The sequence below is a fragment of the Candidatus Chryseopegocella kryptomonas genome (assembly GCF_001536065.1).
Classification (GTDB): Bacteria; Bacteroidota; Ignavibacteria; order Kryptoniales; family Kryptoniaceae; genus Kryptonium; species Kryptonium kryptomonas.
Genome location: NZ_CZVW01000001.1, coordinates 57,672 through 115,342, shown reverse-complemented (window position 1 = coordinate 115,342; position 57,671 = coordinate 57,672). Strand labels below are relative to the sequence as shown.

Genomic DNA, 57,671 nt, shown 5'->3' with positions numbered 1-57,671 from the left:
AGAGGTAAAAAACTTTGGCTTGCAAGCCAAGAACTTCGCTTCCCATTCATTGATAAATTTGATGTTAAATTTCCGTTTGGTGGGATTTTCATCGGCTCAATAAGAGGTGCTTTATTTTTTGACCTTGGAAATGCGTGGGATAATAAATATACCGAGACGCTTGGAAGTTTTGGATTTGGGATAAGGTTCAACATAGGTGGAGTTCTTGTGTTAAGATATGATGTTGGGAAACGACTTGAAAACAATTTATCAAAAGTTCAAAAATCTCTCTTTCATCAATTTTTCTTCGGATGGGACTTTTAAAAATTTGATCAAAACGATGATGAAAAAATTTACTTTCTTCCTCTGCATCATTTTTATCTCCTGCGCATCTTTAAAACTTGAAAAGAATATAATTATTTCTGACTTGAATTGGATTCAACACGGGAATTCGCCCGAGAATTTAAACAATTCAAAATTTCAAATTTCACCGCCTTTTCAACTTGCTTGGATTTACAACGCTGGCTCTGGATTTTCATACAGCCCAATGCTCGTTGCAGACGATATATTATTCGTCGCCACACTTGGAGATGAAATTCATTTAATAGATATTGAAACTGGTAAAAAAATTGGCACAGTTGAAACAGAATCTGCAGTCGCTGGAACTCCCATCCTTTACAACAATAAACTTATAATCCCAAATGCATACGGCAAAAACACACTTCAATCATTTGATCTTAACCTTGGCAAAGTAATTTGGAAAGAAAAGATAGGTCAAATAGAAGCATCGCCACTTTTACTTTATGACAATATCATCATTGCCACACTTGAAGGACTTGTCATCAATTATAACATAAAATATGACATTGCTGAAAAAATCTGGGAATTTAAAGCACCGAAACCAATTCGCTCTTCCCCTGCTTCGGATGGGAAATTTATTGTCTTCGGCTGTGATGATGGAAATCTTTATTGTCTTGATTTTGAAAGTGGAAATCTTGTCTGGAAATTCAACACTGGTGCGCCCATCTTCTCACCTGTTTCAATTTCAGAAGGAAAAGTTTTCGCTGGAAATTTAAATGGAATTTTTTACGCTGTTAATTTGAAAAATGGGACATTAAGTTGGAAATTTGAAACTCGTTCAAAAATTTACGGTGGTTGCGCTGTTAAAGATTCAATTGTTTTATTTGGAACTGCTTCAGGAAAATTTTTCGCATTGAATAAAAACACAGGCAAAGTTTTATGGGAATTTTCTGCAAAGAGTATAATAAATTCATCTCCTATTGTTTCTGGGAATTATGTCTTTATCGGATCGCTTGACAAAAATATCTATGCTATTGACTTAACAAATGGAAAATTGGTTTGGAGTTATGAAACAAGAGGAAGGATAAAATCAACGCCGATCATCTGGAAAAATTATCTGATCATCGCTTGCGAAGATAGATTTATCTATGCATTTAAAAAACAAAGCGAAAAGATGAAATGAGATTAATTTTGGCACTTATATTTTTTCTTTTCACATCAATTTCACTTTCACAGGAAAGTTACGGCATTTTGAACATAGATTCTGAAATTCACGGCGCAAGCGTCTTCATTGATTCTCAATATGTTGGTCTGACTCCAATTTCAAACTTCAAAATTAAACCTGGGACTTACGCACTAAAATTAAAAAATCCGCAAATCGCCGACTGGCTTGAGCAAGATGTGGTTCAAAAAGTTGAAGTAAAAGCAGGCGATACTTTAAATCTGTTTATCACATTTGAAAAATTTATAAAAATTAACTCAATTCCATTTTCTGCTGAAATTTTGCTTGGGGATTCGGTCATAGGGCTAACTCCATCTGTTTTTAAATTGAGAGAAATTTTTGGAAAAAGATTAAGGATAAAGAAGCAAGGTTATGATGAAGCAGAAATTTTGATTGATGGGAAAACGACAAAATTTGAGATAAATCTTGTTCCGAAAAAAGAAGCAGAGGCAGAGTTAAGAACTGAGCGAAGAAGTCGTTTAAATGTTGCTTTGCCAATAGCGGGGATAAGTTTAGCAAACGGAATTCTATCAATATACTTCAAAAGTAAGGCGGATGCACTTTACAATGAATATGTTTCAACCGGTGATCCAGAAAAACTTAACAAAATGAAACAATACGATAAAATCGCTGGGATTACACTTGTAATTTTTGAATTAACCGCTATCATTGCAATTTATACTTTAATGCGTGAGTGAATTTGCTTTAAACCACTTATTGATTTTACCCGTCAATATGATTAAATTAAGCATAAGAAAAAACTACGGAGGATAAAGTGAGAAAATTGTTTTTCGTAATTTTGTTCTCAACTTCCGTTCTCAACGCTCAACTTCCATTCTTTCGCCCATTCTTTTCAACAACCGAGAGAGAACTTGGAAAACTTTTCTTTTACGAAGTTATCAACTTGATAAGCGAGGACACATCAAAAAGCAGAGTTGACATTAATTTCAGAATTGCGAATGATCTTCTCACATTTGTTAAAAATCCGCTTAACACACCAACATATATCGCAAACTTCACGGTAAGCGCAGAAATTTTTGATAGAAACGGAAACTCAATTGCAAGGAAAGTTTTTCGTGGCTATAGAGGCACGGATAATTATGAAGAGACAAATTCAAAGGACATTTACACACAGGGAAATTTTCGTTTTGACCTAAAACCCGGAAATTATCGTTTGACTCTAATAATTGAAGATGAGCAATCAAATCAAATTTTGAAAAGGGAGAGAAATATCACGCTTAAACAAATGAAACCAAATTCGTTTGAAACATCAGACTTAACAATAATTCAGGAAAAAATTGAAAATGGGGACACCATTATTTTAATTCCAACGAACATTGGAAATCGTGTTAACTTCGGTAAAGGATTTACCGCCTACATTCAATTTACCGATAAACCAGACGAAGTTGAATACACACTTATTTATTTTCCCGAGTTCGGCAGAAAGAAGGAATTAATCAAAGAAAAAATTGATCCCGAGAAAATAAAAAATAACAGACAATTTCTTTTCAGAGAAAATCCCGGTGATACAATCTTCACATATCTTCTCGTTCCATCTAAACCGCAGAATTATTATTCTCTTTTCATCCCTGTAAAAGGTGATTCACTTGACCTTGGAGAGTATGAGATTTCTTTATCTGTAAAGTTTATTGACACGCTTGGAAAGGAAATTTCAAAAACATTTTCAAAGAAATTTACAGTTGAATGGATTGATATGCCGTTTTCGCTTCAAAATCTTGATTATGCAATTGACATACTTGAATACATTGCAACTCCGGATGAGATGGCAAAGTTAAGATTCGGAAGCCCACAAGCTAGATTGATTAAATTCAAAGAATTCTGGGCTAAAAAAGACCCAACACCAAACACAATTTACAATGAGCTTATGGCTGAATACTATCGCAGAGTTGATTACGCTATTTTAAATTTTGCGACGATGCGTGAAAGAGACGGAGCGAGAACAGATAGAGGAAAAGTTTATATAATCTACGGACAACCGACAAAAATTGAGAGAAAATATATTCCCGGAAAACCAACCGAGGAAATCTGGTATTATGAGCCAATTAGAAGGAAATTTGTTTTCGTTGATCAATACGGAAGTTTCAAATTAACATCTGTTGAAACTTATGAGCCCTAAAATTGCGGTAACGATTGGCGACATAAACGGAATTGGTCCGGAGGTCGCACTTAAAGCTGTTGTTAAGAAATCAGTTCTCTCGGTATGTGATCCTTTCATAATTGCTCCGTTTAAACTTGTCAATATCTATTCACCATTTCTTGGGATAAAATTGCATGTTATGGAAAATGAGGATGATTTTGAACGAGGCAAGAACTTGGCAAACATTTACCCGATGAGGGAATTCAAAAATGTAAAGATCACGCTCGGACAACCAAGCAAAATTTCGGGTCAAATAGCGGGTGAATCAATTGAAATCGCAGTTGAAATGTGTCTCAATGGGAAAGCGTCTGCTGTTTGCACTTCACCTGTGTCAAAAAAATCATTAAATCTTGCTGGCTTCAATTTTCCAGGTCAAACCGAAATGATAGCGCATCTATCAAATTCAAAACGATACCTTATGATGTTTATCAACAATAAAATAAAACTTGCTCTTGCGACGATACATATTCCGCTATCAAAAGTGAGCAAAACCATAACCCATGAATTACTTGCTGAAAAAATTGAAATTTTAATTGAGACATTGAAAAAAGATTTTTTGATAAATTCGCCATCAATTGCGGTTTTGGGTCTAAATCCACACGCTGGGGAAGATGGTTTAATCGGCGATGAAGAGAAAAAAATAATTAAACCTGTCATTGAAAAATTTTCAGCCAAAAATTTTAAAATTGACGGACCTTTTTCAGCGGATGGTTTCTTTGGGGAGAAAAAATTTAAAAATTATGATGCTATTCTCTCAATGTATCACGATCAAGGGCTAATTCCTGTGAAATTAATTGACTTTTACAATACTGTTAATTTTTCAGCGGGGCTTAACATCGTCAGAACTTCGCCTGATCACGGCACGGCGTATGACATAGCGGGGAGATTAATTGCAAATGAGAAAAGCATGGTGCAAGCGATAATTTTATCCGCAAAAATTTACAAAAACAGAGCAAATTTTAATGAATGAAAATTGTGATTGCACCTGACTCTTTCAAGGGCTCGCTTACATCAATTGAAGCAGTTGAAACAATCGCTAAAGCATTTGAAAGAGTTTCACCTGAATTTGAAATTGTTAAAATTCCAATTTCAGACGGCGGTGAGGGATTTGTCTCCTCAATTCACTATTCAACAGGTGGAGAAATAATTGAAACAACTGTTTCTGGACCTTTGCCTGGGCAAAAAGTTAAAGCAAAGTTTCTGTTAAAAGACCAGACAGCGATAATTGAAATGGCGTCTGCAAGTGGATTAACACTCGTTCCAAAGTCAAAAAGAGATCCTAAAATTACAACGACTTATGGTGTAGGTGAATTGATAAAAGAAGCGATTCAAAATGGCGCAAAAGAAATAATAATCGGCGTTGGTGGAAGCGCAACTAACGATGGTGGGATGGGAATGGCAATGGCTTTGGGATATAAATTTCTTGACAAATCTGGAAAAGTGCTGAAACAGGGTGGGATAAATCTTTTGAAACTTAATAAAATAAAAGACGACGAAATTTACGATGAAATTAAAAAAGTTAAATTCAAGGTTGCGGTTGATGTCTTAAACTTGCTTTGTGGTCCAGAAGGGGCATCTTTTACATACGCACCTCAAAAAGGGGCAAAGAAAAAGGAACTTCCACTCCTTGACAAAGCACTGAAAAAACTTGCCGATGCTGTCAAAGAAAAATATGGAATTGATATAGAAAATCTTCCTGGCGCTGGTGCAGCTGGCGGACTTGCGGGTGGACTCGTTGCCTTTTGCAATGCGAAAATTGAAAGAGGAATTGATTTATTTCTTAACATCGTCTCTTTTGACGAAAAAATAAAAAACTCAAATTTAATCATAACTGGCGAAGGAAAAATTGATTCGCAAGTAAAATATGGAAAGGCATTGAAAGGAATTATTGAAAGAGCTAAAAAACAAAACATCCCGACAATTGCAATCGCTGGAAAAATTGAAGGTGATTGGCTTGAGCTTGCAAATACACTTGGCTTGTCCGCAATTTTCAGCATGACAGACCTTGCAATGAAAGAATCATTTGCGATGAAAAATGCGCAAAAAGTTTTATTTAACGCATCAATTCAAATAGCAAATTTAATTCACAAAATATGCTCTTCAAGACAATAAAACCTCTCCTTTGTGACGGTGCAATCGGAACGGAACTAATTAAACAAACAAATCAAAAAATCCCAGAAATTTTAAACTTAACACAACCTGAAATCGTAAAGCAACTTCACACAAATTATATCAAAGCAGGTTCAGACATCATCACAACAAATTCATTCGGGGCAAACTATCCGAGATTGAAAAAAGCAATTAAAAACCTTGGGGAAATTAACATTTATGAACTCAACAAACTTTCGGCAAAAATAGCAAATGAAGTTAAAACAAAAGATAAACTTTTATTCGGTAGCGTTGGTCCAACTGGGCTAAAACCAGAAGATAAAGAATTTAAAAAAATTGCTGAATATTTCGGCGAGCAAATTCGTGGATTAAAAGATGGTGGGGTTGACATTATACTTATTGAAACAATGACAATTGTAGAAGAAATGAAAATTGCATTTGAAATTGCAAGAAATGAAGCGAATCTTCCTGTTGCTGTTTCAATGAGTTTTAAAATTGAAAATGGTCAAATTTACACTTACGCTGGCGTTGATTTTAAAAATGCAGTTAAGGAAATGATGAACCTCGGGGCGGATGTAATTGGTGCAAACTGTGGTAATGGATTTGCAGAGATGGTTGAAATAGCGAAATCTTTAAAATCGCTCGCTGGTGATTTCCCAATTTTAATTCAGCCAAGTGCTGGAACACCGCAGAAAATTAACAAATCGCTTATCTACCCAGACACACCTGATAAAATTTCTCCTTATGTTGAAAAGTTAATTGACATTGGGATTAACATTATCGGTGGTTGCTGCGGAACAACTCCTGAACATATAGAAGTTATGCGAAGAATCATTGATGAAAAATTTAAATAAAAAAGCATGGGCGGGGCTTGACCCATGCTTTTATCTGTGGAGGAAGCCATGAGAAATTAATTAAACTCAAGAACTTTTTCCTTTACCAATTCACTCGCCCTTGAATCACACTTCAATGGAAGTAAAACCCTAAACTCACTTCCCTTTCCAAATTCACTTTCAAAATCAACCTCCCCACCGTGTAACTCAACGAGAAGTTTTACGAGCACAAGCCCAAGTCCAGAGCCACTTAAATGAGTTTTTATTTTTGGGAATGGCTTAAAAATTTTATCAAAATCCTCACTCCTTATCCCTGTTCCTTCATCTTTAACCCTCAACTCAACATAATTTCCGCTCCTGTGCAAAACAATTTTAATCGTGGTGTTATCACGAGAAAACTTAACAGCATTTGAAACAAGTTGATAAAGTATTTCATTGAACTTTTTTCTATCCGCTTCAATCTCAAAATTATTTTCAACATCAAACTCAACATTTAAATTTTTCTTTTCAATCTCACCCGAAAAATAACCAACCACTTTTTTAACCTCATCAACAGGATTAAACTTTTCATATTTCAACTTATATTCACCGAGTTCAATCTCTGTTATCTCACTTAAATACCTCAAAGTCGTAAGCATTACATCGCCAGATTGTTTTATGTTTGAGATAAATTCAACAACATCCTTCTCTGAAAGATTTTTAAACTCATCTCTTAAAATTTCCGAAAATCCAATTATACTGGTTAAAGGTTTTCTCAATTCGTGCGTAATGAGATGAATGTATTTTTGTATGGATTTAATTTTGTCATTTAACCTGCGATTTTCAATGTAAAGTTTTATCAAGTTAATTTCGCCATCAATTACATCGCTTTTTAAACCAACAAATGGCTTATTTCCAAAGAGCATCAAATAACCTGTCAAATTTTCATCAGAATAAATTGGCTGAATTAACATTACGCATCCATCTTCAACTTTGCCAGATTTAAGAATACATTCAGAGTTTTTATCTTGATCAATGTAGAAAATTGCACCTCCTTCTGCTTCTGTCTTTTTCAAAATTGAATTTAACGCCGACTCAATTGAGTTAACACTTTCACCATCGCCCAATAATTTAACTTCGCTTGAAAGTGAAATTAAACCCGATAAACTTACAATTACACCAAAAATCATCGTAAGACCTGATAGCAAATTAAATCCGTATGCAATGATATAAATTGATGAAAGCCAAAGGAAGACAACGCCGATAAAAATTTTCCACAAACTTTTTATTTTGCCGTTTAAAATTTTTAACACAATGCCAAGCCCTGCAACAAGCACAGCAAAAATTATGTTTTGTATCAAGATTGAAATCATTGTTAATTCCCTCCGTTTGTTATTACATAATTTTCACTTATCGCAAGCCAGATGACATTTTTCCACTCCTCTTCGCTGGCAAATTTATTTATGAAATAAAATTTTGAATAATTTCCATTTTCAACCCTGAAACCATTCTCCCCACTTGCAACTATTATCGGAATGCCAAGCAAAATGTTATCCGCAATTTTAAGCAAATCGCTCATCTCACTCATAAATTCAGTTTCAACTATCAAAACATCGTAAAGTTCCCTTTGCAATGTCTCAACAACTTCCGAAAACAATTCAAAAACTTTCAACATATAACCATCGCCTCTGAAAATTTTGCTTATTCTCTCGGCAAATTTCATATCACTTGTATAAACCATTATTTTGCACACTACAGACGCCATTTCAAGCGCTCTTATTGTTTGAAATTCACAAAAAATAAATTTCAATAATTATGCCAGACAAAGATAAATTATCAATACCTCAAAATTTTGCAAATTATTCAAACAAATTCTGGATTATTTTCAATGGTTTGTAAAAATTACAAAGGTGAGATAGAAATTTTGAAAGAGGGATTCATTCCTTATCAAGGTCAAGCATTGGTTTGCCATTGACATAATTTTTAAAGGCGGGTTTTTTAAGCGAGATGAGTTTGTGGACTATTTGTTTTATCCTGTCTGATGCTTGATAAATGCGATTTAAGTTTTCTTTTACTTTTTCAATGTCGTTTTCTTTTAGCGAGCGATTTATAAGTTCAAGAGCGAGGTAAATTATATTCAATGGATTGTTGATCTCGTGTCCGAGGGTTCTTGCCATTTCAAGGAGTGCAACTTCGTGTTGAAGTTCGGCAATTTCAGATTGAAGATTTTTCATTCTAAAGCCCACCTTTATCCGTGCCATAAGTTCTCCGAAATCAACTGGCTTAGTTATAAAATCATCTGCTCCGGCTTCAAGACCAGTAATTTTATCTTCGGTTTCAACCCTTGCTGTTAACATTATGACATAGCAAAATTTCATCTCTGGATGTTCTTTAATCTTCTTAACAAGTTCAACACCGTTCATCCCCGGCATCATCCAGTCAACTATCATAACATCTGGTTTCCATTCAATTGATTTGTCGTATCCATCATTTCCATCGTAAGCGATACTTACTTCATATCCATTTTTCGCTATCACTCGTTTTAGTATCTCAGCATAATTTATATCATCTTCAACAATTAAAACTTTACCCTTTGTCTCTTGGTTCATTCAGATATCCTTTGATTTTTTGAATAAAAGAGTCGTGATCTGTGATTGGTTTTGAGATGTAATCGTCCGCTTTGCTTTCGGAGAGAAATCTTTCAGCGTCCCCACGCATTGCGTGTGCGGTTGCAAGTATGATCGGAATTTTTGAAGTCGCCTCGTTTTCTTTTATCATCTTTGAAAGTTTTAATCCATCAACTTGAACACCATTCACAAATGTTCCAGAAAGAGAAACATCCATAATTATGAGATCAACTTTTCCAGAGTTTAAAAGTTCAATGATTTTTTCACCATCATCTGTTACAGTTACATCAAAACCTCCTTTCCTTTTCAAAATTATCTCAAATAATTGGGCTGTTAATTTATCATCTTCAACCACAAGTATGTGAGCCATCAGCTCACCTCACGATTTATTTTAAGATGGGATTTAATCAAATCAATCAACCTTCGTGGATCCTGATTTAATTCAGATTTATCAACCACGATTATCCCCATGCTCTTTGACAAGAGTTCTCTTTCTTCTTCGGTAGCTGGCTCTGGATAATTTGTGATGACAAGGATTGGAAGATCAGGTGCAAGTTTCCCTAACCTCAACTCTCTTATAACATCGTATCCATTTAGTTCTGGCATCATAAGGTCAAGCAAAAGAATATCATAATTTCCCATTTTTATCTTCTCAATAGCTTCACGACCGTTCCTTGCGTAATCAATTTCATATTGTGCTGGCAAAATTTTTCTCAAATAAACTTTAACATTTTCATCGTCATCGGCAAGCAAAATTCTAATTTCATCCTTTTCTTTGACAAATTGTTTCAGCAAATTCAAAAGATGTCCTGGCTCAATTGGTTTTTCAAGAACGCTGGGCTGGAAATTTATAAATGAAAGTTTCAAAAGTTCTCTGACTTTTTGAGAATGACCTGTTAAAATTATAATTGGCAAATTTTTAAATTCTGGTGAATCGTAAACCTTTAAAACAAGATCAAATCCATTCTTTAATTCAGCCGAAGCTTTATGCGGAATAGCGTAATCAACTATCAAAACATCTGGCTTATATCTTTGGATATAGAGCCATCCATCGTCGGCGTTATTTGCCCACACAAATTTAAAATCGTTCTTGACAAGAAAACTCTTCAAAAAATCCGCAAACCTTGCATCATCATCAACCGCAAGGACAAGCAATCCATTTTCGCCGTAAATTTTCCCATGTTCAATTTCAACTTTTTCCCCGTAAGAAATTTCTGAAAGTGGAATTGTAAATGTCACAGTTGTTCCTTTGCCCTCGCCCTCACTGTAAAGTTCAATGACACCGCCCATAAGTTCAACCAAACTTTTCGTAATCGCAAGTCCAAGCCCTGTGCCACCATATTTTCTTGTCGTCGTTCCATCCGCCTGAACAAATTTCTGGAAAAGTTTTGCCTGCTTTTCCTTTGCAATGCCAATGCCCGTATCTGAAACAGTAAATTGACAAAATCCTTTATCGTCAAAGACATCAACTTTTACTGTAATTCCACCTTTATGCGTGAACTTAATTGAATTGCCGATCAAATTAAGCAAAATTTGTTTCAATCTGTTTCTATCTCCCTTGACATAAACTTGTTTTTCAGGGTAAATAATTTTGTAGTCAAGTTTTTTCTGCTCCGCTTGGACATGGGAAAGTGTCCAGACCTCATATAAAAGTTCTGAAACTTCAACATCTTCAATGTTAAGTTCAAGTTTACCCGCCTCAATTTTTGCTATGTCAAGTATATCGTTTATAATGCTCAAAAGATGTTTTGCACTGACAAGAGCATTGTCAACAAATTTCATCATCTCATCGTGATTTTCGTAAAGTCCTTCTTTTATGAGATTCAAAAATCCAATGATTGAATTTAAAGGTGTTCTCAACTCGTGTGATGTGTTTGCAAGAAACTCACTTTTTAGCTTATTTAATTCCTGAAGTTGAGCGTTTGCAATTTCAAGTTGTTCCGCATACAATTTTAGTTTTTCTTCCGCTTTCTTCTGCTCTGTAATATCACGATTTATACCAACCGTTCCTATTGGATTGCCCCTTGAATCACGAATGATGGAAAGAGATGAACTAACATAAATTTTTTCACCAAATCTATTATAATGAATTGCCTCACCCTGCCAAAAACCTTTTTCACGCAATATCTTACGAACCTCTTCCCTTGTTAAATTTGGAAATTCAACAGGAACAACCTCACTTATCTCTTTGCCTATAACTTCCTCTGCTTTATAACCATACATTTTTTCAGCTGCTTTATTCCAAGCCGTGATTCTGAAATTAAGATCAGCTGCGATGATAGCGTCATTCACATTTTCAAGTAAGTTTGCTTGATATCTTATTTGCTCCTCGGTTTTTTTCTTTTCTGTTATATCCGTCTGAATCCCGAGATAATATGTGACGCCGTGAAGTTCATCTTTCACGGATGATATTGAAAGAAATGCGAAATAAAGTTCGCCATTTTTTCGTTTGTTAATTATTTCACCAGACCAATGCCCCTTCGTAAGTATTGAATCCCACATATTTTTATAAAACTCCAAATCGTGAAGTCCCGACTTCAAAATTCGTGGATTTTTTCCAATTACCTCATCTTTTGAATAACCTGTTATCTTGCAAAATGCATCGTTGACTTCAAGTATATTTGCGTTTTCATCTGTTATGACGACCGCATCACTTAGATTAAGCAAAAGATTTGATAAAATTCTGTTTCTTTGTTCCGCCCTAACTCTATCGGTTATATCAAGCATAGTCCCCAAAATTGCAGGTTTACCTTCATAAGTTATGAGATTATTCAAAACTTCAACCCACGCTATTTCACCATTTTTCTTTATAACTTTGAAAGAGAAATTAGAAACGGGCATTTTTCCGCTCAATCCTTCAGCAAATTTTTCCATAACCCTTCGTCTATCGTCAGGATGAACAAGTTCAAGAATTGTTCGTGTGTCAAGAATTTCGCTATCTTTAAATCCAAAAATTGAAGCAAGTTGTCCGCTCACAAACTTAAATCTTCCATCTTGAAATATATATGTCCCAACAAGTGAACTTTCAACAAGCGTCCTGTATTTTGCCTCTGACTCTTTACGTCGCTCCTCCCAAATTTTTTGCTCTGTGATGTCTTCTATCATTCCCTCGTAAAAGACAACATTTCCAAGCGAATCTCTTACTGCTCTGACATGCTCACGAACATATATTTCTTTTCCATCAAGCCGTTTTAATTTGTTCTCAAAATTTGAAATAGAATCAGAAATCTCAAGCGCTCTTATAAACCTTAATCTATCTTCTGGATTTGGATAAAACTCCGAAGCATTTTTCTGCAAAATCTCATACTTATTTTTCGCCCCAAGCATCTTAACAAATGCTGGATTCACATCAATAATTTTCCCATCTGGCGTTGATCTGTAAACTCCAATGACAGCGTTCTCAAAAAGTTCTCTATATTTTCTCTCCGCTGCAATTAACTCATCCTCAAATCTTCTCTTCTCCGTTGTGTCAACTTCCACAAATTGTATGAATTCACTCTTTCTATACTTTATCAATCTCCCCCCAAGTTGAGCATATCTTACGCTCCCATCTTTAGAAAGAAAACCAATCTCAATAACTTCTTTCTCTTCGTTATCCACTATGTCTCTGATGTATTCACGGACAACCTCTATAAATTCGGGCATTACAAGATCAAAAATGTAAAATTCTCTAATTTCATCAAGAGTGTAGCCGTGAAACTTGCAGGCGTAATCATTCGCATATTTTATTTTCCCCGTTAAATCGGTCAGAATTATTCCGTTCGTATAAGATTGAAATGCAGATTGCCAGAATTTTTCAATTTCAATCACTCTTTTTTCAAGCGATAACCTTGAAAAAGAAAACACAATCCCCAAAATCACGCCGATAAAAGTTGGAAGAAGAAAAGAAAAAACTTCAATTTGTCCCGCATTGTAAAACCAGAAAAAAATAAATGCAATTAAATCTGAAATCAAAACTCCAACAAGAACCGAAAACAAAGTAAGCAAAACTTTTGAACCCGTGCTTATCTCAAAATTATCTTTTAAATCCATTTCCAAGTTGAAATTTTGATTATTTCATTCTTCAAAAATTCGCAAAAATTAAATAACTTTATACCGACTTTGCTAACCTTCTCTAAAACTGATTAAAATTTAAACATATTCACAAAAAAATGCAATACAGCGGATGAAAACACAACTTGATAAAGTCAGCGGAGAAATAATACACTCTGGCGTTCCACCATCCGAATGGTCAATTATCCTGACAAACGGGAAATATACCGCACTTGTTCTTTACAACGGCACAGGTCATAGTTTTTTTGAACACCCGACATTTAATTCAATCATCAAATGGACACCAAAAATGAATTCTCAACTTGCTCGCCTTGTTTATTTAAAAGACATTGACACAGAAGAAGCGTGGTGTTTGAATCTTCCAAAAAGTTATAAATTTGAAAAATGGGAAACACGCTTTGGAGTTGGATATTTAAAAATTGAAACAACTAAAAATCAAATTCACTCGGAAATAACCTATTTCGTCCCGATTGATAAAGACCTTGAATACTGGCTTATAAAAATCAAAAATGAATCAGAAACGAAGAAAAACTTAAAAATTTTTTCAGCGGTTGAACTCTCTCTTGGGAATTTACAGCCCTCAATTCTTGACCCATACGCTTATGAACTTTTTGTAAGAACTTGGAACAGCGGAAAATATCTTTATGCGACGAAAACAATCTGGAATGATAAAACCAACAACGAAGCAAACAAAAACTGGGATAAAATTGTATTTTTCTCATCAGACCCCGAACCTGAATCTTTTGATTGTTTAAAATCATCTTTCATCGGAGATGGGACGATAGAATTACCACAAGCGGTGAGAGAAGGTTGGTGCTTTGAATCAATTGCTCACGGAAGAGAACCTGTCTTCGTATTTCAACACGATGTTGAAATTGACATCGGTGAAGAGAAAGAAATTGTAATCGCTCTTGGAGTTCTAAATGAGAGAACATCTGAAAAGATAAAACTTGCGGATGCGAAAAATGATTTTGAAAAGATGAAAAAGTTTTACAGAGACGAAATTTTTGAAAAAGGTATCTGGATTGAAACTCCTGATGAAAGTTTAAACGCATTTTTAAATTTCTGGAACAAATATCAAAACTTGATTTGCCTTCACTGGCATAGATATTCCGCAAGCAATTATGTCTCTGGATTTGATGTCGTCGGTTATAGAGACGCACTTCAATCAACGCTTGGCTTTTTACCGATAAATTCTTCACTTTGCAAAGAACGACTTCTTTATCTTTTCAAATTTCAATTTAAAAACGGAAACACATGTCACAATTTTAATCCTGTTGATGAATTTGCACAACAATCAAATCAAAATGACGATCCATTATGGCTTTGCATATCAACATTTGAATATCTTAAAGAAACTGGCGATTTTGATTTTTTGAAAATTAAATCAAGATATTACGACGATGAAAAGGAAGAGACAATTTTTGAGCATTTGCGAAGAGCAATTGATTATGTTTTAAATTCACGAGGTGAGAACGGGCTTGTTTTGTTAAAGCGTGGTGATTGGAACGATGCACTTAACTTTGCTGGCAAAAACAACAGGGGCGAATCAACACTTGCAAGTATGATATTGCTTTACACTTTGAATGAATTTGTCAAACTTGGCGAATTTTTGAAATATGATGTTGAAAAATATCGCATTGAGAAAGAGAATTTGAAAAATCAAATAAACAAAACTTGCTGGGAAGAGTATAAAAAACTTGATTTAGCAGGATGGTTTATAAGAGCGATAAATGATGAAGGCGAAAGAATTGGGAGTTATTTTTCAAAAGAAGGGAAAATTTATCTTGAACCACAGGTGTGGGCGGTTTTGAGCGATACCTGTGATGAAGAAAGAAAAATAAAATGTCTTAATTCCGCAATTGAATTTCTTGAATCATCTTATGGATTTTTGCTACTTGAACCATCTTATTCAAAGCAAGATGAAAAACTTGGAATAATTACAAGATTTGTTGCTGGTGAAAAAGAAAATGGAAGTTTCTTTACACAGGCGAACGCTTGGGCAATTATGGCGTTTTCAATTATGAGCGATAAATTTGGGAATAAAGCGTTTGAGATTTATCAGAAAACATTGCCGATAAAATTTTTGAACAACGCTCGTTATAAAGCCGAACCTTTCGTTTATCCACAATACATCTGTGGGAAAGATTCGCCACATTTCGGTGAAGCATCTTTTACATGGCTTACAAGTTCATCATCGAGGATGTTTAAAGCATTTGTTGAATATATTCTCGGGATAAAACCTGAATATGATGGTTTAAAGATAATGAAGCCAATTTTGCCAGAGGAATGGGAAGAGGTCAGAGTAAGAAGAAGTTTTAGAAATTGCGAATATAAATTTACAATAAAGCGGGGCGATGCTTTTATAATTAAGTTTGATGGCAAAGAATTAACATCAAATTTTTTATCTTCTTGTGGTTGCGGTGGTTTGCATGATGTTGAAATTTACTTTTGAAAATTTTATTTTAAAACTAAAAAGAGGAAACAAATGGCGAAAGCATCAAACATTGTTTTATCATTACTTCGTTTTGCATCAGGGCTTATGCTTGCGTTCTTTCATGGGCTTGGGAAAGTAAATGGCGCTCTTGGATACTTTTTCAACGGGAAAGAATGGAAGTTCATAAACACAGTTTCAAATATAGGATTTCCAGCGCCTGTCGTTTTTGCATTGAGCGCTACGCTTTCCGAATTTGTTGGTGGGATTTTGCTTGCAATTGGTTTATTTACAAGATATTCTGCTTTTTTTGTCGCTTTCACAATGGCTGTAGCAATTTACAGGCATTTGACGACGGATATGAGATTTGAACTTGCGGGATTGTATTTTTTGATTTCGCTTCTGTTTTTATTCAAGGGAGGCGAGGGGATTTCGGTTGATAATTTGATAAAAAAATAATTGAAGTCGGGGCGCCCGGACTCGAACCGGGGACCTCTTGCTCCCAAGGCAAGCGCGCTAACCATCTGCGCTACGCCCCGATTTTTCAAATACAAATATATCAAACTAACCTTGAAAAATCAAGTTTATGGAAATCGTCCTCAAAAAAGGGAAAGAAAAGAAAATAAAAAACTTCTACCTCTGGATTTTCAAAGACGAAGTTGAAAACTTTGAAAAGGTGAGAAAAGAACCCATCCAAATCGTTGATGTGAAAAGTTCAACTGGTGAATTTCTCGGCAAGGCGTTTTTCAACCCGAAATCGCACATTGTCGCAAGAATTTTGACAAGAGAAAATGAAAAGATAAACGCAGATTTCTTCAAAACCAGAATTAAAAATGCAATTGAGAGAAGAAAAAAACTTAAAATTAAATCCGACGCAATTCGCCTCATTCACGCAGAAGCAGACGAAATCCCCGGGCTAATCGTTGACAAATTCGCAAATTATCTTGCAATTCAAACAAGAATAGCAGGAATTGAAAATTTTAAGCACGAGATTGTAAAAATTCTAACAGACACAGTTAAAATCTCCGGAATTTACGAAAGAAACGATATGGAATCACGAAAGGAAGAAGGGCTTGAAATTTCATCAGGAGAACTTTACGGACATGTTCCAAGATATGTTCAAATTGAGGAAAATGGTTTAAAGTTTATCGTTGATTTACATTATGGGCAAAAGACGGGCTTTTATCTTGACCAGCGGGACAATCGCAAAAAAGTTAAAGAGTTAATTCACAAGGGGGATAGAGTTCTTGATCTTTTCTGTTATTCTGGCGCTTTTAGCATATATTGTGCAAGTGCGGGAGCAAAAGTTATTGGCGTTGATTCAGATAGAAGCGCAACAGACCTCGCAAGAGAAAATGCGAAGTTAAACCAGGTAAACGATAAAGTGACATTTTTAACAGCAGATGCTTTTGAAACAGTTGAGCAAATGGCTAATTCTGGTGAAAAATTTGATTTGATCATAATTGACCCACCAGCGATGACAAAAACAAAAAAAGGAGCCGAAGGTGTTAAGTGGGCGTTTCATAAGTTAATCCTTAACTCACTTAAAATGCTTGAACCCGGTGGAAAACTTGTCGTCTCATCGTGTGCGTATCATATTTCGCTGGATATACTTCAAGAGGCGATAAGATTTGCAAGCAATGATCTTGGAAAAAGATTGAGAGTAATTGATGTGACATTTCAACCAGAAGATCACCCGTGGATTTTGCAGATGCCAGAAACATTGTATCTGAAAACAATTTATCTTGAGGTTTTGAGATGAAATCCTTTGAGATATTTCAAAAATTTTTCAAGTCAGATTTACCGCTTATAATTGCTCATCGTGGCTTTTCAGCGGTGGCTCCGGAAAATACGCTTTCTGCTTTTAGATACGCAATACGCTTGAAAGCGGATATGATTGAACTTGATGTGCGTCTTACAAAAGATGAAACGCCCGTTGTAATTCACGATACAAAAGTTGATAGAACAACGAACGGAACTGGAAAGGTTAAAAATTTTTATCTCTGGTCCCTGCGTGAACTTGATGCAGGAAGTTGGTTTGATCCAAAATACAAAGGAGAGAAAATTCCAACGCTTGAAGAAGTTTTAACACTTGCAAACGGGAAAATTCCAATTAATGTTGAAATAAAGAGTTCCGCAGGAAGAGAAAGGATAACAGAAAAAGTTCTCGCAAAAATTTATGAGCATGACTTCGCAGAAAATGTCTTGATAAGCTCATTTGACCCAAGAGTTTTAAGAAAAGTGAGAAAATTAACAGATAAAATTCCGACAGGATTTTTGTATCATTATCCGATTTATTTCAACCCGGTTAAAACACTTGAAAATCTCGGCGCAGTTGCCTTGATTCACAATTTCAAATTCACAAATCAAAAACTCGTTAAAAAAATTCACGACGCTGGGCTTAAAATTTTCGTCTATACCGTTAACAAACCTCAGGACATTGAAAAAATGCTTTCTATTGGCGTTGATGGGATAATAACCAATGATATAAAACTTGCCAGAAGAATTTTAAAATCATTTTACGGGGGCAAGCAAACTGACGATTGATTTAAATTTTTGATTCATTGGCAATGTCATCTCAACCTGTCCCGTTATCCCCATAGCCATTTCCATCTCCGTTTCAGTTTCGGAATGGACGACAAGCCCAGTTTTTAAATCAACCCACAGGTCACCAACACTTTTTCCCTCCCCTTCAAGTCCATAATTCATACCTTGGATCGTTCCTTGACCTGAGATAGAAAGATTTGCATCAAGATTTAATTTTGCACACTTAATGCCGTTTTTCTCTTCAATGCCATTAAAAAACATATTTCCCGCTTGCTTTTACAATCGTTTTATCCTCATCTCCAGATGCTGTATCTGTATAAGCAAAGTCCCATGAATCTCCCGCTTTAATGCTTTTCTCCGGAAATACGACAGAGTGGCTGTAATTTCTTTTATCAATTCTTCTACTCATTCCGCCAGGAAGTTGAAGTTCCCTCATTTCAACAACCTCAAAAGAAACAGCTCTACCATACTTATCAAGAACTTGCTTAAACTTGAATCCAAACGGTAAAACAAACACTGTGTCAAACCCTGTAATTGAAGCCCCAACTCTTGTCTTTACTGTATCAACCGAAATGATAAGTTCAACATTTCCATCAGGAGCAACATCCTGGACGAAATAAGAATATCTTGCCTCCGTTTTTGAATTTACAACTTGTTGCATTCCCATTATTGATTGGGTTACCGTTCCCTCAGTCAAAAGAAAATATGTAAATGTTTGTCCTTTTTGAGGTTGAAACCTGAGTCTAATTTCTTGAGCGTGGAGAAACTGGAAAAGTAAAAGAGCGATAAATGCTAAGCTAATTTGGCGCATTTTGCTTCCTCACATTTGTTATGTTGAAAATTTGAGTTAATTTAAAAAATTGTTAAACCAGAAGCAACAAGCGAAGAGTTGTTTTTCTTTTTTGTTTTCTTTTTCTAAATTTTAAAAAATTTCAAAACAAAATCACCTGGTAAATGGAAAGGAAAGTCGTTTTAAGTGGAATGCGACCAACTGGGAAACTGCATCTTGGACATCTTGTCGGAGTTCTTGAAAATTGGGTTAAACTTCAAAAAGAACACAACTGCTTTTTTCTCATTGCAGATTATCACGCTTTGACGACAAACGTTGACACATCCGATATTTATGAGAATTCAATAGAAATGCTGATTGATTGGCTTGCTTCGGGAGTTGACCCCGAGATAAGTCCTGTCTTCCGACAATCACAAGTTAAAGAACATACAGAGCTTCATTTAATTTTTTCAATGCTCATAACTGTCTCCCGACTTGAAAGAAATCCAACTTTAAAAGAACAAATTCGTGATCTTCAACTTGATAATATAACTTACGGACATTTAGGTTATCCTGTTCTTCAAGCTGCGGACATTTTGCTTTACAAGGGCGAGCTTGTTCCCGTGGGAGAAGACCAACTTCCACATGTTGAGATAACCCGAGATATTGCAAAAAGATTCAATCAAGTTTATGCACCTGTTTTCCCCGAGCCTGAGCCATTGCTTACGGAGTTTGCTCGTCTTCCTGGGCTTGACGGAAAAAGAATGAGCAAATCACTTGGAAATACAATTTTAATTTCCGATCCACCGGATGAAATAAAGAAAAAAATGAAAAAAGCATTCACAGATCCACAAAAAATTTACAAAGGTGATCCTGGAAGACCTGACATCTGTCTTGTCTTTACATACCACAAAAAGTTCAATCCAGATGAAGTCCCAGAGATAAGAAAGGGTTGTGAATCTGGTCAGCTTGGATGCGTTGAATGCAAATCAAGATGCGCTGAAAAAATAATTGAATTTTTAAAGCCAATTCATGAGAAAAGAAATTATCTTGAAGCACACAAAGACGAAGTAAAAAAGATACTTCTTTCGGGCGAGGAAAGAGCGCGCGAAGTTGCCCGAAAAACGATGGACGATGTTCATCAGGCAATGAAACTTGGATAAAAAATCAACAAAATTTAAAAATGAAATACAAAGTCAAATTACCGTATTTTGAAGGACCTCTTGACCTTCTGCTCTTTTTCGTAAAGCGTGACGAACTTAACATTTACGATATACCGATTGCAAAGATAACGAAGGATTTCCTTGAATACATTCATCTTATGCAGATGCTTGATCTTGAGATTGCAAGCGAATTTATAGTCATGGCTTCAACTCTGATGCAAATAAAAGCAAAGATGCTTCTTCCAAAACCAGAAACAGAAAGTGAAGAAGAGGAAGAAGATCCACGTGCTGAACTTGTGAGAAGATTGATTGAATATAAAAAGTTCAAAGAGATAGCCTCTGAACTCAGCAAGATGGAAGACGAAGCAAGCAAAATTTTTTACAGACAAAATTTCAAACACGACGCAAGAGATTATTATGATGAATACGAGATGTATGAGTTTTTGAAAGATGTCACGCTTTTTGACCTGATAAATGCTTTCAAAAAATCGTTTGAAAACGCACGGGATAGAGAATTCCACGAAATTGAAACGCCAAATTATAAAATTGAAGATGAAATGGAAAACATACTTGAAAAGCTGAAAATAAAGCCGAGATTTTCATTCACTGAAATTTTCAAAGATTATGGAGAAAAATTGAGAATTATAGTTGCGTTTCTTGCATTGCTTGAGCTTGCCCGTTTGAAAAAAGTAAAGATAGAGCAATCTGAAAACTTCGGGGAAATTTACATTGAGAAAGCGTTTGAAGATGAGCAAAGATTAGCAAGCGCAATTTAAAACAAATTTCTCACTCAAATGGAAAATTTAAAATCAATTGTTGAAGCAGTGATTTTCGCATCCGATGTGCCGTTAAGTTTAAAACAGATAAAGGAGATAATAAACGAGCCAAGGAATCCATTTCAATCAAAAAATGGAGAACCGATCAACGAAGAAAAGATAAAGTCAATCATAGACGAATTAAACCAAGAATATGAAGAGCGTGGTTCGGCATTTAGAATAATTGAAATTGCGGAAGGTTATCAATTTGCAACACTTCCAGAGTTTGCAAAATGGGTTGGAAAACTTTTCAAGGAAAGAAGCAAGAAAAAACTCTCACAACCAGCTCTTGAAACTCTCGCAATAATTGCATACAAGCAACCGATAAGCAAATCTGAAATTGAAGCGATACGAGGTGTAAATGTTGATTACATTGTTAAAACATTACTTGAGAAAAAATTGATAACAATAGTTGGAAGAGCTGAGACAATCGGAAGACCGCTTCTTTACGGGACAACGAAAGAATTTTTAAAGTATTTCGGCTTAAAAAGTTTATCTGATTTACCGAAACCTTCTGAGATTGAGGAAATCACGAAAGAAAGTGAAGATGAAATTAAACTTAACATTCAAAAAGAGGTGATTGAAGATGGTGGCGAAGAAAACGCAGAATAAACACGAGAAAAAAGGCGAGGAACTTATACGACTTAACAAATATCTTGCAATGTGTGGGGTTGCTTCAAGAAGAAAAGCAGATGAATTGATTAAAGAAGGTAGAGTCAGCGTAAATGGCGAAGTTATAACACAGCTTGGTGTTAAAATCAATCCGAATAAAGATAAAGTTGAGGTTGACGGTAAACCTGTAAAGCCAGAAGAAAAACTCGTTTATATCGTCCTGAACAAGCCCAAAGATTGCATCACAACCGTAAAAGATGAAAAAGGACGAAGAACAGTGCTTGACTTTGTAAAAGTAAAGCAGAGAATTTTTCCAGTTGGACGACTTGATAGAAATACGACAGGTGTTTTGCTTTTGACAAATGATGGCGAGTTAGCATATCGCTTAATGCATCCGAAATACAAAGTTGAAAAAGCGTATAAAGTTGCAATTGATAAACCGATCAAACCAGAAGATATTGAGAAATTAAAACGAGGAATAATGCTTGACGGAAGGAAAACGGAAGCTTGTGATGTTTATATTCTTCCAAACAGCGAAAATAAAGAACTTGGCATTACAATTCGTGAAGGGAGATACAGACAAATAAGAAGGATGTTTGAACGACTTGGCTACAAGGTTCGCAAGCTCCATCGGGTAAGTTTCGGTGGTATAACAGTAAGCGGAATGAAACGAGGTGAATGGAGATTTCTCACTGAAAAAGAAATAAAAAAGTTGAAACGCCTTGTAGGGCTTGAATAACTTTTTGGCTTGAAAAATAAATTTTGAAACAACTATGGGGCGATATTTAATGCTTTTGCCGTTGCTTTTTCAATTCTACTCCTGTGCAACAGCTCAAAAAGTAATTGAAGCAAAACCAGAACCACAAAAAGAATTCGTTTATTACGAAGATACGGAATTAAACCAGTTAAGATCAGAACTTGATGACATTTTCAACAATCCGAGCTTCTCAAATGCTTACTGGGGCGTTGTAATTCAATCACTTGAAACAGGTGAATATTTTTATAGATTGAACGAGCATAAAAGCTTTATCCCAGCATCAAATATGAAATTATTCACAACCGCCGTTGCTCTTTTAAAACTCGGACCTGATTTTAAATACAGGACAAATCTTTACACAGATGGAGAAATCAAAGATGGAATTTTATACGGAAACTTATTTGTAAGAGGCACGGGTGATCCGACGATATCGGGAAGATTTACAAACGGAGATGTAATAAAAACATTTAAAGATTGGGCAGATAGCTTAATAAAACTTGGGATAAAAGAAATTAACGGCGATATCATTGGAGATGATAACTATTTTGACGACCAATATATGGGAACTGGTTGGTCGTGGGATGATGAGACATACTGGTATTCAGCACACATAAGCGCTCTTTCATTTAACGACAACTGCGTTGATCTTGAAATTATTCCAGGTAAAAAAATTGGTGAACCCGCACTTGTTAAAATTACTCCCGAAACAAAATATGTAAAGATAAATAACTTTGTGACGACAGTTCATCCAGATAGCGTCACGCAGATTGACTTTTTCAGAGCACCAGGGACAAACGTGATAAATGTTTTCGGAAAAATAAGTTTGCGTTCAAAAACTTATAAAGAATCAATAAGCGTTCACAATCCAACGCTTTACACTGTAACAGTTTTAAAAGAAGTCCTTGAATCAAAAGGCATAAAAGTGAATGGAAATGCAGTTGATATTGATGATTCGCAATTGAATCCAGATTATGAGACGATGAAAGTCCTTGCTTCTTACGAATCTCCACCATTAAGCGAGATAATAAAAGTCATAAATAAGAGAAGTCAAAATTTTTACGCTGAACAGGTCTTCCGAACTCTTGGAAAAATTTTCGGAGGCGAAGGTTCAACTCAAAAATCCGTTGAAGTCATAAAGAACACACTTTCACAAATTGGTATACCGCCTGATGCGATTTCAATTTACGATGGCTCTGGTTTGTCAAGGTTAAATCTTGTGACGCCTTTTCAGATTTTAACACTCCTGAACTATATGTACAGGCATGAGTATTTTTCTTACTTTTACGAATCATTGCCAATTGCAGGCGTTGATGGGACACTTGAAACAAGAATGAGAAAAACAAAAGCACAAGGAAATGTTCGGGCTAAAACAGGTTATGTTCAATATGCAAGGTCTTTATCAGGGTATGTGAAAACAAAAGATGATGAAATGCTTGCTTTTGTGATGATGACAAATAATTACCTCGTTCCAACTTCTGTTGCAAATATAACGCAGGATATAGTTTGCAATAGATTAGCAAACTTTTCACGCAGAAAATAAAAAGGGCGGGATTAAATCCCGCCCATCCTTCAATTAACGCTGATCAATCGGAATGTAAGTTTGATCCATCGGTCCAACATATTCAGCTCTTGGTCTGTAAATTCTATTGTCCGCAAGTTGTTCAAGTATATGAGCTGTCCAACCAGTTATACGGCTGATGGCGAAAATTGGAGTGTAAAGGTCAAGTGGAATGCCCATATAGTAATAAACCGAAGCTGAATAGAAATCAACATTTGGCCATACACCTTTTTCACCAAATTCTTTAACCCAAAGTTCCTCAATTCTTGCTGACATATCATACCATTTCGTATCGCCAAGTTTTTCACCAAGCATCTTTGAATACCTCTTCAATATCAAAGCTCTCGGGTCCATTGACTTATACACCCTGTGCCCAAATCCTTCAAGTTTTCTTTTTTCCTCAATCGCCTTCTTAACGAAATCATCAACCTTTGAAAGATCTCCTATTTCAAGCAAATACTTCATTACTTCTCTATTTGCGCCACCATGCAACGGTCCCTTCAATGTTCCTATTGCTGATGTAACCGCAGAATACATATCTGTCAATGTTGAAATCGTAACCCTTGCTGAAAATGTTGATGCGTTCATCTCGTGTTCTGCGTGCAGGATAAGAGCTACATCCATAATTTTTGCATAAAGTTCATCTGGCTTCTCACCCTTGAGCATATAAAGAAAGTTTGTTGCGATGTTAAATTCTTTATTCGGCTTAACAGGTTCTTTGCCATTTCTAATCTGCTCCCACGCAGCCACGATCGTCGGGAACTTGGCTGTCAAACGAAGTGCTTTCCTCTTGTTTGCTTCAAGAGAATTGTCGTTTCTCTCTGGATCAAATAAACCAAGGAATGATACAGAAGTTCTCAAAACATCCATCGGGTCTGAATCTTTAGGCATAAGTTTCATAACCGTCACAAGTTGATCTGGAATTTCATATTCAGAGCGAATCGCCTTAACGAATTCATCATATTCATTTTTCTTCGGCAAACGATAATTCCAAAGCAAAAAAGCAACTTCCTCAAAATTTGAATGCTCAGCTAAATCCGCAATGTCATAACCAAGATATAAAAGTTTGCTTCTTTTACCATCAATGAAGCAAAGTTTGGTCTGGTTTGCGATTACATTTTCCAGACCCTTCACATAGGTTGGTTGGGTTGTTTGTGCTTGTGACATGGCTATTACCTCCTTTTAATTTGGTTTGATTTTATGTGCTTTTGATCTACCCCCCAACGAATTTAAATATGTCTCAACCGCCTCTCTCATACCTAACTCTCAAATCGCTTTTGTTGAAGCTTTTTCATTCGCTATTTAAATTATGAATAAAATTCGTCAAATTCAAATAAATTCGCTTGATGCTTTGGCAGGGCGTTTTAAACCTTGATATATTCGCAGATTTTTTTTATATTTTAAGTAGTTACAAATTACACAACTTTTCAAAATGAAAATTTCAAAACAAATAGAGCATTTTTGCGATTACTGCGGAAGCAAGCAGAAGTTTAAGTTCAGAGGAAACTTTGAAGCGGATGAAAACAAATTTTGGTATATGTGTCAAAAGTGCAAGCATGTGGTTTTACTTTCAATTGATGATCTAAATGTTCAGAAGAATGAAAATTCAAAAGAAAATTGCAGAGTTTATTCGGCTGAGGAAACTTACGAAATCGGGGAGATAATCTACCACGCAGAGTGGCAGGATTATGGCAAAGTCAAAAAGAAGGAGGTTTCTTCAAGTGGTTATAATATAATTGTTGTTGAGTTTGAAAAACTCGGTCAAAAAAAATTAGTTGAAAATTTCAAACAATAAAAAAAGCGAGGTGATAAAATTGGTAGGGATAATTGTTCAGGAAGGCGAATCCTTGGACAAAGCATTAAAAAGATTCAAGAAGAAATATGAGCAGGCAGGAATCCTGCGTGAATTCAAGCGTAGAACTTTCTACACACCGCCTTCCGTCAAGAGAAAGATGAAAAGAGCAAAAGCAATTCGCAGAGCCCAGCGAATGCTTATGGAACAGATGTAATCAAAAACAAAATTCTTCTTTGAAGTGAATAAGAAGAAAAAACAGGTGCTGAAAAAGCATCGGAAGAAGGAGAAAAAGAGAAAGGAAAAGATGAGAAAGTTAAGAGAGATGCTTGCGCAAATGAAGCAGGGTGAAGAAACACAACAACAAAATTAAACCCCGACCTCAAGGTCGGGGTTTTTAGTTCTATTTCAAATTCACAATCCAATCAAGAACCTTATCAACCTTGTCCGGATCATCCGCTTCACAATAAAATCTTAACAACGGCTCAGTCCCAGATGCCCTAACAAGAAGCCAGCCGTTGTCAAAAAAGAATTTATATCCATCTATTGTTAGAACATTGTTAACTTTATAACCTGCGATCTCTTTTAAACCTTTTTTAAGATTTCCAAGAACTTTTTGTTTATGCGCTTCTGTTGTATGTAAATCAACTCTCTTGTAATAATGAGGTCCGATTTCCTCAAAAATTTCATCAACAATTTCAGAAAGTTTCTTCCCTCTTTTAACCATCATCTCACAAATTGTTAATCCAAGAAACAGACCATCTCTTTCTGGGATATGTGTTTTAACACCTATGCCACCGCTTTCTTCACCTCCAATCATTACATCTTTAGTAATCATAAGCGTGGCAACATGCTTAAAGCCAACGGGCAATTCATAAACTTTCAAACCATATTTCTTCGCAAGTTTATCAACCATCAACCCAACTGACACCGTCTTAACAACATCACCACGCAGTCCTTTGTCTTCATAGAAGTATTTTAAAAGAATGGCAAACACTCTTTGCGGATCAACAAAATTTCCTTTTTCATCAACTGCGCCAATTCTATCTGCATCACCATCCGTTGCAAGACCAACATCAAAACCTTTCTCAGGAACGAGTTTCATAAGTTCGCCAAGATTTTTCGCAATTGGTTCTGGATTTACACCACCGAAAGAAGGATTGAACTCATTGTGTATCACAAAAGCAGATGGAATTATTTCAGTTAAAATTTTCTGACCCGCTCCATACATTGCATCGTGAACTATCTTCAAGCCAGAATTTTTAATTGACTCAACATCAATTTTTGATTTAAGATCATCAATGTAAATTTTTTTCAAATCAACCAGCTCAATCAAACCCTTCTCTTTCAATTGCTCAAATGACTTTTTAACTTTTTCAAATTCAGATTTTGAAGTTTTATTCGCCCACTTTTCCACAATTTCTATGTTCTCAACTTCTTCTGGACCACCGAAATCTGCTTTCAACTTGTATCCATTATACTTGTACGGGTTATGGCTTGCGGTGATCACAACTCCACCAGCGCAGTTAAATTTTGGAATTGCAAGCGAAACCGCAGGCGTTGGACAATATCCATCGGAAAGCAAAACTTTTATCCCAAAGTTTGCGATAACAGTTGCAACATGCTCTGCAAATTCCTTTGACAAAAACCTTGTATCATAACCTATGACAAGACCATTTTTTATCTTTTTATGCTTTTTATAATGTTTTGCGGTTGCAATTGCAACCTTTGTTAAATTTTCAAATGTAAAGTCCTGAGCTATTATTCCTCTCCAACCATCAGTCCCAAATTTTATTCTCGCCATGTTCTTTTGAATTTTGTTTTGAAATTTTTTAATTTTTTTATAGCCGAACCATAAAGAATTACTCTATCGTTCAAATCTCTATTTAATTTGATTTTTTCTTTTAGCAAGGAAAAAGTTAGTCTCTTCGCCATCCAAAATTTGACTTCTCTGTAATGGATATCGCTATCATTTCGCATTTCAATTTCACCTATGGTTTTCTCCTTATACTTGAAAACTACTTTCTGTGCATCAAACTCGCCCTTTCTTCTTGCTTTTGAATTTTCAACTTGAATGTTATCAGACAGTATTTTTACAACATCTTTACCCCAAAATACATGGAAAAGATCTTCATCTTTAATCACCAGAAAATCAACCTCACCACTATTAAAAATTGCCTTATCTAAAAATGCTCTTAAAATTTTTTTATCCTTTAATTTTTCACATAATTTACGCATCCATTTTTGTAGTTCTTGCTTATAAATCATTTTATTTTTCAGATATTCATCCCTGTCCTCAGGAAAAGAATTTATACATCCTAAGAAAATTTCGCCTAATCCATCCATAGCTTGAAATGTAAAATCTTCTTTAAATCGTGATTCACCATAGAGAAACATTTGCCATTTTTTTTCTCCACTTTTTACTGAGTATGAATAACCTTGTAAATCTATAACATCCTTTTTAGCTTTTGGATCGCTTCTAAATTCTTTACCAATTCCGAGTGCCTCAGCGAATTCTCTTGCATCCTCATGCCCTTTTCTTTTTACATAACTTGCCTTTTCAGAACTCATTGCTTTTTTCTTTGCCATAAACTTAAACCCTTTTTATAATAAGAAGTTCAATCGTTTTCTTTATATGATTAGCGTTTTTCTCTTTTCTATTTATTCCTATCCTCGTTTCTCCCTGACCCATCGTATAATGAACAGGAAGTTCAATAATCTCAAAATCCTTATACCATTCTCTTATCGTTGGGCTATCATTGTAAGACAATATAAAACCGCCTTTATGATTGTGCAACATATCACGCAAAAGCTCATGATTAAAGTTATTATGATGAATTGGGAAATTACGCTGAGGATAAAGCCCTCTGAATAAAGTGCTATCTTCACCAAGATAATACGGCGGGTCACAATAAAGGAAATCGTTTTTAAATTCCGGTATAATATCCTTAAAATCAGCACATTCAACGGATAGATTTTTAACATTAAAATTCCTTACTCGTTCAATCATCTTTTGATAGGTTTTTTCATTTGCATAAACCGAAGACATCCATCCAAGAAAACCAGGTCCATAAGAAAGATTATGATTAAAATAATAATATGCTGCAAGCGTGAGAGGGTCTAATTCAATTTCCCTTTTCCAGTGTTGTTTTAGTTTTTCTTTAACAAAAGCGTAGGTTTCTTTATCTGGTTTGAGTTTTTTTAACTCTCTGTAAAGTTCAATTGGTTTAGAAACTTGAACTTGCCAGTAATTTACGAGAATGTCAAAAATATCAAAACCAATCACGGGTATGCCAAGTTCTTTAGCGGTAGCTATTTCTATTGAGCCACCGCCGAAGAATGGCGAGATAAGTCGTGCAATATTTTCCGGGAGGTGTTCTATTACATAGCCAACCGCCCATGATTTTCCGCCCGCATACCGTAAGGGCGAGCCAAGATAACGTTTATATCTATTCCTGCTTTTGCCTTTTAATGACTTTAAAAAGATTTTCTTCCATTCTTCCCTCCGTCTCAATACATGCGTTGAATAAAAAAGTTCAAGCTGTAAACTCAACTTTTCCATTAACTTTGTTTTTATAAATTTACAAACTAAAAATTTTAAACTCAAGCAAGACCCTGCCTTGCAACCTTCTTCCGGTTCTTTATCAAAAAGTCAATCATAACATCAACATACTCAAGGACATCTGGACATTCAATATACCCACGGCTTAAAATTGAAACCGCTTTTTTAGAATCATAATGAACCTGATGATCAAAGTAATCTATTAACTGCACAGGCATTCCAACAATTTTCTGAACAAACTTTGGAGACATCAACCTTTTTAATTTCTCGGGCGAGATATGGAAATAATTAAACTTCTTCCCAAGTCGCTCTGCAAAAATTTGAACAAGTTCAAAAACTTTATGCGGTCTCGGATCTGTCAGATGAAAAACTCCACCCCTGATCTCATCTGGAAATCTACTCAGATAACAAATTGAATCAACTATAAAATCAACCGGAACTATGTTAACTTCGGCTTCCCCTGAACCAACTTTTGGAAATGGAAAACCACTTGGAATTTTCATCATAAGCAAAATAACATAATAAGGTCCGTCAAACTTCGCCGTTTTACCGTTTTTTTGAATCTCCAACAACTATCCCGGGTCTATAAATTGCTGTCGGAAGATCTTTCATATTTCGGCGAACAACTTTTTCAGCGAGAAACTTCGTCTCCTCATAATAATTTTTAAATCCCTGCCCAAGATCAAAATCATCCTCAGTGAAAACTCCCGTCGCAAGACCAGAAACATAAGCAGTGCTGACATAATGAAACATTTTCAAATTTGGGCATTGTAAAAGAAAATTTACAACATTTTCAGTCCCTTGAACATTAACACGATATCCAAGTTCAAAACTTACTGCAAGATCATAAACCGCAGCAAGATGAAAACATTCTGTGATTTCATTTTTAATTTTCTCCGGATTTTCAATTCCAAGTTCCCGAACAGTTATATCCCCTTTTACAATTTCAAGCATTTCGGAAGGTTGCGGAAATTCAATTTTAATTTCGGCAAGGCGCTTTTTAGCAAGGTCAAGATATTTTTCCTGAACAAGAAGATAAAATTTCTCAATGTCTGGTCTGTAAATGAATAACTTTTTAATCAAATTTGTCCCGATAAACCCCGGGAAACCCGTTATCAATGCGACCGACATTTTCAAACTTATTTTTGTTTGTAAGCCCAATTTTATTTTGCTAAATTATAACAAAAATTTACACAAAACAAAAACCATATGGACATTGGCAAAGGACCTCAGAACATTTCTTAAAGTTTTAAAAGAGAAAAATGAACTTAAAGAAATTAACACAGAAGTATCAACTGAACTTGAAATGACTGAAATCGCAGATAGAGTTGTAAAATCCGGTGGTCCTGCGCTTCTTTTCAAAAATGTCAAGAATAGCAAGTTTCCAGTGGTTATGAATTTATTCGGGACTTATGATAGAACCAAGCTTGCACTTGGCATAGAGCCAGAAGAAGCGTTCAAATGGCTTGTTGAAATTTTAACCGAAAAACCAACTCCCAAAAACATTTTTCAAAAACGAAAATACATATTCAAATTATTGAAATCTCTAAAACCCCAAATTGTAAGCAAAGCCCCAGTTCATGAGGTTGTAAATTTAAATCCAAATCTTTTTGAAATTCCAGCTTTAAAATGCTGGCCCAAAGACGGCGGAAAATTTTTAACACTTCCACTTGTCATTACTCACGACCCCGAAACCGACAAAAGAAATGTCGGGATGTATAGAATTCAAATTCACGACGAGAAAACCGCTGGGCTTCATTGGCAAAGTCATAAAACAGGCGCATATCATTACTGGAAAGCTGAAAAACTTAACAAACCTTTACCTGTTGCAATTGCACTTGGTGGACATCCAGCGTTAATTTTTTCAGCCGTTGCTCCCCTACCCCCAAATTTTGACGAACTTATGTTCGCATCGTATCTCCTCGGCGAAAAAATTCGCCTTGCCAAAGCCAAAACTATCCCACTGCTTGTCCCAGCAGATGCTGAATTTGTAATTGAAGGTTATGCTCTGCCATTTGAGCGAAAAATTGAAGGACCTTTCGGAGATCATTTCGGTTATTACTCACTTGCTGAACCTTTCCCAGTTTTACACATCACGGCGATAACGCACAGAAAAGATGCAATTTATCCCGCAACTATCGTCGGAAAACCACCAATGGAAGATGCGTGGATTGGGAAAGCAATATCAGAAATTTTTTTCCCTTTCATAAAAATGCAAATCCCAGAAATTGAAAAATTGCATTTAAGCATTGAAGCGGGAATCCACAATCTTGGAATAATTTCGGTTGAAAGTTATTTCCCGAGACAAGCTGTTAAAGCGATGATGGGAGTGTGGGGATTAGGACAATTATCATTGACGAAAATCTTGATCGCCGTTGATAAAAGCATAGACCCATATGATTTAAAACCAGTTGCGATTGAAGTTTTAAAATGGGTTGATTTCTCACAGGATTTAATTTTCATAAGAGATGCTCATACCGATACACTTGATGTTGCAGGTCCAGAAACAGATCACGGTTCAAAACTTGGCATTGACGCAACCCCGAAAAGAGAGCGGAAACCATTTAACATTGAAAAAATTGACTTGCCAGAGTTAAAAGGCAAAGGCGATATAATTGACGAAACAAGACCTGTTGATGGGATTTTGGTTTTGAAGATTAAAAAAGACAAACCATTTAAAGCACGTGAAATTGCAAACGAAATCTGGAAAATTGACAGAGATAAAAAAGTTAGAATCCTTTTCATCATTGATGAAGAAATTAACATTCACGATAAAACTGAACTTTTGTGGGGATTATTCACAAGATTTGATCCAGAAAGAGATATATTTTTTGATGAGAGAAATTTAAATTATCGTGTTTTGCCTTTCTTTGGAAACAGAATTGCGGTTGATTGCACAAGAAAAAGCACTGAAGAAGGACATTTTAAGCCGTGGCTTGAGATAATTAAAATGGATGATGAAATAAAAGAAAAAGTTTCGGAGAAATGGGCAGAATTGGGTTTGTAAGTTTAATTTTGATTTTGCTTATCGCTTCTTTACAGTCGCAGGATAAAATAAAGCAAAAAAAGGAGGAATTGAACCAACTTCGCAAGGAAATTGAAATTTACGAAAACAAAATAAAGCAAGCATTAAAAGAAGAAAAACTTACGCTTGAAATCATTGACGATTTTGAAAAAAAAGATAATCTTCTGCGAAAGTTAATTCAAGAATTGAAAAAGCAAGCAAATGAAAATGAAAAAAACATAAACAAACTTCAAATTGAAATTGCAAAGTCAGAAGAAGAGATAAGAAAACTCAAAGAACATTATGCAAACTATGTCAGGTCAATCTACAAGCGTGGAAGATTGCATGACCTTGAATTAATTTTAACATCAAGATCACTAAACCAAATGCTCGTCCGAACGATTTACTTGAAAAAATTTTCCGAATACAGAAAAAGAACCATTGATTCAATTTACGCAATGCAAAACGAACTTAAAGAGAGAAAAAATGAACTTGAAATTGCGCTCACAAGCCAAAAAGAATTAATCGCTGAAAAAGAAAGAGAAGAGGCAAATCTTTCAGCAAGCATCAAAGAGAAAAAAGAGATACTTGAAAAAATTAGAAAAGATAAACAAAATCTTCAAGCGCAACTTGAACGAAGAAGGAAAGCGATAAAAGAGATTGAAGCAATGATTGCAAAATTAATTGAAGAAGAGAGAAGAAAAAAAGAAGAAATTGAGAGACGGAAAAAAATTGAAATTCCAAAGGTAGAAAGCAATTTTGCAAAGTTGCGTGGGAAATTACCTTGGCCAGTTGAAAATGGAAGAATTGTAAATCGCTTCGGTGAGCAAGTCCATCCTGTTTTGAAAACTGTTACATTGAATTTTGGAGTTGACATCGCTGTTCCAGAAGATAGCCCTGTTAAAGCAGTTGCAGATGGAGTCGTCTCAAAAATTTTCTGGTTGCCAAGTTTTGAAAACTTGATTATTATAACGCACGACGGCGGTTTCAGAACTGTTTACGCAAATTTATCCGACATCTTCGTAAGCGAAGGGGAAAATGTTAAAGCAGGTCAAGTTATCGGAAAAAGTGGAAATTCTCTTGAAGGTTCAATTGTTCATTTTGAAATCTGGCAAGAAAGACAACAACAAAACCCAGAACTCTGGCTTTCAAAAAGATAAAAACAAAAACGATGCGAAAAAATTTTTTTATCCTGCTTTTAATCTACAACCTGATCTTTATCCCGATTTTATTTATCACATTTCATCTTCTCGGATTGTTCAACAAAAAGGTCAAAAGAGGAATTAACGGCAGGAAAAATCTTTTTAAAGACCTTGAGCAAAAGACAAAAGAAAAATTTAACCCAGAGAAACCTGTTTTCTGGTTTCATTGCGCATCGCTTGGTGAATTTGAGCAGGCAAAACCAATAATTTTAAAATTGAGAGAAAAAGTCAATCCAAACATCATTGTGACTTTCTTTTCACCTTCTGGATTTGAGCCGTCAAAAAATTATCAGTTTGCTAATGTGATCTCATACATTCCATTTGACTCACTCTCAAATGCGAAAAAATTTATCAATTTGATCAAAACCCGTGAAAATTACCTTTTCCTGATGAAATATGATTTTTGGCTTAATCATCTTTACTTCGCACACAGAAACAAATTTAATCTCTGTCTTGCGAATGCTTTTATCAACGAAAGCAAGGTGTCAAACCTTTTCAAAAGATTTTTCTACAAAACAATTTATGAACTTTTTGACTTCATCTTTTTGATCTCCAACGAAGATAAAAATTCACTTGAAAAGTTAAATCCTTTGCTTTCAAAACGAGCGAAAGTTTTCATCACTGGCGATACAAGATATGATCAAGTTTATTTGCGAAGTCAAGATGCTTCAAAGAAAGCAATAGTTCCAGAAAGCGTGATTAAATCAAATGATGGAACAAGGAGAAAAATTTTCGTCGTCGGGAGCAGTTGGGAGGAAGATGAAAAAGTAATAATTCCAGCCATTATAAAAATTCAAAAATATGAGCCGAAACTTTTGACCATTCTCGTTCCGCACGAACCAACAGAAGAAAACATTGAGAAAATTGAGAAAGAACTTGACAATAAATTAACAAGCATAAGATTTTCAAAAATAGAAAATTACAAAGATGAGAAGGTTGTCATAGTTGATGGAATTGGGTTTCTTATGACTTTATACGCTTATGCTGATGTCGCCTATGTTGGTGGAAGTTTCAAACAGGGAATTCACAATGTCCTTGAACCAGCAACATATGGGATACCCGTGATATATGGACCGAAAATTCAAAACTCACCCGAAGCACAGAAACTTGCTCAAATCGGTGGTGGAATCGTCATAAAAAACGAAAAACAATTTTATAAAGCATTGCGAAAAATTCTATCTGACGAAAATCTACGAAAAGAAATCGGGCAAAAATCGTTTGAACTTGTAAAATCAAATCTTGGTGCAACTGATAAAATTATCAAGGCGATCGGATTAAGTTCTTAACCTCATCATAAACCATTTCTGTTTCAATTAATCGCATACACTTGAAATGTCCTTCTGGACATTTATTATAGCCGTGAATTCCGCACGGTCTGCAATAGAGATTTTCAACCTGAACAATTTTATCCCTATCCCCGTATGGATAAAACCCAAATTCTGGAACAGTTGAACCAAAAATTGCAACAACAGGAGTTCTCATTGCAACAGCCAGATGCATTGGCGCTGAATCATTTGAAACTAAAACTTCACAATGCCTTATCAACTCCGCAGATTGAAGCAAAGTCAATTTACCGCAAAAGTTGAAGACATTTTCCCCACCGCTAATTTTCTTAATTTCTTCGCAAAGGTTAAAATCGTCGCCACCACCTATCAAAACAACGCTAAACCCATCGCTTTGTAAAAGTTTCACAAGTTCGGCAAATCTTTCCTTTAACCATCTTTTTGTCTCCCACACAGAACCAGGGGCAACGCCAATAATTTTTGAGTTAATTTTTGAGATCAATTCCCCAACAACTTTTTTATCTTCGTCTGATGGATAAAGATTAGGTAACTCTTTTGATTCAACTTTTATATTGAACGGTTCAAGAAGCGATAGATTTCTTTCTATTTCGTGAATCTGTCTGTATTTCACAATTTGAGTGTAAAGAAATTTAAACTTGCTTTTGTCAAATCCAACTCTAATTTTCACTCCCGCAATAAATGGAATGATTGCACTTCTAAAATATCTTTGAAGAATAAAAGCGACATCATAATTTTGTTTTGATATAAATTTTGCCATCTTTAAAATGCCACGCAATCCTCTGTCTTTTCCATTTTTGTCAAAAATTATAATTTCATCAACATCTGGATGATTTCGCAAAAGTTCTGCTGTTTTAGGTATGAGCATAAAATCAATTTTTGAATTCGGGAAATTCCTTCTTAACACTTGAAGAAGAGGCAGAGCAAGTATAACATCTCCAATGAAAGCGGTTTGAATGATTAAAATTCTTTCAAAGTTCAAGTTTGCTCTAAATTTTGTGGCGGTTGATGCTTCCATCTCCTGTGAAACCAAAGCCAATGGTCGGGATAAAGACGAATGTATTTTTCAAGCAGTGAAGTATGGATTTGGGTAAGTTCTAAAACTTTTTGATCGTCGCTTCCAGCGTTGAAATCAAAATCAAGTTTTTCAAAAACAATGCGATATTTGAAATTTTTTTCTCTTATCGCAAATCCCATCACAATTGGCGCTTTTGCCTTTAAAGACATAACCGCAGGTCCTGCAAATGTTGACGCAGGTCTACCGAGAAAATTAACATAAATTGACTCTTTCGGCGCACTTTGATCAGCAAGAAGCGCAACTATCCCACCATTTGATAAAATCTTCAACGATTCTCTAAATGCTTTTTCCATAGGTATAACTTTATTTCCGAACCAGCAACGCCATTTGTTAATTTCAGCATCAACAAGTTTATTTCTTTGCGTTTTAACAATTATGTGAAGTGGTTTCCCGATTTCAATCCCAGAGACAAGTGCGCTTAATTCCCAATTCCCGAAATGTCCCGACATCAAAATCAAACCATTTCCTTTCTCTAACGCTTCAACGACATAATTAAAGTTTTCAATTTTCGCAAGTTTTTTAATATCATCAATTTTCAACTTTGGAAAACACATAAACTCAAAAAATGTGACAAACAAATTAACATAAGCCATTTTCAAAATTTGCTTTATCTGTGCTTCGCTTTTTTCTGGAAATGATTTTCGCAGATTATCAAGTGCGACTTTTTTTCTATACGGGATGAAATAATAAGCAAAGATACCAAGAAATTTTGCAAAACGCTGTGTGATTTCAAGCGGAAAAATTCTGGCAATGAAAACGAAAAATTTGAAAATGATAAATTCAATGTAGTTTTTCATAATGTGCTTTTAAATTTAATTCAAAAAATGCCCCCTCCCGAAGTTTTGCTCTAAATCGGGAGGGGATAAAAATTACTTGTTCTTCAACATCTGCTCTCTTATCAACCTGAATTCGCTATCTGGTTTCCACTCTGGCTTTGTATCTGCGTTTGCAAGATAATATGTCACCATAAAAACAAGTTTCGTATCTTCAACAGCACCATCAAGAACCCACGATTCGTTATATTCATCGCTCGGTTGATGATAATTTTTCTTTATGTATTCTTCAACAACTTTCCTTCCGTAATCTTCTGGTTTTCCAACATATTCAACGCCATTGTCAAAGAAAATTGCTGGAATTCCAACCTTCGCAAAACTAAACTGGTCAGACCTGTAAAACATACCAAGTTCTGGGAATTGATCTGGCTTTGCATATCTACCCTGATACTTATTCGCAATTTCATTGATTATATCACCAAGCGTGCTTTTCTCCATACCGATTAAAACGACATCTTTCGTTTTTCCCCAAATGTTTATTCCATCAACATTTATATTTGCAATTATGTTAACAGTTGGAACAGGAGGATTTTGTGCAAAGTATTTTGACCCAAGAAGTCCAGCTTCTTCGGCAGTTACAGAAACAAACATAATTGAACGACGAGGTTTAATCTTCAACTCCGAAAATGCTTTTGCAAGTGTTAAAAGAGCTGAAACTCCAGAAGCATTGTCAAGAGCCCCGTTGTAAATTGAATCACCATTAACAGGTTTACCTATGCCAAGATGATCGTGATGAGATGTCAAAACAATATATTCATCTTTCAATTTTTCATCTCCACCTCTCAAAATCCCGACAACATTTTGCGAGACAATTTCTCTTGACTTTACTCTCATATTAAGCGAAAGTTTTAAGCCGAGATCAACGGGTTTAAAACTTCTATTCTTTGCTAATTCAAAAAGTTGATCAAGATTTTTTCCAGCAAGAGCAACTAATTTTCTTGATGCATCTTCCGTGAGCCAACCTTTAAGTTTAATTTTTGGCTCGGTATCATTTGCAAGCTCAAATTCTTCACCAGACCATGAACTTTGAACGACATTCCAACCGTAGCCAGCCGATGGAGTTGTGTGAATTATTATAGCACCAAGAGCTCCTTTTTTCGCTGCAATTTCATATTTGTAAGTCCATCTTCCATAATAAGTTCTTGCCTTGCCTCCGAATAAATTCGGCTCTTCTGGCGTAGCAGGTGGATCATCGTTCAACATAAGCAAAATTTTACCTGAAACATCAACTCCTTTGTAATCATCCCAGTTTTGCTCCGGAGCGACAATCCCATAACCGACAAAAACAATATCTGCGTCTTTAATTGAAACAAAATTCTCTCTCACACCAGAAGCAGCAATGAATTCATCGTAATATCTAAACTTTGCCTTAACCTTGCCATCTTTGCCTTTTATCACCATCTCATTATCTGGAAAAGTTGTGATTCCAACAAGCGGAACTTTCTGAAAATATGAGCCATTATCACCACCTGGTTCAAGTCCGAAAAGTTTAAACTGTGTTGCAATATAAGTCGCTGCAAGAAGTTCGCCCCTTGAACCCGTGCCCCTTCCTTCAAGCAAATCGCTTGCAAGGAACTGGACATTTGCTTTGATATAATCTTCGGTGATATAATTCATCGCTCTTTTTGCGTCCTCCGTTAAAAAATTGTTAATCGTTATTTGAGAAAAAGCGATGAAATTGAAAAACAATGTTAAAAGAGCAATTTTTGAAAGTTTCATCTTTCGTCCTCCATTTGTTTTGAATTTATCAAGTTTAAAATGGCTCTCTTCAAACTTAACGCATTTTCAACAGCATAAGCGTTGAAGTCGTTGTTAAAATAAACAAAAAACAGTTTTATCCTCAAGCAAGAAACCCCAGATTAACTTTGCAAACTTTTCTATCTGTTCCTCGCTGTAAATTGACCTGTATCTTTCTTCAGGTCCATGAAATCTGAAATAAACAAAATCAGAAGTTGAAATAGGGGGCGTCTCAAGTCCACGCATGTGTGAAATACATAACCCAATTTTATTCTCCTTCAAAACCAGAAAAATAATATCGTTGAAATACTCGGGGTTTCTGAATTCAAACACATGTCTATATCCCTTCGGAAGCAAAGAGATGTAATCTTTTAAAAGAGAGACATCATATTCAAGGTCTGGCGGGAATTGATGCAGTATGCAACCAATTCGTCCGTAAATTCTTAACGGTTTTATAACTTTCATAAATCCATAAAAATCGCTTCTTACATTTTTCAGCCGTTTTATATGCGTTATAGTTTGGTGAATCTTAACAGAAAAAATAAAATTTTTCGGTGTCTTCATTATCCATCCTTCAAGCGTTTTCGCTCTCGGCAAGTGATAAAATGTTGTGTTAAGTTCAACTGTGTCAAAAACTTTTGAATAATACTCAAGCCATTTGTTCTTTGACATCTTCTCTGGATAAAATCTCCCAACCCAATGTTTGTAGAAATAACCAGATGTCCCAATGTAAATTTTCGCCATCTTCACCTTGATATCTTTCCCAGAAGAACAAAATCAATTTCCCTTGAAACTTCATCAACTCTTACAACTCTAACTCTAACCTTATCCCCGAGCCGATAAACTTTCTTCGTATATTTCCCTATCAAAGCATATTGACTCTCATCGTAAATGTAATAATCATCGTTCATATCACGAACCTTGACAAGTCCTTCAACAAGTATATCATTTATTTCAACGAACAATCCAAAATCTTGAACTCCCGAAATAATGCCATCAAAAACTCTCCCAACATGTTCTTTCATATACTCAACTTGTTTAAACTTAATTGATTCTCGCTCTGCTTCCATCGCTTTTATTTCCATTTCAGAAGAATGTTTGCAAATTTCTGGAAGTTTTCTTGCAATCTGATTTAATCTTTCATCATCAACTTTTCCTTCCGTATATTCATAAAGAAGGCGATGAACGACAAGGTCAGGGTATCTTCTTATCGGAGATGTAAAATGAGTGTAGTATTTGAAGCCAAGCCCGAAATGACCTATATTTTTTTCCGAATAAATTGCCTTCGCCATTGATCTAATTGCTATGTCATTGACAAGATATTCATATTCTGTGTCTTTTACCTGTGCAAGGAGTTTTTGAATTGATTTTGAAAGTGGTTTTGAATCAATTTCAAATTTAAATCCAAGTTTTCTCACAAATTCAGCAAGATTTTTCAACTTTGCTGGGTCTGGAAGATCGTGAACTCTGTAAACAAATGGATACTCACGATTTTTTCTATTCATCTTTCCAACATGCTTTGCAACCGTCTGATTTGCAAGCAACATAAATTCCTCTATCAACCTGTGGCTATCAAGACGAACTTTCTTGATAATCTCAATCGGTCTTCCTTCTTCATCAAGTTTGAACTTCACCTCTGGAGTTTCAAAGTCAATGCTTCCTTCACGCAATCTCTTCTTCAATAAAATTTTGCTCAACTTGTGCATTTCAAGAATTATATCCGCAAAATCACCTTCACCTGTTTCAATTATCCTTTGAACTTCTTCATATGTAAATCTTCGCTTGCTTCTTATTATGCTTTTGTGAAATGAATAATCTTCCACAACTCCTTTTGAATTCACAATCATAAAAACAGAATACGCAAGCCGATCAACATTTGGATTCAAACTGCAAACATTATTTGACAATTTCTCTGGCAACATCGGGATAACTCTATCAACAAGATAGACGCTTGTCCCACGCCTGTATGCTTCAATATCAATTTTGCTTCCTTCTTTAACATAAAAACTCACATCTGCAATATGCACACCAAGTTTATATTTCCCATCAGGGAGAACTTCAAGCGAAACAGCGTCATCAAAATCTTTTGCATCTTCTGGGTCTATTGTAAAGCAAATTAACTCTCTCAAATCAAGCCGTTTTTTATATTCCGACTCTGGAATTTCATCAGGAATTTTCTCTGCTTCCCTTAAAACATCATCTGGAAACTTCGTTGGGAAATCATAATTTCTTGCTATTGATAGAATTTCTGCGTCATTTTCACCTGCTTTTCCGAGAACTTCAATTATTCTTCCCTCTGGGCTGAAACCCTCATCAATCCAGTCAACAAGTTCAATTGCAACTTTATCTCCAACTTTAGCGTTAAACTTCTTAACATTTTTCTCATTGATGTAAAAGTCCCGAATTATGTGTTTATCATCTGGGATAACGAAGTAAATCCCCTTTTTCTTTGAAAGAACTCCCGTTATAACTTTTCTCCCACGCTCAATTATATCAACTATTTCACCCTCCGCAAGAAGTCCTTTTCTTTTTTCAATCACTGAAACAGCAACCTTGTCTCCATCAAGTGCGGTGTGAATAAATCTCGGCGGAATAAAAACCTCTTTTATATCACCACCCAAATCATCTTCAATTTCAACGAAGCCATAACCATTCGGATTTACGGTTAATCTTCCAACGAGAATTTTCGGATTTGGTTTAAATGTGTATTTGTTTCTCGGCAACTTAACAATTTCACCCTTTTCAACCATCTCATTTAAAATTCGCTTTATAATCCCCATCTCATACTCTTCAATCAAATCAAGTTTTTTCGCAATCTCTTTTGCTCTGAACGATTTCCTTGCTCTTTTCTTCAAAAACTTCAAAATTCTTTCCTTGATCTCGGAAGTTTCAATTTCTTTCTTCATAATCTTATCCTGTAATATAACCCAAGTTTGTTTACAATTTCTTTTTCTTGATAGAATTGTATCGGCTTTCTTTGATATTCAATCGTCAAATTTCCTCCGAAAATTTTCTTAAAAATCGGATACTGTATGACGACGACAGATTTTGAAATGTCTGTAAAAATATCACCTCCAAATTGGATAACTGCACCACCTATATTTCCAGTTATTCTCAAACCTTTAAATCCAGAATAATATCCAAACTCCGTGCTTGTTATAAACCCGCCCAAAACATCACGCAAGATATCCGTGATAACTCCAGAAACAGCGGTGCTTAAAAGCGACGCACCAGCGGACGACCAAAGATTTTCTGTAAACATCGCAACTTCACCACTTGTCAATTCATCTTTAAATCTTCCCGTGACAAGAAACGAGATTGCATCTGATTCAACTTCACCGTGCGGATAAACTTTTTGATAATCTTCACCATCTATAAACATTTGAACTTTTACAATTGGCTTTGAAAGAGTCCCAGAGATTAAAAGTTTAATTTGAACCGTTTCAACTTTCCCAGCACTTATCGTATCAGTTAAAACAGTGTGAGTTCCCGTATAACTTGCGATTATGTCAAGTTCTGGGCTGTTTAAATCACCAGTGAATTTTAATTTCCCACTTGCGTTAAACCTTTTGAAAAAGTTATAATAAGAACGATCAAGTATATCAATCTCTCCATAAGCAAGGGTTGAACCAGAATAATTCCTCAAATTTAATCTGCCTGTAAACTCTGCGAAAAATTCTTCGCCAGTTTGAGTGTTAAGAACCAAATTTAACTTCGCATTTTTTGAAGTTGAAATCATTAGATCGTAGTTCAAACTTGAAAAAATTCCATGTTTTCTCTTAACCTCCAAACTTTCGCCACCAGTTTTAACAGGTATATCAAGATAAACAAGTTGTTCAACTTGTGTTTCCTCTGTTTTGAGCGTATCAAACGGATTTAGATAAACATACTCAAATCCAGTTCCTTTTGATATACTCGTTGCACGCTTCGGAAGATAGTTTAAATCAACATCGGATAACAAAATTTCTCCATTTAAATATAATCCCGTAGTGTCAATTTTTAAACTCAAACCATTTCCACCCGTCTCTGCGATAACCCTGCCGTAAAATCCCGTATCCCCAAAACCTTCTTTATCAACAATTAACAACTTCCCATTTATGCTGAAATTTCCCCGTGAAATTGAATAACGATCAAAATACACAGCACCTTTAATTTGAACTTCGCCATCTCTGTAATCATCTGGATTGTTCCACAAACTCAAATCCTCAACATAAACGACATTTGAATCAATTTTTCCACTCCCGTAAACAAGATAATACTTATTGTTTGGCTTGAACCTGAAAATGCAATTTTGAAGCGAAAAATTACCCTTGAAATTCGGATTGTCAAATGTCCCTTGAAAATCAACATTTGCAGTTATATCGCCACGAAGGTCTGACACATCAGAAATAAACGGCTCAAACACAGCAACAGGAAATCTGAAAAGTTTCATCTTTCCGATAACATACGGCTTCGGATACTTTACACTCACATCCCGCCTAAACCACATCGGAATTGAAATGTTCATATCCATCGCATTATACTTTACATCTCCAACTTCCGTCAAAAGCGAAGAATTCAAATTTATCACATCACCCTCAACCTTGCCAAAACATTGAAACTCGCCGAGTTTAATTTCTTTATACATAAAATCTTTGATCAAAATTTCAACTTCAGAACTTGGTTTATCATGTGTTCCATAGACGAAAATTGAGAAATCAACATCGCCAGAAAATGTTTGAGTTTTTAATGCGCTGTCAAGTTTTAAATTTTCACCCCACAATCTCAACTGTTGCGTTTGTTTATCAATGAAGCCAGCGATGTAAAATTTTTGACCATTTAAAAGAAAAGATGCTGGATTTATCACAAGCCCACTCTTCGTTTGGAAAAATTCAATTTCATCTTCAATGTAAATTCTGCTACCGTAAATTTCGCCCACGAAATTTTTCAAAATATATCTATTCGCTTCGCTCCCAAACTGAAACAGTGAGACGATTTCAACATCCCAATCGCTCGCTTTACCCGAAAATTCTGCGTAAAGATTTGGCTCTTCAAATGCAAAGTTAACATTTGCTCTGTCAAATTGCATAACCCTTGAATCAAAATTTCCACAAAGACCTTTGACCTCAAACTTCAACTTTTCTGATTTATAATCAAACTCAACTTCTCCGTTAAAATAACCAAATTTAAATGTGTCAATTTTTCCATCTTTGAAATTCAAATATGCGATGTCTTTTAAATTTGCATTGCTGTAAAAGTAAAATCCTCCCGAATCAGAAAGAAAAACTCCATCAAGATTTCCAATTGCCTGAAAAATTTGACCAATTGAAAAAACAGAAATAGGTGTTAAGTTCTTAAACTTTATCTTGTAATCAACTTCAACTTGATTTTTAAGATCGCCAAAACTTACGCCTTCAAACTTGACAAAGTTTAATTTCTCATTGACTTTACCTTGAATCGTTTTAATCGCAAGTCCAACTGATTTAAAAAGGTCATCAAAGTTAAACTTGCCTTCAAGATTTAAGTCAAACATATTTGATTGAAGATTCAAACTCTTTTTCTGTGCATCTTCGGTATATCTTGCGTTCAAACGCAATTTGCTAATTTTGTAATTTCCGAAACTTGACGGATTAAGTTGAGCAAACAAATCCATCTTTTTGAAATTTCCAGATGTAAATTTGAGAATAAAATCGCCAGAAATATGACTTCGCAAAAAATGTGGTTTATCTGTTCTGATTTGAGACAAATCAAGATCAGTCAGAGACCCACTCAAACTTAACAGAAATTGGTTCGCTTCATCTTTTTTTAAATTCAAATCTATTATGCCTTTAAATCCTTCGGAAATTGAGACAAAAGTCCCGTTCAATTCGCCACCTCTCAAATCAAACAGAAAGTTTGACTTCGGAAGCAAAACTTTATTCACAAAAGATTCACTTATTTCAACCCTTGCTCTTGCCTCTGCGTTATCAAAACCTACACCTTTACCGCTCAAATTTCCTGAAAAATTGAGAATTCCCCTCATGCTTTCCGTGTTTAAAATATCTTCTGGATTTAAATCCGAAACTCTAAAATTCAAATCGTAAGCGAAATCATCTTTGATTTTGAGTTTCGCATCAAGATTTACAATTGTCTTATCCCAGTTGAAATTAACACTTGAAGTAAAATCAAGCGGATGACCTATGTATCTGCCATCAAGATAAAATTGCTTGACCTTAAACTCTGGCAAATTGACAAGTGTGACAAATTTTTCTATGTCAGAAGTGTTAATTTTTGAATTCTGAATTTGGGCATCAATCAAAAAATCTGAAAATTTTATCACATTTTTAAGTTCGCCAGTGATTGAAATCTCGGAATCGTAAATTTTTGAATTTATCCTTTTTATCTTCAAATCTTTCAAAGTCCCTTCCGCTTCAATTTCTACTGATGGAGAGCCATTTAAGAAATGAACAGATGGAATAAATTTTGTCAAATCACCGAAACTGAAACTATCCGCAACAAGATAAACGCTCATATAAACATTTTCAATCGTGTTTCTATCAAGTTTGAACAAATTATCCTTCGTGCTTGCAAAGAAGTTAAACTTTGCCCTGCTTCTCCCAGTTAAAATTTCAACATCCTTCGCTTGCAATTCCTCTTTATCCATAAAAATTTTTCCAGATAAATCTGCGTTAAATTTGCCTTCATCAACGATAAAGGAAAGTTTAAAACTTCGCAAGTCAATTTTTTCAGATGAGTAAGAACCGCTCAAATTTAAATTAATATCGTGGATTGTGAAATTGTGGTAATTAATACAATTCAAACTTTCTGCAAGTGCGGATGTTTTCAAATTTAGTGAATCAACAAGAGAGAATTTGCCATCATCAATCACAAATTTATAAAATGAGACGGAAATTCTACCACTTGCATCCCCTTTTCTCGGTTTGATAATTTTTTGATAGTTCCAGTTTCCGTTTCTGTCTCTTATGAGATTGACTTCGGGCTTGTAAATTATGAACTCATCAAAAGAATAACTTCCTCTGATCAATCCAATGGGATTATATTTGAGTTCAATGCTTAATGCTTTAATGAATGTTTTGCCATCAACATCAATGCGAAATCCATCTATGCCAAGCCCTGTGAATAAATTGCCATAAAATTTTCCAAGATAAATATCTCCACCAATTGATTTTCTCAATTCAGATTCAACTTTATCGTGAATGAAAATTCTAAATCTCTCCGTCTGCGTGATTATCAAGACGATTGAAATCAAAATCAAAAACAATGCGGAGAAATAAAAGACGACTTTGAAAAGTTTTTTGAAGATTTTTTTCATCTCTTGCAGAATCTTTCAATGATGGTTTTTATAATGTTCGTCGTTGATCTGTTTGGTGTTAACTCAATTAAAACAACTTTTCCACCATTTGCTTCAACCACATCTCTCCCGACGACATTTTCAACGCTCCAATCACTTCCCTTAACAAGAACATCTGGAACTATTTTTGAAATCAATTCATAAGGTGTTGGTTCATCAAAAATGACGACATAATCAACAAAAGCAAGATTTGAAAGTATAAACGCTCTATCCTCTTGCGGGACGATCGGTCTACCTTCACCTTTTATTTTTCTTACCGAAGAATCGCTGTTCAAACCAACTATCAAAACATCGCCAAGTTCTTTCGCTCTAATCAAGTATTCAACATGTCCCCTGTGCAATATATCAAAGCAACCATTTGTAAAGACAATTTTTTTCCCTTCGTTTTTGAGTTTATTTCTTATCTCAATTATTTCATCCAAATTAACAATTCTTCCCATACTACCATTCACCTTTTGAATCAAGAAGAGCAGCCTTAAAAAGTTTTTCTTTATCAACTGGCACGACGCCAACTTCTTCAACGACAATTCCAGCAGCGTAATTTGCAAGCGATGCAGATTCAATTATATCAGCACCACTTGCAAGGGCAACTGTTATCGTTGATATAACTGTATCACCAGCACCAGAGACATCAGCAACTTTTCTTGCTTTCGTCGGAATGTGTTTTACATCTCCATTCTTTGTGAAAAGCGTCATTCCTTTTTCGCCACGTGTTAAGAGAAGATATTCACACTTTAATCTTTCAAGCAAAATCTTCCCCGCTTCAATTACTTTTTCTTCTGTGTCAATTTTACGACCTAAAACATCTTCAACTTCTTTCCTATTCGGCTTAAAGACAGTCACATTTTTAAATTCAAAAAAGTTGTCAAATTTCGGATCAACAGTTATAACTACGCCATATTTATTAGCAATGTCAATCAAATCGTGGATTAAATTTCTCACGATAACACCTTTGTTGTAATCTTCAATTATTATCGCATTAAGTTGATGAATGTTTTGAAGGACAATCTCTTTTATTCTTTCTTGAATTGAATAATTTATTGGCTCTCTTGATTCCCTGTCTATTCTGACAACATGCTGGTTATGGGCTATGACCCTTGTTTTAACCGTTGTCGGTCTTGAACGATCAACAATGATCCCACCTGTGTTAAAACCTTCTCGTTTCATTAGATCAAACAAAATTTCACCTTCTCTATCATCTCCGACAACTCCAATAAGAAGCGGAAACGCACCGAGAGATTTTATATTGTTTGCGACATTGCCAGCACCACCAAGTTTTGAATCTTCTCCTTCAACTTCAATAACTGGCACAGGTGCTTCTGGAGAAATTCTATTGACGCTACCCCAGATGTAGCGATCAAGCATAAGGTCACCAATTACCGCAACTTTTACATTTTCAAAATTTTTGAAAAGGTTTAAAAGTCGCTCCTCCGTGAATTTTATCATGAAAAATTCTGACTTTGTTTTGAATTCAATGATAAAAATACGCAAAGACAATAGAATAAGCAAGTTCAAAGGATAGCGACTTGGTTTTGCTAATACTGTTGGACTTTTTTGGATTTCAAACTTCATTTGAGTATATTTTACATCAAGTAAAACCAAATTTTTAACACTTGTTGTGTCCGTAAGAACACGTTTTGCTCCAAGTCCAACTGGATTTCTTCACGTTGGTGGATTAAGAACAGCGCTGTATAATTATCTTTTTGCCAAAAAACACAACGGTCAATTTATCCTTCGCATAGAGGATACCGACCAGACAAGAATTGTCCCTGGGGCTGTTGAAAATTTAATTGAGACATTAAAATGGGCTGGAATTGAATTTGACGAAGGTCCGATTAAAGGAGGACCTTATGGACCTTACATTCAGTCCCAGCGGCTTGAACTTTATCACAAACATGCTCTTGAACTTATTGAAAAAGGACACGCTTATTATTGTTTTTGCACGCCCGAGCGACTTGAAAAGATGCGTCAAGAGCAAATTAAATCAGGTCAAGCCCCGAAATACGATGGCACCTGTAGAAGATTAACCCCAGAAGAAGTTAAGAAAAAACTTGACGAAGGAATACCAAAGACAATAAGAATGAAAATTCCAGAATGGGGGGAAATAACTTTTAACGATTTAATTCGTGGAGATGTGACGATAAATTTTAAAGTCCTTGATGATCAAATAATTTTGAAATCAGATGGATTCCCAACATATCACCTTGCGGTCGTCGTTGATGATCATTATATGAAAATCTCACATGTGATCCGTGGCGAAGAATGGCTCCCGAGCACGCCCAAACATATTTTGCTCTATGAATATCTCAACTGGGAAAAACCACAATTTGCTCACCTGCCATTGCTTTTGAATCCGGATAGAACGAAACTAAGCAAAAGACAGGGAGATGTAGCAGTTGAAGATTATAGAGCAAAAGGTTATCTCCCCGAAGCCGTTGTTAATTTCATCGCTTTGCTTGGTTGGAATCCGGGCGATGAAAGAGAATTTTTCACAATTGAAGAATTGATAAAAGAATTTTCACTTGAAAGAGTCAACAAAGCTGGTGCTATATTTGATATCAAAAAACTCAATTGGATGAATTCGCATTACATAAAAAACTACGACCTTGACAAATTAACACAACTTGCGATACCATTTCTGAAAGAAAAAGGTTACGATGTTTCAAACTTTCAAAAAGTTAAAATTATCGTTGAAGCAGTCCGAACTCATCTTGAATATCTTGCTCAAATTGTTGATTATGTTGATGTATTCTTCAACGATGAAATTCGACTTGAGAATGGCGAAGCGCAAGAGATGTTGAATCTAAGCACGACAAAAATTGTCTTTGAGAAATTTATCAATAAGATTGAAAATCTTGACACTGAAATAGACAGAGAAAAATTCAAACAAATTGCAAAGGAAATACAATCTGAAACTGGGATAAAGGGAAAAAATCTTTTTATGCCAATTCGGATAGCGCTTACGGGTAAAACTCACGGTCCGGAGCTTCCTCTTCTTGTTGAGTTCTTTGGGAAAGAAAAAATAAAACAAAGGATTGGGAAATTTCTGAAGGTATGAGCAAACGCTTGAGATTTATTGATGTGTACCGCGGGCTTGCAATACTTTTGATGTTACACGGACACACTGCGGATGCGCTTTTGAATCCGGGTGAAAAAATGAGTTTGGCTTTTCAAATCTACACAATCTTTCGGGGTTTCACAGCACCGATGTTTTTATTTATCTCTGGGTTCGCTTTTTCAATCACAACTTTGAAACACATTGATGAATACACGAGGTTTTCACAAAAATTTTTGAAGCGATTGAGAAAATTTCTTTTCATTGTGCTTCTTGGCTATTTTCTTCATCTGCCGTATCTTTCGCTGAAAAAGTTGATAAATGAAACAAACTTTGAAACATTAGCACAACTTTTTTCATCGGATGTTTTGCAGGTTATCGGGGTTTCGCTTCTTTCAATGCAAATTGCCTTGTTTTTTATCAAAGACAAAGAAAAATTTGCAAAACTTTTGTTTCTATTCGGAATTATCTCATTTTTAATTTCCCCGTTTCTTTTCACAGTTGACTTCTCAAAATTTTTGCCTTTATTCATAGCGCAGTATCTTAACACATTTCACGGTTCAAAATTTCCGCTCTTTCCATGGATTGGATATATTTTGATTGGAGCTTACATCGGTTATAAATTTATGATTGAGTCATCTCGGGGAAATGCTGATGCTTTCTTCAAAAAAATTTTCAACTTCGCCATACTTTCATTTCCAGTTCTGTTCGCATCAGAATACATATTTGAAATCCTGCTAAACCCAAATCAATTCATCATTTATTCAAGCCCATTTTTGCAATCTTCACGGCTTGCTTTCGTGATTGTTGTTTTTTATATGATTTGGAAGATTGAAAAGATTGTAAAGTTAAAGGTTCATCCACTTCAAATTTACGGTATGGAGTCGCTCTTTGCTTATGTCTTTCATTTGATGTTGGTTTATGGAAGCCCTATAAATCCATTTCACTCTTTTTATTCTCTCCTTGGTGGAATGTTAAGTTATGTGCATGTTTTTGGTATTTTCATACTGCTTGCGCTTGTGGTTTTTGCTTTTTCTTACGCATTGAACTTTTTAAAGAGAACGAAAAATCAAACTTTTGACTACTTTAAATACGCAGCAGTAAGCATAATTCTGCTTGTGTTTTTCATAAATCCACATTAAAAAAGGAGAAAAAGATGAGAGCAGTTGCCATAACCGAATTTGGGGGAAGGGACAAGTTAAAACTTATGGATTTACCCCAGCCGAAGCCAAAAGCAGGCGAAGTTTTAATTCAACTCAAAGCAGCCAGTTTAAATCATCTTGACATTTGGATAAGAAAAGGACTTTACAAAATTCCATTCCCGCATATTCTCGGAGCTGATGGAGCTGGAATAATCGCAGATGTTGGAGAGGGAGTTACGCATCTTAAAGTTGGCGAAAAAGTTTTAATATCTCCTGGTATAGGTTGCGGAATCTGTCAGGAATGTGCTTCAGGGAGAGAAAATTTCTGCAAACTTTATCATATACTTGGTGTTCAAAAAGATGGGACTTATGCTGAATATGTTGCTTTGCCAGCGCAAAATGTTCTTCCAATTCCGCCAAACCTTGATTTTGAAGAAGCAGCTTCAATTCCACTTGTATTTTTAACAGCGTGGCATGCCCTTGTCACAAGGGGTGGAATAAGACCTGGGATGAAGGTCTTAATCCACGCAGCTGGAAGCGGAGTTGGTATCGCAGCAATTCAAATTGCAAAACTTTTCAATGCCATTGTCTTTACAACAGCAGGGAGCGATGAAAAACTTGAAAAGGCGAAAAATTTAGGAGCAGATGTTTTAATAAACTACAAGAAAGAGGATTTCCAAGAGAGATTGAAAATTGAAACGCAAGGTGAGGGAATAGATTTGATTCTTGACCATGTTGGACTTGACACTGTTATGAAAGGTTTGAAATCATTGAAAAAAGGAGGTAAATTAATTACACTTGGAGCAACAAGTGGAAGTGAAGTGCCAATTGAATTGAGATTTGTTTACGGGAAAAATTTGTCAATTGAGGGAATCTATATGGGAAGCAAGGGAGAACTTATGGAGGTTTTGAAGTTTTTCTCGGATGGAAAATTAAAACCTGTAATTCACACGATATTACCGCTTGAAGAAGCGCAAGAGGCACACAGAATTCTTGAGGAAAGAGAAGCATTTGGAAAAGTTGTTTTGAAAATTTGAAACTTACAAACAAAAAATTTTTCAAAATTATGAAAGCGTTAATTGCAAGTGGTGGAAGGGGAACTCGCCTTAGACCGTTAACCCATACACAGAACAAACATTTGATTCCAATTGCAAACAAACCAATGCTTCATTATGCGATTGAGACAGTTGCGGAGGCAGGGATAAAAGAAATTGGCATCGTTCACAACGCAGATAGTGATGAAGTTCCAAAAGCAATCGGAGATGGAAGCAAGTGGGGTGTTAAGATAACTTACATTCCACAGGAGGCACCGCTTGGGCTTGCACATGTTGTTAAAATTGCCGAAGATTTCATCAAAGGAGACAAATTTGTTTTTTATCTTGGGGATAATATGTTTGTTGGTGGGATAAAAAAATTTGTTGAAGAATTTGAAAAGAATCATTACAATTGTTTTTTGACGCTTGCAAAGGTAAAAGACCCGCAAAGGTTTGGCGTTCCAGAAATAGTTGATGGAAAAATTGTAAGAATTGAGGAAAAACCGAAAGTTCCGAAAAGTAATTACGCAGTTGCGGGAATTTACTTTTATGACAGCTCCATTTTTGAAGCGGTGAAAAATATAAAACCAAGTTGGCGTGGGGAACTTGAAATTTCAGACGCTCATACTTATCTAATTGAAAAAGGTTATAAAATTGGCTATGCAGAAATCACAGGTTGGTGGAAAGATACAGGTAAACCGGAAGACCTCCTTGAGGCAAATCGTTTAGTTCTTGACTCACTTGAAGCGAGAATTGAAGAAAATGTTGAGGTTGATCAAAGCACAAAAATTGAAGGCAAAGTCATACTTGAAAAAGGAGCAAAGATTAAAAACAGCATAATCCGCGGTCCAGCAATCATCGGAAAGAATTGCATAATTGAAGGAAGTTATATCGGTCCATACACATCAATTGACGAAGGAACATTTGTTCTCAACAGCGAAATTGAATACAGCATCATAATGAAAAATTGCAAAATTTTAAATGTTGGAATTAGAATTGAAAGCAGCTTGCTCGGGAACGATGTTGAAATCGTTGAAGCGACAGGAAAGCCACGTGTTCATAAGTTTATGGTTGGAGATCAATCAAGAATTGAAATAGCGTGGTGAGTGAATTAAATTTTTCTCAAAGATAAACAAATTTGAAAAACAACATCAGGAGGTCAAAAATGTATCAAAACATTTTATTTGAAGTAAAAGAACACATTGCTTTTGTCACAATTAACAGACCTGAAAAGTTAAACGCATTAAACCATCAAACAATGCTTGAACTAAAAGATGTTTTCACAAAAATCAAAAACGACGATGAAATTTATGTTGTCATAATCACTGGCGCTGGTGAAAAAGCATTTGTTGCCGGAGCCGACATAGCCGAACTTAACAAACTTGATGCGGTCTCAGGTCGTGAGTTCGCAGAAAGGGGACAGGAAGTTTTTAATTTGATAGAAAATCTCGGAAAACCTGTAATTGCAGCTGTGAATGGTTATGCCCTTGGTGGTGGAAGCGAGCTTGCTTGGGCATGTCATTTTAGAATTGCATCCGAAAACGCTGTCTTCGGTCAGCCAGAAATTGATCTTGGGATAATCCCCGGATACGGTGGGACTCAAAGATTAACACGACTTGTTGGAAAAACAAAAGCAATGGAACTTATCTTAACAGGAAGAAGATTTACAGCAAAAGAAGCTTATGAAATGGGAGTTGTAAATAAAGTTGTTCCCCAATCAGAGCTTATGAAAGAGGCGGAAGAATTAGCAAAGGTTCTCGCTTCAAAACCACAAATTGCAATTAGAATGGCTATAAAAGCAGTTAACATGGCTTATGAAACAACATTGAGCGATGGGCTTCATCTTGAAGCAACACTTTTCGGAATTTGCTGTGGAACCGAAGATTTCAAAGAAGGAACATCGGCATTTCTTGAAAAAAGAAAACCGGTTTTCAAAAATAAATGAACTTAAAGTTTGATCTTAGCGGTGAATGGGAATTCAAAGCAAGTTCAAGTGAATTTTTACCGCAGGAGTTAAGAACAAAACTTTCAATATGGAACAAGGCAAAAGTTCCGGGGACAATTCATCTTGATCTACTTGCAAATGATTTTATTCCCGATCCATTTTTTGAAACGAACGAAATTGATGTTCAGTGGGTTGATAAAGTTGATTGGATTTATAGAAAAAAGTTTTTGCTTGATTTTGATTTTTCAGATTTTCACTCCGTTAAACTTACTTTTGAAGGACTTGATACAGTTGGAAGTGTTAAGTTGAACGGTGAAATCGTAGGTCATTTCAACAATATGTTCATTCCGCATTCTTTTGAAGTTAAGAACTTGATAAAGAGCGGAGAAAATGAGATAGAGGTTTTCTTCAAATCTCCCACGGTTGCAGGCAAAGAACTTGAAGAGAAATATGGCAAACTCCCGGTTGAACTTGCAACGCACAGAGTTTATTTAAGAAAGGCACAGTATTCATTTGGTTGGGATTGGGGTCCGGTGCTCACAACAAGCGGAATATGGAAACCTGTCTATCTTGAATTCATAAAATTCGCAAAAATAAAACATGTTTGGTTTAAAACGCTTTCAATTTCAAATTCAAAAGCAGAAATTTCGGCAGAAATTGAACTTGAAAAATTCACTGAAGATGATCTTGATTTAAAAATTGAAATTTTTTACAAAGACGAAAAAATTTACGAAAGAAGCTTAATCCAGAAAAAACGCGACAGGGTGAGAGCGCATAGATTTGAGATAATATCCGCAAAATTGTGGTTTCCAAACGGATACGGTGAGCCAGAGCTTTACACAGCGATAATTGAAATTTCAAAAGATGGCGAAGTAATTGATAAAATCACCAAAAAATTTGGAATTAGAACAGTTAAGTTAATTCAGGAAGATGATGGAGAAGGTGAGAGTTTTATTTTTGAGATAAACGGAGAAAAAATTTTCTGCAAGGGTGCAAACTGGATCCCTGCCGATAGTTTCCTTCCAAGGGTTAGAAAGGAAGATTACGATAAACTTTTGAAAATGGCGAAAGATGCGAATTTAAATATGTTAAGAGTTTGGGGTGGTGGCATTTATGAAGATGATTATTTTTATGATAAGTGCGATGAACTTGGCATAATGATATGGCAGGATTTTATGTTTGCCTGTGCAGGTTATCCAGAATATGATGAATTTGTTGATAATGTTAAGAACGAAGCAATTCAAATCGTCAAAAGATTGAGAAATCATCCATCAATTGTTTTATGGTGTGGAAACAATGAAAACGAGTGGATCTGGGTTGACAAAACGCAAAAAAGCCCAGATGAAATGCCAGGCGCAAAAATTTTTAGAGATGTTTTAAAAGAAATTTGCGAGCAATACGACGGCACAAGACCATACTGGCGAAGTTCCCCATGGGGAGAGAATTATCCAAACTCCGAAATAAACGGAAATCATCATCAATGGAAGGTCTGGAGCCAATGGATTGATTATAAAAATTATGAAAATGTTAAAGCAAAGTTTATAACCGAGTTCGGCTTTCAAGCACCACCCCATATTGAAACTTTAAAAGAAGTTTTAAAACCTGAAAATAGAAATTTCAATTCTTTTTCAATTCACCATCACAATAAACAAACCGAAGGTATCCCCCGACTTTTCAGATTTTTAACCTCGCACTTTAAAATTACCGATGACTTTGAAGATTTAATCTATCTGATGCAGTTAAATCAAGCGGAAGCGATAAAATTTGCGGTTGAAAACTGGAGAATAAGAAAATTCAAAACCGCTGGAACTTTGTTCTGGCAATGGAATGATTGCTGGAATGTTATAAGCTGGTCTGCGATTGATTATAGAAAAAGACCAAAGGCACTTTATTATTTTGCGAAAAAATTTTTCAATCCAGTTCTTCCCGTCTTAAAAAGAATTGATGATTCGCTAAAAATTTACATTTTGAACGATCTGCCAAGACAAGTTTCGGGTGAGCTAATAGTTAGAACATTTACGACTTATGGAGCGAAAAAGTTTGAGAAGAAAATTAAAGTTGATGCGGAAAAAAATTCCGTTGCTTTCGCTTTTGAAAGTAATTTAAAAGGTTTAAAAGTTGAAGATTTCCAAACCGATTATATTCACGCAGAATTTAAATACAACGATGGGAGAATTTCCGAGAACTCAATTTATTTTGAAGAGCCAAAATTTATGAAGTTCAAATCGCCGGGGTTAAAGTTCAAAATTTCAAAAGTGGATGAAAATCTTTACAGATTAAAACTTTACTCAAAAAATCTCGCAAGGGCTGTGTTTGTTGACTTTTCTGGTTTTGATGTTGAGTTGAGCGATAACTTTTTTGACATCAACCCTGATTCAACGATTGAGGTTGAATTAAAATCTGATAAAACTCTATCAGAACTTTTAAAATCCATCCGAATAAAATTTCTCACCTGACATTTGCATTGATTTGCTCCATTGATTATATTTGTGAAAAATTTTGAAGCAAGGGAAAGTGAAAGAACGGATAAGTTCAGTTCTTATAATTGGAAGCGGTCCAATAGTAATAGGACAGGCGTGTGAGTTTGATTATTCGTGGACTCAGGCATGTAAAGTTCTTAAGCAACTTGGTATAAGAGTCATTCTCGTCAACAATAATCCAGCCACTATAATGACGGATCCAGAATTTTCGGATGCGACCTATCTTGAACCTTTAACTCCTTTTTTCATTGAAGAGATAATTAAGAAAGAAAGACCTGATGCCCTACTCCCTACACTTGGAGGACAAACTGCGCTCAATCTTGCCGTTCAACTTTATGAGATTGGAATTTTACAAAAATACAATGTTAAGTTAATTGGCTCAAACATTGAAGCGATCAGAAAAGCCGAAGATAGAGAACTTTTCAAAAAAGCGATGGAGAAGATCGGATTAAAAGTTCCACAAAGTGAATATGTCAAAAGCATTGAAGAGGGGATAAGTTTTGCTGAAAAAATTGGTTTTCCAGTTATTTTGAGACCAAGTTTTACGCTTGGTGGAACAGGTGGTGCAATTGCCTATGATCTTGAAGATTTGAAAGTCAAACTTGAAAAAGCATTGATAGAAAGCCCGATTAAAAAAGTTCTTCTTGAACAATCTGTAATCGGGTGGAAAGAATACGAGCTTGAAGTGATGAGAGATAAAAAAGATAATTTTGTAGTTGTATGCTCAATTGAAAACTTTAACCCGATGGGAATTCACACAGGGGATTCAATCACGGTTGCACCTGCACAGACATTAACAGACAAAGAATATCAAAAACTCCGTGATTACGCAAGGTTGATAATAAATGAAATTGGTGTTGAAACAGGTGGAGCAAACATACAATTTGCGGTAAATCCAGAAAACGGAGAAACGCTTGTCATAGAGATGAACCCACGTGTGAGCAGAAGTTCGGCGTTAGCAAGCAAAGCAACTGGCTTTCCGATTGCCAAAATTGCAACACTTCTTGCTTTGGGTTATACGCTTGATGAAATTCCAAACGACATCACAAAGAAAACACCCGCATCGTTTGAACCATCAATAGATTATTGTGTTGTTAAAATTCCGAGATGGGATTTTGAAAAGTTTAAAGAAGTTGACGATACGCTCGGGGTCCAGATGAAATCAGTTGGCGAAGTTATGGCTATTGGAAGAAATTTTAAAGAAGCTTTTCAAAAGGCAATACGATCGCTTGAAATTGAAAGATTCGGTCTTGGATGCGATGGAAAGGATGAAATTGAAATTTTGGGTAAAGATGAAAACTTAAAAAATCAGATTCTTGAACGATTGAAACAAAACAAGTGGGACAATTTCTTCTGGATAAGGCACGCTTTTAAACTTGGTGCGACAATTGACGAAATTTACACAGCTACGAAAATTGACAAATGGTTTATTTACAATTTGAGAGAGATAGTTGAGATTGAAGAAGAATTGAAAAATACCGACATCTTTAAAACAGCGCTTGAAAATCCAAATCTTGCAAAAGAATTAATCTTGAAAGCCAAGCAAAATGGATTTTCCGACATACAGCTTGCTCACATTTGGAAAACCACTGAAAAAGAAATTAGAAGTTTAAGAAAAAAACTTAACATAATTCCTGTTTACAAAACGATTGACACATGCTCTGCTGAATTTGAATCATACACGCCTTATTTTTACTCAACTTATGAATTTGAAAATGAATCCACCCCAACACAAAGAAGAAAAATTTTAATCATTGGAAGCGGTCCAAATAGAATTGGACAAGGCATTGAATTTGACTACACAAATGTTCACGCTGTTTTCGCTCTGAAAGAAGAAGGTTTTGAAACGATTATGATAAATTGTAATCCAGAGACAGTTTCAACAGATTACGACACTGCGGATAGATTATATTTTGAGCCGATAACTTTTGAAGATGTTATGAATGTAATTGAACTTGAAAAACCAGAAGGTGTGATTTTAAGCTTCGGCGGTCAAACCCCGTTAAAACTTGCTAAACTTTTTGAAAGCGAAGGGATAAAAATTCTCGGGACATCTCCACAAAGTATAGACATCGCAGAAGACAGAGGTAAATTTGCTCAACTTCTTGACACACTTGGAATAAACTATCCACCCGGAGATTATGCTAATTCAATTGAATCAGCTCTTGAAATTGCAAGAAAGATCGGTTATCCCGTTCTCGTTCGCCCGTCTTATGTTCTCGGTGGAAAAGCAATGAAAATAATCTACCGTGAAAATGTGC

At 35.5% G+C, this 57,671-nt stretch carries 50 protein-coding genes and 1 tRNA gene (2 of these 51 cut by a window edge); 29 read left to right on the top strand and 22 right to left on the bottom strand.

The genetic code is table 11. The annotated features are described in order from the left end of the window. The 7 genes from AWW83_RS00500 to AWW83_RS00470 all read left to right on the top strand — a co-directional run. Positions 1-303 carry the end of a BamA/TamA family outer membrane protein gene (locus tag AWW83_RS00500; RefSeq protein ID WP_092346786.1) on the top strand. It extends 2,544 nt beyond the left edge of the window, so 303 of the gene's 2,847 nt are visible here — the last part of the coding sequence; its start codon lies off the left edge, out of view; its stop codon occupies positions 301-303. Positions 304-319: 16 nt separating this feature from the next. Next, complete coding sequence (locus AWW83_RS00495; RefSeq protein WP_159421056.1) at positions 320-1,462, top strand: outer membrane protein assembly factor BamB; 1,143 nt, start codon at positions 320-322, stop codon at positions 1,460-1,462. Then, positions 1,459-2,199, top strand: a complete 741-nt coding sequence (locus AWW83_RS00490; protein WP_092346780.1) for a PEGA domain-containing protein — start codon at positions 1,459-1,461, stop codon at positions 2,197-2,199. Before AWW83_RS00495 ends, AWW83_RS00490 begins: the two co-directional genes overlap by 4 nt. A 77-nt stretch (positions 2,200-2,276) precedes the next feature. Continuing rightward, positions 2,277-3,638: a GWxTD domain-containing protein gene (locus AWW83_RS00485; RefSeq protein ID WP_092346777.1), complete on the top strand. Its 1,362-nt coding sequence runs from the start codon at positions 2,277-2,279 to the stop codon at positions 3,636-3,638. Further along, entirely contained in the window at positions 3,628-4,629 is a 1,002-nt protein-coding gene (pdxA, locus tag AWW83_RS00480; RefSeq protein WP_092346774.1) for a 4-hydroxythreonine-4-phosphate dehydrogenase PdxA, read from the top strand. The genes AWW83_RS00485 and pdxA overlap by 11 nt, the downstream gene beginning before the upstream one ends. Then, complete coding sequence (locus AWW83_RS00475; RefSeq protein WP_092346770.1) at positions 4,626-5,771, top strand: glycerate kinase; 1,146 nt, start codon at positions 4,626-4,628, stop codon at positions 5,769-5,771. The genes pdxA and AWW83_RS00475 overlap by 4 nt, the downstream gene beginning before the upstream one ends. Then, positions 5,753-6,622, top strand: a complete 870-nt coding sequence (locus AWW83_RS00470) for a homocysteine S-methyltransferase family protein (protein ID WP_092346767.1) — start codon at positions 5,753-5,755, stop codon at positions 6,620-6,622. The genes AWW83_RS00475 and AWW83_RS00470 overlap by 19 nt, the downstream gene beginning before the upstream one ends. A 56-nt stretch (positions 6,623-6,678) precedes the next feature. Here AWW83_RS00470 and AWW83_RS00465 read toward each other — a convergent pair whose 3' ends face one another. The 5 genes from AWW83_RS00465 to AWW83_RS00445 form a co-directional block, all read right to left on the bottom strand. Further along, positions 6,679-7,953, bottom strand: a complete 1,275-nt coding sequence (locus tag AWW83_RS00465; RefSeq protein ID WP_092346764.1) for an ATP-binding protein — start codon at positions 7,951-7,953, stop codon at positions 6,679-6,681. Positions 7,954-7,955: 2 nt separating this feature from the next. Next, on the bottom strand, positions 7,956-8,345 hold the full coding sequence (locus AWW83_RS00460) for a hypothetical protein (protein WP_143713849.1): 390 nt from the start codon (positions 8,343-8,345) through the stop codon (positions 7,956-7,958). Positions 8,346-8,517: 172 nt separating this feature from the next. After that, positions 8,518-9,189 (bottom strand): response regulator, encoded by a 672-nt coding sequence (locus tag AWW83_RS00455; RefSeq protein ID WP_092346758.1) that lies wholly within the window; start codon positions 9,187-9,189, stop codon positions 8,518-8,520. After that, positions 9,167-9,577 (bottom strand): response regulator, encoded by a 411-nt coding sequence (locus tag AWW83_RS00450; protein WP_092346755.1) that lies wholly within the window; start codon positions 9,575-9,577, stop codon positions 9,167-9,169. The genes AWW83_RS00455 and AWW83_RS00450 overlap by 23 nt, the downstream gene beginning before the upstream one ends. Beyond that, positions 9,577-13,239, bottom strand: coding sequence for a PAS domain S-box protein (locus tag AWW83_RS00445; protein WP_092346752.1), 3,663 nt, complete (start codon positions 13,237-13,239; stop codon positions 9,577-9,579). The genes AWW83_RS00450 and AWW83_RS00445 overlap by 1 nt, the downstream gene beginning before the upstream one ends. Before the next feature lie 133 nt (positions 13,240-13,372). On the opposite strand from AWW83_RS00445, the gene AWW83_RS00440 reads away from it, so the two are divergent. Together AWW83_RS00440 and AWW83_RS00435 are read left to right on the top strand one after the other, a co-directional pair. Next, on the top strand, positions 13,373-15,715 hold the full coding sequence (locus AWW83_RS00440; protein ID WP_092346749.1) for a GH36-type glycosyl hydrolase domain-containing protein: 2,343 nt from the start codon (positions 13,373-13,375) through the stop codon (positions 15,713-15,715). Positions 15,716-15,748: 33 nt separating this feature from the next. After that, positions 15,749-16,153 carry a DoxX family protein gene (locus AWW83_RS00435; RefSeq protein WP_092346746.1) on the top strand — a complete coding sequence of 135 codons (405 nt, stop codon included), beginning with the start codon at positions 15,749-15,751 and terminating at the stop codon, positions 16,151-16,153. A gap of 6 nt (positions 16,154-16,159) precedes the next feature. Here AWW83_RS00435 and AWW83_RS00430 read toward each other — a convergent pair. Next, a tRNA-Pro gene (locus AWW83_RS00430) sits at positions 16,160-16,233 on the bottom strand. A 47-nt stretch (positions 16,234-16,280) separates the two neighbouring features. Between AWW83_RS00430 and AWW83_RS00425 the strand changes: the two genes are divergently transcribed. Together AWW83_RS00425 and AWW83_RS00420 are read left to right on the top strand one after the other, a co-directional pair. Beyond that, positions 16,281-17,456: a class I SAM-dependent rRNA methyltransferase gene (locus AWW83_RS00425; RefSeq protein WP_092346743.1), complete on the top strand. Its 1,176-nt coding sequence runs from the start codon at positions 16,281-16,283 to the stop codon at positions 17,454-17,456. Then, positions 17,453-18,241, top strand: coding sequence for a glycerophosphodiester phosphodiesterase (locus tag AWW83_RS00420; RefSeq protein ID WP_092346740.1), 789 nt, complete (start codon positions 17,453-17,455; stop codon positions 18,239-18,241). Before AWW83_RS00425 ends, AWW83_RS00420 begins: the two co-directional genes overlap by 4 nt. Here AWW83_RS00420 and AWW83_RS00415 read toward each other — a convergent pair. Continuing rightward, positions 18,209-18,502, bottom strand: a complete 294-nt coding sequence (locus AWW83_RS00415) for a hypothetical protein (RefSeq protein WP_092346737.1) — start codon at positions 18,500-18,502, stop codon at positions 18,209-18,211. The genes AWW83_RS00420 and AWW83_RS00415 overlap by 33 nt on opposite strands. Next, positions 18,492-19,052 carry a hypothetical protein gene (locus AWW83_RS00410; protein ID WP_092346734.1) on the bottom strand — a complete coding sequence of 187 codons (561 nt, stop codon included), beginning with the start codon at positions 19,050-19,052 and terminating at the stop codon, positions 18,492-18,494. The genes AWW83_RS00415 and AWW83_RS00410 overlap by 11 nt, the downstream gene beginning before the upstream one ends. 143 nt (positions 19,053-19,195) lie before the next feature. Between AWW83_RS00410 and trpS the strand changes: the two genes are divergently transcribed. The 5 genes from trpS to dacB are packed head-to-tail and all read left to right on the top strand — an operon-like array spanning position 19,196 to position 23,897. Next, positions 19,196-20,173, top strand: a complete 978-nt coding sequence (trpS, locus tag AWW83_RS00405) for a tryptophan--tRNA ligase (protein ID WP_092346731.1) — start codon at positions 19,196-19,198, stop codon at positions 20,171-20,173. A gap of 20 nt (positions 20,174-20,193) precedes the next feature. Then, the gene (locus AWW83_RS00400; RefSeq protein WP_092346728.1) at positions 20,194-20,949 is read left to right on the top strand and encodes a segregation and condensation protein A; all 756 of its coding nucleotides are present in this window, start codon (positions 20,194-20,196) and stop codon (positions 20,947-20,949) included. 18 nt (positions 20,950-20,967) lie between these two features. Then, positions 20,968-21,600 carry an SMC-Scp complex subunit ScpB gene (scpB, locus tag AWW83_RS00395; RefSeq protein ID WP_092346725.1) on the top strand — a complete coding sequence of 211 codons (633 nt, stop codon included), beginning with the start codon at positions 20,968-20,970 and terminating at the stop codon, positions 21,598-21,600. Beyond that, positions 21,575-22,339, top strand: coding sequence for a pseudouridine synthase (locus AWW83_RS00390; RefSeq protein ID WP_092346722.1), 765 nt, complete (start codon positions 21,575-21,577; stop codon positions 22,337-22,339). The genes scpB and AWW83_RS00390 overlap by 26 nt, the downstream gene beginning before the upstream one ends. 34 nt (positions 22,340-22,373) lie before the next feature. Next, positions 22,374-23,897, top strand: a complete 1,524-nt coding sequence (dacB, locus tag AWW83_RS00385) for a D-alanyl-D-alanine carboxypeptidase/D-alanyl-D-alanine endopeptidase (RefSeq protein ID WP_092346719.1) — start codon at positions 22,374-22,376, stop codon at positions 23,895-23,897. Between the two features lie 33 nt (positions 23,898-23,930). On the opposite strand, the gene AWW83_RS00380 is transcribed toward dacB, so the two are convergent. Next, positions 23,931-25,082 carry a citrate synthase gene (locus tag AWW83_RS00380; protein WP_092346716.1) on the bottom strand — a complete coding sequence of 384 codons (1,152 nt, stop codon included), beginning with the start codon at positions 25,080-25,082 and terminating at the stop codon, positions 23,931-23,933. Positions 25,083-25,347: 265 nt separating this feature from the next. Between AWW83_RS00380 and AWW83_RS00375 the strand changes: the two genes are divergently transcribed. The 3 genes from AWW83_RS00375 to AWW83_RS10100 are packed head-to-tail and all read left to right on the top strand — an operon-like array spanning position 25,348 to position 26,080. Further along, a complete protein-coding gene (locus AWW83_RS00375; RefSeq protein WP_092346713.1) occupies positions 25,348-25,710 on the top strand; it encodes a hypothetical protein in 363 nt (120 codons plus the stop codon). A gap of 19 nt (positions 25,711-25,729) precedes the next feature. Then, a complete protein-coding gene (gene rpsU, locus AWW83_RS00370; protein WP_200753980.1) occupies positions 25,730-25,924 on the top strand; it encodes a 30S ribosomal protein S21 in 195 nt (64 codons plus the stop codon). 24 nt (positions 25,925-25,948) lie between these two features. Further along, positions 25,949-26,080: a hypothetical protein gene (locus tag AWW83_RS10100; RefSeq protein ID WP_268761439.1), complete on the top strand. Its 132-nt coding sequence runs from the start codon at positions 25,949-25,951 to the stop codon at positions 26,078-26,080. Positions 26,081-26,110: 30 nt separating this feature from the next. On the opposite strand, the gene AWW83_RS00365 is transcribed toward AWW83_RS10100, so the two are convergent. From AWW83_RS00365 to AWW83_RS00345, 5 genes are read right to left on the bottom strand one after another with little or no spacing between them, the layout of a single operon-like run. Further along, positions 26,111-27,511, bottom strand: a complete 1,401-nt coding sequence (locus tag AWW83_RS00365; RefSeq protein ID WP_092346707.1) for a phosphoglucomutase/phosphomannomutase family protein — start codon at positions 27,509-27,511, stop codon at positions 26,111-26,113. After that, positions 27,499-28,296 (bottom strand): hypothetical protein, encoded by a 798-nt coding sequence (locus tag AWW83_RS00360; RefSeq protein WP_092346704.1) that lies wholly within the window; start codon positions 28,294-28,296, stop codon positions 27,499-27,501. The genes AWW83_RS00365 and AWW83_RS00360 overlap by 13 nt, the downstream gene beginning before the upstream one ends. 4 nt (positions 28,297-28,300) lie before the next feature. Next, positions 28,301-29,314 carry a DNA adenine methylase gene (locus AWW83_RS00355; RefSeq protein WP_234697211.1) on the bottom strand — a complete coding sequence of 338 codons (1,014 nt, stop codon included), beginning with the start codon at positions 29,312-29,314 and terminating at the stop codon, positions 28,301-28,303. Next, entirely contained in the window at positions 29,311-29,838 is a 528-nt protein-coding gene (locus tag AWW83_RS00350; protein WP_143713847.1) for an SDR family oxidoreductase, read from the bottom strand. Before AWW83_RS00350 ends, AWW83_RS00355 begins: the two co-directional genes overlap by 4 nt. Beyond that, complete coding sequence (locus tag AWW83_RS00345) at positions 29,816-30,400, bottom strand: SDR family oxidoreductase (RefSeq protein ID WP_092346695.1); 585 nt, start codon at positions 30,398-30,400, stop codon at positions 29,816-29,818. The genes AWW83_RS00350 and AWW83_RS00345 overlap by 23 nt, the downstream gene beginning before the upstream one ends. A gap of 85 nt (positions 30,401-30,485) precedes the next feature. Here AWW83_RS00345 and AWW83_RS00340 point away from each other — a divergent pair, with 85 nt between their 5' ends. From AWW83_RS00340 to AWW83_RS00330, 3 genes are read left to right on the top strand one after another with little or no spacing between them, the layout of a single operon-like run. Further along, positions 30,486-32,276, top strand: coding sequence for a menaquinone biosynthesis decarboxylase (locus AWW83_RS00340; protein ID WP_159421055.1), 1,791 nt, complete (start codon positions 30,486-30,488; stop codon positions 32,274-32,276). After that, a complete protein-coding gene (locus AWW83_RS00335; protein WP_092346689.1) occupies positions 32,255-33,433 on the top strand; it encodes a murein hydrolase activator EnvC family protein in 1,179 nt (392 codons plus the stop codon). The genes AWW83_RS00340 and AWW83_RS00335 overlap by 22 nt, the downstream gene beginning before the upstream one ends. 11 nt (positions 33,434-33,444) lie before the next feature. Continuing rightward, positions 33,445-34,761 carry a 3-deoxy-D-manno-octulosonic acid transferase gene (locus AWW83_RS00330; RefSeq protein ID WP_092346686.1) on the top strand — a complete coding sequence of 439 codons (1,317 nt, stop codon included), beginning with the start codon at positions 33,445-33,447 and terminating at the stop codon, positions 34,759-34,761. On the opposite strand, the gene waaF is transcribed toward AWW83_RS00330, so the two are convergent. The 8 genes from waaF to rfaE1 all read right to left on the bottom strand — a co-directional run bounded on the left by waaF (position 34,736) and on the right by rfaE1 (position 47,200). Beyond that, positions 34,736-35,794, bottom strand: coding sequence for a lipopolysaccharide heptosyltransferase II (gene waaF, locus AWW83_RS00325; protein ID WP_143713846.1), 1,059 nt, complete (start codon positions 35,792-35,794; stop codon positions 34,736-34,738). The genes AWW83_RS00330 and waaF overlap by 26 nt on opposite strands. Continuing rightward, entirely contained in the window at positions 35,755-36,651 is an 897-nt protein-coding gene (locus AWW83_RS00320) for a lysophospholipid acyltransferase family protein (RefSeq protein WP_092346924.1), read from the bottom strand. Before AWW83_RS00320 ends, waaF begins: the two co-directional genes overlap by 40 nt. 72 nt (positions 36,652-36,723) lie before the next feature. Beyond that, the gene (locus AWW83_RS00315) at positions 36,724-38,406 is read right to left on the bottom strand and encodes a M28 family metallopeptidase (protein ID WP_092346681.1); all 1,683 of its coding nucleotides are present in this window, start codon (positions 38,404-38,406) and stop codon (positions 36,724-36,726) included. Positions 38,407-38,499: 93 nt separating this feature from the next. Further along, the gene (locus tag AWW83_RS00310) at positions 38,500-39,168 is read right to left on the bottom strand and encodes a DUF72 domain-containing protein (protein ID WP_092346679.1); all 669 of its coding nucleotides are present in this window, start codon (positions 39,166-39,168) and stop codon (positions 38,500-38,502) included. A 2-nt stretch (positions 39,169-39,170) separates the two neighbouring features. Further along, positions 39,171-41,330, bottom strand: a complete 2,160-nt coding sequence (rnr, locus tag AWW83_RS00305; RefSeq protein ID WP_234697210.1) for a ribonuclease R — start codon at positions 41,328-41,330, stop codon at positions 39,171-39,173. Further along, entirely contained in the window at positions 41,327-45,715 is a 4,389-nt protein-coding gene (locus AWW83_RS00300) for a translocation/assembly module TamB domain-containing protein (protein ID WP_092346676.1), read from the bottom strand. The genes rnr and AWW83_RS00300 overlap by 4 nt, the downstream gene beginning before the upstream one ends. Next, complete coding sequence (gene rfaE2 / locus AWW83_RS00295; RefSeq protein WP_092346673.1) at positions 45,712-46,194, bottom strand: D-glycero-beta-D-manno-heptose 1-phosphate adenylyltransferase; 483 nt, start codon at positions 46,192-46,194, stop codon at positions 45,712-45,714. Before rfaE2 ends, AWW83_RS00300 begins: the two co-directional genes overlap by 4 nt. 1 nt (position 46,195) lies before the next feature. Next, positions 46,196-47,200 carry a D-glycero-beta-D-manno-heptose-7-phosphate kinase gene (rfaE1, locus tag AWW83_RS00290; RefSeq protein ID WP_092346670.1) on the bottom strand — a complete coding sequence of 335 codons (1,005 nt, stop codon included), beginning with the start codon at positions 47,198-47,200 and terminating at the stop codon, positions 46,196-46,198. Between the two features lie 172 nt (positions 47,201-47,372). Here rfaE1 and gltX point away from each other — a divergent pair, with 172 nt between their 5' ends. The 7 genes in view from gltX to carB are tightly spaced (at most 59 nt apart) and all read left to right on the top strand, a layout consistent with a single transcriptional unit that may run on beyond the window. Then, positions 47,373-48,812 (top strand): glutamate--tRNA ligase, encoded by a 1,440-nt coding sequence (gene gltX / locus AWW83_RS00285; protein WP_092346667.1) that lies wholly within the window; start codon positions 47,373-47,375, stop codon positions 48,810-48,812. Next, positions 48,809-49,951: a heparan-alpha-glucosaminide N-acetyltransferase domain-containing protein gene (locus AWW83_RS00280; RefSeq protein ID WP_092346664.1), complete on the top strand. Its 1,143-nt coding sequence runs from the start codon at positions 48,809-48,811 to the stop codon at positions 49,949-49,951. The genes gltX and AWW83_RS00280 overlap by 4 nt, the downstream gene beginning before the upstream one ends. A 14-nt stretch (positions 49,952-49,965) precedes the next feature. Further along, entirely contained in the window at positions 49,966-50,988 is a 1,023-nt protein-coding gene (locus AWW83_RS00275; protein WP_092346661.1) for a zinc-binding dehydrogenase, read from the top strand. A gap of 29 nt (positions 50,989-51,017) precedes the next feature. Beyond that, positions 51,018-52,091, top strand: coding sequence for a glucose-1-phosphate thymidylyltransferase (locus tag AWW83_RS00270; RefSeq protein ID WP_092346918.1), 1,074 nt, complete (start codon positions 51,018-51,020; stop codon positions 52,089-52,091). A 59-nt stretch (positions 52,092-52,150) separates the two neighbouring features. Beyond that, positions 52,151-52,930: an enoyl-CoA hydratase/isomerase family protein gene (locus AWW83_RS00265; RefSeq protein ID WP_092346658.1), complete on the top strand. Its 780-nt coding sequence runs from the start codon at positions 52,151-52,153 to the stop codon at positions 52,928-52,930. Further along, positions 52,927-55,386, top strand: coding sequence for a beta-mannosidase (locus tag AWW83_RS00260; RefSeq protein ID WP_092346655.1), 2,460 nt, complete (start codon positions 52,927-52,929; stop codon positions 55,384-55,386). Before AWW83_RS00265 ends, AWW83_RS00260 begins: the two co-directional genes overlap by 4 nt. 40 nt (positions 55,387-55,426) lie before the next feature. Continuing rightward, positions 55,427-57,671: the 5' portion of a carbamoyl-phosphate synthase large subunit gene (gene carB, locus AWW83_RS00255; protein ID WP_092346652.1), read on the top strand. 1,061 nt of this gene lie beyond the right edge of the window; 2,245 of the gene's 3,306 nt are visible here — the first part of the coding sequence; its start codon is at positions 55,427-55,429; its stop codon lies off the right edge, out of view.

Excerpts from the sequence above, each read along its gene's own strand:
- AWW83_RS00495 (WP_159421056.1), top strand. The coding sequence starts at position 320 with ATGATGAAAAAATTTACTTTCTTCCTCTGCATCATTTTTATCTCCTGC.
- AWW83_RS00490 (WP_092346780.1), top strand. The coding sequence starts at position 1,459 with ATGAGATTAATTTTGGCACTTATATTTTTTCTTTTCACATCAATTTCA.
- pdxA (WP_092346774.1), top strand. The coding sequence starts at position 3,628 with ATGAGCCCTAAAATTGCGGTAACGATTGGCGACATAAACGGAATTGGT.
- AWW83_RS00475 (WP_092346770.1), top strand. The coding sequence starts at position 4,626 with ATGAAAATTGTGATTGCACCTGACTCTTTCAAGGGCTCGCTTACATCA.
- AWW83_RS00470 (WP_092346767.1), top strand. The coding sequence starts at position 5,753 with ATGCTCTTCAAGACAATAAAACCTCTCCTTTGTGACGGTGCAATCGGA.
- AWW83_RS00465 (WP_092346764.1), bottom strand. The coding sequence starts at position 7,953 with ATGATTTCAATCTTGATACAAAACATAATTTTTGCTGTGCTTGTTGCA.
- AWW83_RS00460 (WP_143713849.1), bottom strand. The coding sequence starts at position 8,345 with ATGGCGTCTGTAGTGTGCAAAATAATGGTTTATACAAGTGATATGAAA.
- AWW83_RS00455 (WP_092346758.1), bottom strand. The coding sequence starts at position 9,189 with ATGAACCAAGAGACAAAGGGTAAAGTTTTAATTGTTGAAGATGATATA.
- AWW83_RS00450 (WP_092346755.1), bottom strand. The coding sequence starts at position 9,577 with ATGGCTCACATACTTGTGGTTGAAGATGATAAATTAACAGCCCAATTA.
- AWW83_RS00445 (WP_092346752.1), bottom strand. The coding sequence starts at position 13,239 with ATGGATTTAAAAGATAATTTTGAGATAAGCACGGGTTCAAAAGTTTTG.
- AWW83_RS00440 (WP_092346749.1), top strand. The coding sequence starts at position 13,373 with ATGAAAACACAACTTGATAAAGTCAGCGGAGAAATAATACACTCTGGC.
- AWW83_RS00435 (WP_092346746.1), top strand. The coding sequence starts at position 15,749 with ATGGCGAAAGCATCAAACATTGTTTTATCATTACTTCGTTTTGCATCA.
- AWW83_RS00425 (WP_092346743.1), top strand. The coding sequence starts at position 16,281 with ATGGAAATCGTCCTCAAAAAAGGGAAAGAAAAGAAAATAAAAAACTTC.
- AWW83_RS00420 (WP_092346740.1), top strand. The coding sequence starts at position 17,453 with ATGAAATCCTTTGAGATATTTCAAAAATTTTTCAAGTCAGATTTACCG.
- AWW83_RS00415 (WP_092346737.1), bottom strand. The coding sequence starts at position 18,502 with ATGTTTTTTAATGGCATTGAAGAGAAAAACGGCATTAAGTGTGCAAAA.
- AWW83_RS00410 (WP_092346734.1), bottom strand. The coding sequence starts at position 19,052 with ATGCGCCAAATTAGCTTAGCATTTATCGCTCTTTTACTTTTCCAGTTT.
- trpS (WP_092346731.1), top strand. The coding sequence starts at position 19,196 with ATGGAAAGGAAAGTCGTTTTAAGTGGAATGCGACCAACTGGGAAACTG.
- AWW83_RS00400 (WP_092346728.1), top strand. The coding sequence starts at position 20,194 with ATGAAATACAAAGTCAAATTACCGTATTTTGAAGGACCTCTTGACCTT.
- scpB (WP_092346725.1), top strand. The coding sequence starts at position 20,968 with ATGGAAAATTTAAAATCAATTGTTGAAGCAGTGATTTTCGCATCCGAT.
- AWW83_RS00390 (WP_092346722.1), top strand. The coding sequence starts at position 21,575 with ATGGTGGCGAAGAAAACGCAGAATAAACACGAGAAAAAAGGCGAGGAA.
- dacB (WP_092346719.1), top strand. The coding sequence starts at position 22,374 with ATGGGGCGATATTTAATGCTTTTGCCGTTGCTTTTTCAATTCTACTCC.
- AWW83_RS00380 (WP_092346716.1), bottom strand. The coding sequence starts at position 25,082 with ATGTCACAAGCACAAACAACCCAACCAACCTATGTGAAGGGTCTGGAA.
- AWW83_RS00375 (WP_092346713.1), top strand. The coding sequence starts at position 25,348 with ATGAAAATTTCAAAACAAATAGAGCATTTTTGCGATTACTGCGGAAGC.
- AWW83_RS00365 (WP_092346707.1), bottom strand. The coding sequence starts at position 27,511 with ATGGCGAGAATAAAATTTGGGACTGATGGTTGGAGAGGAATAATAGCT.
- AWW83_RS00360 (WP_092346704.1), bottom strand. The coding sequence starts at position 28,296 with ATGGCAAAGAAAAAAGCAATGAGTTCTGAAAAGGCAAGTTATGTAAAA.
- AWW83_RS00345 (WP_092346695.1), bottom strand. The coding sequence starts at position 30,400 with ATGTCGGTCGCATTGATAACGGGTTTCCCGGGGTTTATCGGGACAAAT.
- AWW83_RS00335 (WP_092346689.1), top strand. The coding sequence starts at position 32,255 with ATGGGCAGAATTGGGTTTGTAAGTTTAATTTTGATTTTGCTTATCGCT.
- AWW83_RS00330 (WP_092346686.1), top strand. The coding sequence starts at position 33,445 with ATGCGAAAAAATTTTTTTATCCTGCTTTTAATCTACAACCTGATCTTT.
- waaF (WP_143713846.1), bottom strand. The coding sequence starts at position 35,794 with ATGGAAGCATCAACCGCCACAAAATTTAGAGCAAACTTGAACTTTGAA.
- AWW83_RS00320 (WP_092346924.1), bottom strand. The coding sequence starts at position 36,651 with ATGAAAAACTACATTGAATTTATCATTTTCAAATTTTTCGTTTTCATT.
- AWW83_RS00315 (WP_092346681.1), bottom strand. The coding sequence starts at position 38,406 with ATGAAACTTTCAAAAATTGCTCTTTTAACATTGTTTTTCAATTTCATC.
- AWW83_RS00310 (WP_092346679.1), bottom strand. The coding sequence starts at position 39,168 with ATGGCGAAAATTTACATTGGGACATCTGGTTATTTCTACAAACATTGG.
- rnr (WP_234697210.1), bottom strand. The coding sequence starts at position 41,330 with ATGAAGAAAGAAATTGAAACTTCCGAGATCAAGGAAAGAATTTTGAAG.
- AWW83_RS00300 (WP_092346676.1), bottom strand. The coding sequence starts at position 45,715 with ATGAAAAAAATCTTCAAAAAACTTTTCAAAGTCGTCTTTTATTTCTCC.
- rfaE2 (WP_092346673.1), bottom strand. The coding sequence starts at position 46,194 with ATGGGAAGAATTGTTAATTTGGATGAAATAATTGAGATAAGAAATAAA.
- rfaE1 (WP_092346670.1), bottom strand. The coding sequence starts at position 47,200 with ATGATAAAATTCACGGAGGAGCGACTTTTAAACCTTTTCAAAAATTTT.
- AWW83_RS00280 (WP_092346664.1), top strand. The coding sequence starts at position 48,809 with ATGAGCAAACGCTTGAGATTTATTGATGTGTACCGCGGGCTTGCAATA.
- AWW83_RS00275 (WP_092346661.1), top strand. The coding sequence starts at position 49,966 with ATGAGAGCAGTTGCCATAACCGAATTTGGGGGAAGGGACAAGTTAAAA.
- AWW83_RS00270 (WP_092346918.1), top strand. The coding sequence starts at position 51,018 with ATGAAAGCGTTAATTGCAAGTGGTGGAAGGGGAACTCGCCTTAGACCG.
- AWW83_RS00265 (WP_092346658.1), top strand. The coding sequence starts at position 52,151 with ATGTATCAAAACATTTTATTTGAAGTAAAAGAACACATTGCTTTTGTC.
- AWW83_RS00260 (WP_092346655.1), top strand. The coding sequence starts at position 52,927 with ATGAACTTAAAGTTTGATCTTAGCGGTGAATGGGAATTCAAAGCAAGT.